This window comes from Clostridioides sp. GD02404 (assembly GCF_045898275.1).
Classification (GTDB): domain Bacteria; phylum Bacillota; class Clostridia; order Peptostreptococcales; family Peptostreptococcaceae; genus Clostridioides; species Clostridioides difficile_A.
The window spans coordinates 1-57,671 of the sequence record NZ_JBJOCA010000019.1 but is presented as its reverse complement, the minus strand read 5'-3'; the positions used below and the strand labels follow the sequence as shown (position 1 = coordinate 57,671).

57 protein-coding genes and 1 riboswitch (1 of these 58 running past the window's edge) are annotated in these 57,671 nt (G+C 29.5%); of the genes, 56 read left to right on the top strand and 1 reads right to left on the bottom strand.

Going from position 1 to position 57,671, the window contains the following annotated elements; all coding sequences use genetic code 11:
• The 4 genes from Q3287_RS12465 to Q3287_RS12450 form a co-directional block, all read left to right on the top strand.
• Positions 1–589, top strand: partial view of a hypothetical protein gene (locus Q3287_RS12465; RefSeq protein WP_407964145.1) — the final stretch only. The gene continues 689 nt to the left of window position 1, outside the view; the window shows 589 of its 1,278 coding nt (coding positions 690–1,278); the start codon falls outside the window, past its left edge; the stop codon is at positions 587–589.
• Between the two features lie 150 nt (positions 590–739).
• Positions 740–1,855, top strand: a complete 1,116-nt coding sequence (locus tag Q3287_RS12460; protein ID WP_054277753.1) for a M20/M25/M40 family metallo-hydrolase — start codon at positions 740–742, stop codon at positions 1,853–1,855.
• Positions 1,856–2,039: 184 nt separating this feature from the next.
• Positions 2,040–2,936 (top strand): cation diffusion facilitator family transporter, encoded by an 897-nt coding sequence (locus tag Q3287_RS12455; RefSeq protein WP_054277752.1) that lies wholly within the window; start codon positions 2,040–2,042, stop codon positions 2,934–2,936.
• Between the two features lie 69 nt (positions 2,937–3,005).
• Positions 3,006–3,803: a hypothetical protein gene (locus tag Q3287_RS12450; RefSeq protein WP_054277751.1), complete on the top strand. Its 798-nt coding sequence runs from the start codon at positions 3,006–3,008 to the stop codon at positions 3,801–3,803.
• Between the two features lie 56 nt (positions 3,804–3,859).
• On the opposite strand, the gene murC is transcribed toward Q3287_RS12450, so the two are convergent.
• Positions 3,860–5,212 carry a UDP-N-acetylmuramate--L-alanine ligase gene (murC, locus tag Q3287_RS12445; RefSeq protein ID WP_054271953.1) on the bottom strand — a complete coding sequence of 451 codons (1,353 nt, stop codon included), beginning with the start codon at positions 5,210–5,212 and terminating at the stop codon, positions 3,860–3,862.
• 218 nt (positions 5,213–5,430) lie between these two features.
• On the opposite strand from murC, the gene purR reads away from it, so the two are divergent.
• The 52 genes from purR (at position 5,431) to atpC (ending at position 57,423) form a co-directional block, all read left to right on the top strand.
• A complete protein-coding gene (gene purR / locus Q3287_RS12440) occupies positions 5,431–6,312 on the top strand; it encodes a pur operon repressor (RefSeq protein WP_054271952.1) in 882 nt (293 codons plus the stop codon).
• Between the two features lie 155 nt (positions 6,313–6,467).
• On the top strand, positions 6,468–6,746 hold the full coding sequence (spoVG, locus tag Q3287_RS12435) for a septation regulator SpoVG (RefSeq protein WP_003421453.1): 279 nt from the start codon (positions 6,468–6,470) through the stop codon (positions 6,744–6,746).
• A 211-nt stretch (positions 6,747–6,957) separates the two neighbouring features.
• Entirely contained in the window at positions 6,958–8,337 is a 1,380-nt protein-coding gene (gene glmU / locus Q3287_RS12430; RefSeq protein WP_407964144.1) for a bifunctional UDP-N-acetylglucosamine diphosphorylase/glucosamine-1-phosphate N-acetyltransferase GlmU, read from the top strand.
• Between the two features lie 93 nt (positions 8,338–8,430).
• Positions 8,431–9,381: a ribose-phosphate pyrophosphokinase gene (locus Q3287_RS12425; RefSeq protein WP_054271950.1), complete on the top strand. Its 951-nt coding sequence runs from the start codon at positions 8,431–8,433 to the stop codon at positions 9,379–9,381.
• Positions 9,382–10,213: 832 nt separating this feature from the next.
• A riboswitch (cyclic di-GMP riboswitch) is annotated at positions 10,214–10,299 on the top strand.
• A gap of 159 nt (positions 10,300–10,458) precedes the next feature.
• Positions 10,459–10,944, top strand: coding sequence for a type II secretion system protein (locus Q3287_RS12420; protein ID WP_407964143.1), 486 nt, complete (start codon positions 10,459–10,461; stop codon positions 10,942–10,944).
• 140 nt (positions 10,945–11,084) lie between these two features.
• Positions 11,085–12,761, top strand: a complete 1,677-nt coding sequence (locus tag Q3287_RS12415; protein ID WP_054271948.1) for a GspE/PulE family protein — start codon at positions 11,085–11,087, stop codon at positions 12,759–12,761.
• 11 nt (positions 12,762–12,772) lie between these two features.
• A complete protein-coding gene (locus tag Q3287_RS12410) occupies positions 12,773–13,981 on the top strand; it encodes a type II secretion system F family protein (RefSeq protein WP_054271947.1) in 1,209 nt (402 codons plus the stop codon).
• A gap of 14 nt (positions 13,982–13,995) precedes the next feature.
• Complete coding sequence (locus Q3287_RS12405) at positions 13,996–15,708, top strand: PilN domain-containing protein (protein ID WP_407964142.1); 1,713 nt, start codon at positions 13,996–13,998, stop codon at positions 15,706–15,708.
• A complete protein-coding gene (gene pilO, locus Q3287_RS12400; protein WP_407964141.1) occupies positions 15,701–16,609 on the top strand; it encodes a type 4a pilus biogenesis protein PilO in 909 nt (302 codons plus the stop codon). The genes Q3287_RS12405 and pilO overlap by 8 nt, the downstream gene beginning before the upstream one ends.
• Before the next feature lie 23 nt (positions 16,610–16,632).
• The gene (locus Q3287_RS12395; RefSeq protein ID WP_407964140.1) at positions 16,633–17,202 is read left to right on the top strand and encodes a type II secretion system protein J; all 570 of its coding nucleotides are present in this window, start codon (positions 16,633–16,635) and stop codon (positions 17,200–17,202) included.
• 36 nt (positions 17,203–17,238) lie between these two features.
• Positions 17,239–17,766, top strand: coding sequence for a prepilin-type N-terminal cleavage/methylation domain-containing protein (locus tag Q3287_RS12390; protein WP_231301267.1), 528 nt, complete (start codon positions 17,239–17,241; stop codon positions 17,764–17,766).
• Between the two features lie 20 nt (positions 17,767–17,786).
• Complete coding sequence (locus Q3287_RS12385) at positions 17,787–19,325, top strand: hypothetical protein (protein WP_407964139.1); 1,539 nt, start codon at positions 17,787–17,789, stop codon at positions 19,323–19,325.
• A 104-nt stretch (positions 19,326–19,429) separates the two neighbouring features.
• Positions 19,430–20,512: a type IV pilus twitching motility protein PilT gene (locus Q3287_RS12380; protein WP_054271941.1), complete on the top strand. Its 1,083-nt coding sequence runs from the start codon at positions 19,430–19,432 to the stop codon at positions 20,510–20,512.
• Positions 20,493–21,275, top strand: a complete 783-nt coding sequence (locus tag Q3287_RS12375) for a prepilin peptidase (protein WP_407964138.1) — start codon at positions 20,493–20,495, stop codon at positions 21,273–21,275. The genes Q3287_RS12380 and Q3287_RS12375 overlap by 20 nt, the downstream gene beginning before the upstream one ends.
• 142 nt (positions 21,276–21,417) lie before the next feature.
• Complete coding sequence (locus Q3287_RS12370; RefSeq protein ID WP_407964137.1) at positions 21,418–22,029, top strand: prepilin peptidase; 612 nt, start codon at positions 21,418–21,420, stop codon at positions 22,027–22,029.
• A gap of 13 nt (positions 22,030–22,042) precedes the next feature.
• Positions 22,043–22,603, top strand: a complete 561-nt coding sequence (pth, locus tag Q3287_RS12365) for an aminoacyl-tRNA hydrolase (RefSeq protein WP_021386404.1) — start codon at positions 22,043–22,045, stop codon at positions 22,601–22,603.
• 16 nt (positions 22,604–22,619) lie between these two features.
• The gene (mfd, locus tag Q3287_RS12360; protein ID WP_054271938.1) at positions 22,620–26,006 is read left to right on the top strand and encodes a transcription-repair coupling factor; all 3,387 of its coding nucleotides are present in this window, start codon (positions 22,620–22,622) and stop codon (positions 26,004–26,006) included.
• Positions 26,007–26,036: 30 nt separating this feature from the next.
• Positions 26,037–27,032: a peptidylprolyl isomerase gene (locus Q3287_RS12355; protein WP_054271937.1), complete on the top strand. Its 996-nt coding sequence runs from the start codon at positions 26,037–26,039 to the stop codon at positions 27,030–27,032.
• Positions 27,033–27,155: 123 nt separating this feature from the next.
• A complete protein-coding gene (gene spoVT, locus Q3287_RS12350; RefSeq protein WP_054271936.1) occupies positions 27,156–27,695 on the top strand; it encodes a stage V sporulation protein T in 540 nt (179 codons plus the stop codon).
• 119 nt (positions 27,696–27,814) lie between these two features.
• Positions 27,815–29,428, top strand: a complete 1,614-nt coding sequence (locus Q3287_RS12345; RefSeq protein ID WP_054271935.1) for a polysaccharide biosynthesis protein — start codon at positions 27,815–27,817, stop codon at positions 29,426–29,428.
• A 106-nt stretch (positions 29,429–29,534) separates the two neighbouring features.
• Positions 29,535–30,983, top strand: a complete 1,449-nt coding sequence (gene mazG, locus Q3287_RS12340) for a nucleoside triphosphate pyrophosphohydrolase (RefSeq protein ID WP_054277742.1) — start codon at positions 29,535–29,537, stop codon at positions 30,981–30,983.
• Positions 30,984–31,071: 88 nt separating this feature from the next.
• The gene (locus tag Q3287_RS12335; RefSeq protein ID WP_003421415.1) at positions 31,072–31,350 is read left to right on the top strand and encodes an HU family DNA-binding protein; all 279 of its coding nucleotides are present in this window, start codon (positions 31,072–31,074) and stop codon (positions 31,348–31,350) included.
• Between the two features lie 71 nt (positions 31,351–31,421).
• Positions 31,422–31,664, top strand: coding sequence for an RNA-binding S4 domain-containing protein (locus Q3287_RS12330; protein WP_054271933.1), 243 nt, complete (start codon positions 31,422–31,424; stop codon positions 31,662–31,664).
• Positions 31,665–31,725: 61 nt separating this feature from the next.
• A complete protein-coding gene (locus Q3287_RS12325; protein ID WP_003421411.1) occupies positions 31,726–31,980 on the top strand; it encodes a YabP/YqfC family sporulation protein in 255 nt (84 codons plus the stop codon).
• Positions 31,981–32,514, top strand: a complete 534-nt coding sequence (gene yabQ, locus Q3287_RS12320; protein ID WP_054271932.1) for a spore cortex biosynthesis protein YabQ — start codon at positions 31,981–31,983, stop codon at positions 32,512–32,514.
• Between the two features lie 5 nt (positions 32,515–32,519).
• Complete coding sequence (locus Q3287_RS12315) at positions 32,520–32,804, top strand: septum formation initiator family protein (RefSeq protein WP_054271931.1); 285 nt, start codon at positions 32,520–32,522, stop codon at positions 32,802–32,804.
• Between the two features lie 112 nt (positions 32,805–32,916).
• Positions 32,917–33,837 (top strand): Ppx/GppA phosphatase family protein, encoded by a 921-nt coding sequence (locus Q3287_RS12310; RefSeq protein WP_054277740.1) that lies wholly within the window; start codon positions 32,917–32,919, stop codon positions 33,835–33,837.
• 89 nt (positions 33,838–33,926) lie between these two features.
• Positions 33,927–36,299, top strand: a complete 2,373-nt coding sequence (spoIIE, locus tag Q3287_RS12305; protein ID WP_054271929.1) for a stage II sporulation protein E — start codon at positions 33,927–33,929, stop codon at positions 36,297–36,299.
• 350 nt (positions 36,300–36,649) lie between these two features.
• The gene (gene pepF, locus Q3287_RS12300; RefSeq protein WP_219673907.1) at positions 36,650–38,539 is read left to right on the top strand and encodes an oligoendopeptidase F; all 1,890 of its coding nucleotides are present in this window, start codon (positions 36,650–36,652) and stop codon (positions 38,537–38,539) included.
• A gap of 115 nt (positions 38,540–38,654) precedes the next feature.
• Complete coding sequence (galU, locus tag Q3287_RS12295) at positions 38,655–39,620, top strand: UTP--glucose-1-phosphate uridylyltransferase GalU (protein WP_407964136.1); 966 nt, start codon at positions 38,655–38,657, stop codon at positions 39,618–39,620.
• A 499-nt stretch (positions 39,621–40,119) separates the two neighbouring features.
• Positions 40,120–41,724 (top strand): transcription termination factor Rho, encoded by a 1,605-nt coding sequence (gene rho, locus Q3287_RS12290; protein ID WP_176702557.1) that lies wholly within the window; start codon positions 40,120–40,122, stop codon positions 41,722–41,724.
• Positions 41,725–41,876: 152 nt separating this feature from the next.
• Positions 41,877–42,077 carry a 50S ribosomal protein L31 gene (gene rpmE / locus Q3287_RS12285; RefSeq protein WP_021386394.1) on the top strand — a complete coding sequence of 67 codons (201 nt, stop codon included), beginning with the start codon at positions 41,877–41,879 and terminating at the stop codon, positions 42,075–42,077.
• A 144-nt stretch (positions 42,078–42,221) separates the two neighbouring features.
• Positions 42,222–43,115, top strand: a complete 894-nt coding sequence (locus Q3287_RS12280) for a DUF1385 domain-containing protein (protein ID WP_054271925.1) — start codon at positions 42,222–42,224, stop codon at positions 43,113–43,115.
• A 17-nt stretch (positions 43,116–43,132) separates the two neighbouring features.
• On the top strand, positions 43,133–43,984 hold the full coding sequence (prmC, locus tag Q3287_RS12275) for a peptide chain release factor N(5)-glutamine methyltransferase (protein ID WP_054277735.1): 852 nt from the start codon (positions 43,133–43,135) through the stop codon (positions 43,982–43,984).
• Between the two features lie 43 nt (positions 43,985–44,027).
• Complete coding sequence (prfA, locus tag Q3287_RS12270) at positions 44,028–45,092, top strand: peptide chain release factor 1 (RefSeq protein ID WP_054271923.1); 1,065 nt, start codon at positions 44,028–44,030, stop codon at positions 45,090–45,092.
• 128 nt (positions 45,093–45,220) lie between these two features.
• The gene (locus Q3287_RS12265; protein WP_054277734.1) at positions 45,221–45,901 is read left to right on the top strand and encodes a ZIP family metal transporter; all 681 of its coding nucleotides are present in this window, start codon (positions 45,221–45,223) and stop codon (positions 45,899–45,901) included.
• A 28-nt stretch (positions 45,902–45,929) separates the two neighbouring features.
• On the top strand, positions 45,930–46,970 hold the full coding sequence (locus tag Q3287_RS12260) for an L-threonylcarbamoyladenylate synthase (RefSeq protein WP_054271921.1): 1,041 nt from the start codon (positions 45,930–45,932) through the stop codon (positions 46,968–46,970).
• 16 nt (positions 46,971–46,986) lie between these two features.
• Positions 46,987–47,436 (top strand): low molecular weight protein arginine phosphatase, encoded by a 450-nt coding sequence (locus Q3287_RS12255; RefSeq protein WP_407964135.1) that lies wholly within the window; start codon positions 46,987–46,989, stop codon positions 47,434–47,436.
• A gap of 16 nt (positions 47,437–47,452) precedes the next feature.
• A complete protein-coding gene (rpiB, locus tag Q3287_RS12250; protein WP_054271919.1) occupies positions 47,453–47,905 on the top strand; it encodes a ribose 5-phosphate isomerase B in 453 nt (150 codons plus the stop codon).
• A 35-nt stretch (positions 47,906–47,940) separates the two neighbouring features.
• On the top strand, positions 47,941–48,570 hold the full coding sequence (gene upp / locus Q3287_RS12245) for a uracil phosphoribosyltransferase (RefSeq protein ID WP_054271918.1): 630 nt from the start codon (positions 47,941–47,943) through the stop codon (positions 48,568–48,570).
• A gap of 288 nt (positions 48,571–48,858) precedes the next feature.
• Positions 48,859–49,674: a selenium-dependent molybdenum cofactor biosynthesis protein YqeB gene (gene yqeB, locus Q3287_RS12240; protein ID WP_407964134.1), complete on the top strand. Its 816-nt coding sequence runs from the start codon at positions 48,859–48,861 to the stop codon at positions 49,672–49,674.
• A gap of 225 nt (positions 49,675–49,899) precedes the next feature.
• Positions 49,900–50,337, top strand: coding sequence for a cytidine/deoxycytidylate deaminase family protein (locus Q3287_RS12235; RefSeq protein WP_003421374.1), 438 nt, complete (start codon positions 49,900–49,902; stop codon positions 50,335–50,337).
• A 174-nt stretch (positions 50,338–50,511) separates the two neighbouring features.
• The gene (locus Q3287_RS12230) at positions 50,512–50,739 is read left to right on the top strand and encodes an AtpZ/AtpI family protein (RefSeq protein ID WP_021386436.1); all 228 of its coding nucleotides are present in this window, start codon (positions 50,512–50,514) and stop codon (positions 50,737–50,739) included.
• Positions 50,740–50,743: 4 nt separating this feature from the next.
• Positions 50,744–51,130 (top strand): ATP synthase subunit I, encoded by a 387-nt coding sequence (locus Q3287_RS12225; protein ID WP_054271916.1) that lies wholly within the window; start codon positions 50,744–50,746, stop codon positions 51,128–51,130.
• A 2-nt stretch (positions 51,131–51,132) separates the two neighbouring features.
• Positions 51,133–51,837, top strand: coding sequence for a F0F1 ATP synthase subunit A (gene atpB, locus Q3287_RS12220; RefSeq protein ID WP_054271915.1), 705 nt, complete (start codon positions 51,133–51,135; stop codon positions 51,835–51,837).
• Between the two features lie 68 nt (positions 51,838–51,905).
• Positions 51,906–52,166: an ATP synthase F0 subunit C gene (gene atpE / locus Q3287_RS12215; protein ID WP_021386434.1), complete on the top strand. Its 261-nt coding sequence runs from the start codon at positions 51,906–51,908 to the stop codon at positions 52,164–52,166.
• Between the two features lie 122 nt (positions 52,167–52,288).
• The gene (gene atpF / locus Q3287_RS12210; RefSeq protein WP_054271914.1) at positions 52,289–52,786 is read left to right on the top strand and encodes a F0F1 ATP synthase subunit B; all 498 of its coding nucleotides are present in this window, start codon (positions 52,289–52,291) and stop codon (positions 52,784–52,786) included.
• A complete protein-coding gene (locus tag Q3287_RS12205) occupies positions 52,783–53,328 on the top strand; it encodes a F0F1 ATP synthase subunit delta (protein WP_054277731.1) in 546 nt (181 codons plus the stop codon). Before atpF ends, Q3287_RS12205 begins: the two co-directional genes overlap by 4 nt.
• Positions 53,329–53,344: 16 nt before the next feature.
• Positions 53,345–54,847, top strand: coding sequence for a F0F1 ATP synthase subunit alpha (gene atpA / locus Q3287_RS12200; RefSeq protein ID WP_054271912.1), 1,503 nt, complete (start codon positions 53,345–53,347; stop codon positions 54,845–54,847).
• A gap of 27 nt (positions 54,848–54,874) precedes the next feature.
• Positions 54,875–55,753 (top strand): ATP synthase F1 subunit gamma, encoded by an 879-nt coding sequence (atpG, locus tag Q3287_RS12195; RefSeq protein ID WP_054271911.1) that lies wholly within the window; start codon positions 54,875–54,877, stop codon positions 55,751–55,753.
• 12 nt (positions 55,754–55,765) lie between these two features.
• Positions 55,766–57,160: a F0F1 ATP synthase subunit beta gene (atpD, locus tag Q3287_RS12190; protein WP_021386424.1), complete on the top strand. Its 1,395-nt coding sequence runs from the start codon at positions 55,766–55,768 to the stop codon at positions 57,158–57,160.
• 2 nt (positions 57,161–57,162) lie between these two features.
• Positions 57,163–57,423, top strand: coding sequence for an ATP synthase F1 subunit epsilon (gene atpC / locus Q3287_RS12185; protein WP_054271910.1), 261 nt, complete (start codon positions 57,163–57,165; stop codon positions 57,421–57,423).
• Positions 57,424–57,671 lie beyond the last annotated feature (248 nt).

The window sequence follows — 57,671 nt, the reverse complement described above, 5'->3', positions numbered from 1 at the left end:
TGATGAGGAATATGACGAAGATGATGAAGAAGATTTTGAAATAAGTAGAGAAGAAGAAGCTATCGTTTCTTCAAAACCTACTAAATCAAAGAAAGCTCAAAAAGAGTTAAATAATATTGAAAAAATAAAAAGAGCTAATGGAATAAGTCAAGGAGATAGTGGAAATAAACAAGCTGGAACATTACTTATGCCTAGACAAATAAAGAAAGGTTTGAAACTTTTTAGAGAAGTAAAACCTTTTGCGACAGATTATATAGATAAGACAAGATGGTGGAAAATAGAGATAAACCCTACAACTCTATGTGGATATACAATGCCACATTTAGGATATTTAAATGTGTTGAATTATACGATGTATAGTGATGCAGTATTAAATTCATATAAATATAGACATTACTTATTTGGAGTTCAATATGATGAATATAATAAAAGAAAACATTATATATATGCTATTCCGGGAAATAGAAGTGAACAGCCAGACAATGGAAGTACAGGATTCTTAAGATACCAAGCTTGTGACAATAGAACAAATAGTTTAGGATATTGGTTATGTTTTATAGATTCTAGACAAAGAAATATAGTCAGATAGAAATAGTGAAAATGCAAGAATTTAGCTTTAACTTTCATTTTACTAAAATAAATTAATGAAAGTAATATAAAAACTTAAAAACTATTGATAATATTTAAATATTACACTACAATATATGTTGAAATACCTATTATATTATGGAGGAAAATTATGATAAACGAGCAAAGAATTTTAAACGAGTTCCTTGAATTAATACAGATAGACAGTTTATCTTTAAAAGAGGGGAATGTTGCTAAAGTATTAGTTAAAAAATTAGAAGAAATAGGTTGTTCAGTTGCAGTAGATAATGCTGGTGAAAAAACAAATGGAGAAACTGGCAATATAATAGCTACATTAAAAGGAAACAAAGAAGGTAAGAAAATATTATTTAGTTCACATATGGACACAGTAACTCCAGGTATAGGAGTAAAACCTATAGTGGATGAAGCAAATGGAATAATAAAAAGTGATGGTACTACAATATTAGGTTCTGATGATAAAGCAGGTATAGCAGCTATATTAGAAGGCTTAAGATATATAAAGGAAAATAACATAGAACATACTGATATACAAGTTGTATTCTCTATATGTGAAGAATGTGGATTAGTTGGTGCTAAAAATTTAGACTATGGAAAAATAGATTCTAAATATGCTTTTGTATTAGATAGTGGAGGTTCTCCTGGAGAAATAATAGTAAAAGCTCCTGCACAAGATGTAATAAATGTTAAGATATTAGGAAAGACTGCTCATGCAGGTCTTGAGCCTGAAGCTGGTATAAGTGCTATAATGGTAGCAGCTAGAGCAATAGAAAATATGAATTTACTTAGAATAGATGAAGAAACAACTGCTAACATAGGAATTATAAACGGCGGAACAGCTACAAATATAGTAACAGGTGAAGTTAATATAGTTGCAGAAGCTAGAAGTTTAAAAGAAGATAAATTGGATGTTCAAACTAAACATATGGTAGATACTTTTGAAAAAGCTGCCAAAGATTTTGGAGCTCAAATTGAAATAGATGTAAACAGAGCATATACTCCAATTGATGTTAGTGAGGATTCTGAAATAATAAAACTTGCAAAGAAAGCTTTTTCAAACTTAGGTATAGAAGGTCATACTGAATCTACAGGAGGAGGTAGTGATACAAATATATTAAGTAAAAATGGTATCGAAGCTATAACTTTAGGAATAGGTATGAAAAATGCTCATACATTAAGCGAACATATAGCTATAAAAGATTTATATGATTCTGCTAAAATGGTAGTAGAGATAATAAAAGAAGCATAAATTTAAATAATAGTGTATAATATATATCGCCTAGCTTAAGCTAGGTGATTTTTCATTTTATAGAAGATTGATAATCTCTATTGAAAGTAAAGAGTATACATTTGCATGTAATAGTAAGTTTAATTTATATCCAGATGTATGTTTTTGATATAATATTAGAGTCGTTTTAGAAGGAGGAATAAAAATGGAAACAAGGTATGAGGAAGCAAATAAAATAACTATACAATCAATACTTTGGAATATAGCATTAACAATAATTAAGATGATAGCTGGGGTTATTGGTAACTCTAGTGCAATGATTGCAGATGGTTTACATTCAGCATCAGATATCATAAGTTCGATAGGAGTATTAATAGGTAATTATGTATCTTCTAGACCAGGAGATAGAGAACATAATTATGGGCATGAGAAAGCAGAAACATTGGTATCATTCGTATTATCAATATTACTTATATTTGTTTCTATAACAATAGGTATAGAGGCAATTAAATCTTTATTTAACTTAGATGCATTAAGTGTTCCATCAATATTACCATTAGTTGTATCAGTTATTTCAATCTTGATAAAAGAGTATCAATATAGAATAACAATAAAAATTGCTAAAAAGATAAATTCTCCAGCCTTAAAAGCTGATGCTTGGCATCATAGGTCAGATGCATTATCTTCAGTAGCTGCTTTTATAGGGATAGGAGGTTCTATTTTAGGCTTTAAGCCTTTAGACCCAATTGCATCAGTTGTAGTGGCCATATTTGTAGCTAAGGTAGGAATAGATATACTTATAAGTTCTGTTAATGAATTGATGGATGTTTCAGTTGATGAAGAAGAAATAAAAGAATTAAACTATATTGTAGCAGATACAGAAGGCGTTAAGAATCTAGGAGATATAAAGACTAGAAAACATGGAGCTATGGCATATGTGGATTTGACTATATGTGTTGATGAAAACTTGACAGTTAAGCAAGGTCATGACATTGCTACTAAACTTGAAAAACATATAATAAAACACATGGAATTTGTAAAAGGTATAACGGTTCACGTTGAACCATGTACTAATTGTCAAGGAAATAAGTGTAATAAATAATTAAACCTTAAAAAAAAGTGTAAAAAGTTATATAATTGTTTTATGATTATAAACTCTAGGGGTGGTTAAATGAGTAAGAAAAGAAAACTAAAGAAAAAAGCTGCGATATTAATAGGAGTGGTTGTTTTCTTTATAATATACTTTATATCCTTCAAAATAGGATTGAATATGGAAAAGGATAAAAGTGAAGTTCCAAAAAAGGTAGAAAGAGAAGAAGAAGATACTCGGTCTTTAATGACTCAAATAAAAGAGAAGAAGAAGATTTATATATCAGATAAGAACATAGAAAACATAAAAATCGAAGAAGATATGTGGGATGAGATAAAGTTCTTTTTCTCAGATTTTAAGAAAGTAAGAAATACCACATCTTCTTATGAAGCAGTTTACGAAGGTTATTCTGATGATGGTGTTAAGTTTTCTACAGACCTTAACTTTTTTAGAGTATATACTGTAAACAAAGAAGAGTATTATAAAGTTCCAGTTGATTCTAAGAGTGCTTTTAAGAAGCTTTTAGATGAAAGTATATATACTTCATTTGACCTCTTAAGTCACTATAAAGATTGGAAAGAAGTGACTATATCTCATGGAAAAGAAATTAAAAAGGTTCATAGATGGAAGTTTGATGATTTAGCGCATAAGATGATTTCAAAGAGGGTTGTAGGGAAAGTTCAGCCTGAGAAAAGTAAAGAAAGAAGTGAATATAACTTTACTATAGACATAAAAGGCGATAATTTTGCTGTAAAAGTTGAAACAATGGGAAAAGATTATGTGAAAGTCACTTCTAAAAAAACTGTATCTTACTATGAGGTTCATACAAGTTTGTTTGATTATCTTAAAAACGAGATATTTGAAATTGGAAAGAAATAAGATTTTAAGAAGGCTATCAAATCAGATATTTGATAGCCTAAATTACTTTTTATATATTATTTTTCAACCAACAAGTCTGCAACTTTATAAATTGGACCAGCACCAGCAGTTATTACTAAATCATTATCATTAACATTTTCACGTAAATATTTTACTATATCTTCAAATTCTTTTATGTAGATAGCATCTACATTGTTTTGATATAACTTTTCAACTAAGTCTTTAGAATGTATGTCTCCTGGGTCATTTTCTCTAGCAGCATATATATCTGTTATTATAACTTTATCAGCTGCATAGAATGCTTCTGAGAATTCACCTAAAAGAGATTTTGTTCTAGTATAAGTATGTGGCTGGAAGATACACCATAAAGTGGATTTTTTTAATTTTTTAGCAGCAGCTAAAGTAGCTTTTAATTCAGTTGGATGATGTGCATAATCATCTATTACTAAAGCATTTTTATAATATCCTTTAGTCTCAAATCTTCTTCCTACGCCTTTATAAATCTTTATATTTTTTCTTATAGTCTCTAAATCAATACCAGAAACAAGAGCTGCCATTATAGCAGAAGATGCGTTGTATATATTATGAAGACCATATACAGAAAGTTCAAATTCTCCTAGGTCTCTTCCTTGATATTCTATTTTAAATATTCCATGACCACCATTGTCAAAGTGAATATCTTTTATTACAGCATCATTATCAGAGTCTCTACCGTATTTTATAATAGTAGCCTTAACATCGTACAATATGTCATCAACATTCTCATCATCACCATTTATTATGAAATAGCCATCTGGAGGTAATAGCTTACCAAATTTGTTAAAAGAAGCCTTGATTTCATCTATACCAGAGAAATAATCAAGATGGTCTTCCTCAACATTTAAGACTATAGATATTTTAGGGTTAAAATTAAGGAAGCTATCTACATATTCACATGCTTCAGTTATAAAGTGGTCAGAATTACCTATCTTAACATTACCACCTATCATACTTAAGTTACCACCAACTAGTATAGTTGGGTCTAAATCTGCATATTCAAAGATTGTAGATAACATAGATGTTGTAGAAGTCTTTCCATGTGTTCCAGAAACTGCTATAGAGTTCTTATATTCCCTCATGATTTGGCCTAAAAAAGTAGCCCTGTTCATTACTAATTTATTTTTTTCTTTAGCAGCTATAAGTTCTTCATTGTCTGGATGAACTGCTGCTGTATAAACAACCATATTTACATTATCTGATATGTTCTCTTTTTTCTGACCGATATAGATAGTTGCCCCTTGGTCTCTAAGTTTGTCTAATAGATATGATTCGTTTGAATCCGAACCTGAAACTTGGTAACCTTTATTGATACATATTTCAGCTAATGCACTCATGCTGATACCGCCAATTCCTATAAAGTGTATATTCATAATAAAACCACCTTTCTTTTTAATTAAGTCCTACAATATGAACTATTTTTGTGGTATAATAATATAATGTTCAATATTTTATAATTAATATGCATATAATATTATATGTATTTTATTTTTGAATATAATAAAACATAAGTAATATTATACCACAATAAGAATTGTTATGCATTAGTTAGTTTAACGTTATATAAAGGTACTTGTAGGAGGAAATAGCAATGAAATTTAAAAGAACAGAGAGAATTGGAGCGATAGTTAAAATACTATCTGACAATCCAAATAAAATATATACATTAAGTTATTTTACAAATCAATTTAATGCAGCAAAATCAACAATAAGTGAAGATTTATTAGTTGTAAAGAATGTATTTGAAAAACTTCATTTAGGTAAAGTTATAACTATCTCAGGAGCAGCGGGAGGCGTAAAATATATACCTAAAACTTCTATAGCAGAAAATGCAGAGTTCTTAATGGAATTATGTGAGAAAATATGTGACAAGTCTAGAATATTATCTGGTGGTTTTTTATACTTGATTGATTTAATTTATGACCCTACAATAGCTGCTAAAATAGGAAAGATATTTGCCTCAAATATTGATTATGTAGATGCAGATTATGTTGTAACAATGGAGACAAAAGGTATACCTATGGCACTTATGACTGCTAAAGCTATGAATTTACCTCTAGTAATAATAAGAAAAGATATAAAAGTATCAGAAGGTCCTACTCTTAGTATGACATATGTGAGTGGTAATAGAAGTTCTAAGGTTGAGAGTATGAGTTTGCCAAGAAAAGCCCTTAAGCCAGACAGTAAGGTTATAATTATAGATGATTTCATGAGGGGTGGAGGTACTATAAAAGGAATGGTAGACCTTATGAATGAATTTGGTGCAGAAGTTATAGGTACTGGAGTATTCATATCTACAACAAACCCTTCAGAAAAGATGGTAAAAGATTATATCTCATTAATTCAGCTGGATGTCGATGGAGATAAAATAGTAGTAGAGCCAAATTTAAAGACTTTTAAAGATGAATATAGAAATGAAGATTTAGATGAGGAAGAAGATTCAGAATTTGAATTTGAGATAGATGAAGATTAATAAAAAAAATATTTAGAAAAATATGTAAAAATAAAAAGAGGATATCCCTAGTTGTTCATAGAATTACTTAAAAAACAGTTTATATTAATTTATTCCAGCGATAATAATTTTAATATAAATTAATTTCTGTCAAAATCAAAGGGGGATATTTTGGTATGAAGATAACTGACGTAAGAGTAAGAAAATTAACAGAAGAAGGTAAGATGAAATGTATAGTTTCAATAACTTTCGATAATTTGTTTGTAGTACATGATATAAAAGTTATAGAAGGCCATAATGGCCTATTTATAGCAATGCCTAGCAGAAAAGTAGGCGAAGGAAATTTCAGAGATATAGCTCATCCAATAAATGCAGAAATGAGACAAGTTTTAGAAGATGCAGTTTTACAAGCGTATCATGAAGCATTAGTTCAATGGGAAGTAGCTGCTGAATAATAATAAATATATAAAATGGAGAGAGCCCGAACATTTAGGCTCTTTTTAAATGGAGAATTTGTATTAAAATATGTACTTTTTAGTAAAAAAGTGCTATATTATTAGTGATAATGTATATGTTGTATACAAATTGTCAAATAAATGTATTATAATGTATATTGATTGAGAGAATAATACGAATAAAATTAAATTGATTGAATGGAGTGTATCAATGAACTTTAAAGCTATAATCCTTGCCGCAGGCAAAGGAACAAGAATGAAGTCTAAATACCCAAAAGTTATTCATAAAGTATGTGGAAAAGAAATGGTCAACCATATTATAGATGTTTCAAAAAAATCTGGTGTAAAAGATACTGTTGTGATTTTGGGACATGAAGCTGAGGTAGTAAAAGAAAAACTAGCAGAAGAAACTATAATAGCTATGCAAACAGAACAGCTTGGAACAGGACATGCTGTAAAGATGGCTAAAGAATATATTAATGATGAAGATATAATAGTTGTACTTTGTGGAGATACTCCACTTATAAAGGAAGAGACATTAAAAAAATTATTTGAATATCATATAGAAAATAAATATCATGCCACAGTTCTTACAACAAGAGTTGGAAACCCAACAGGTTATGGTAGAATAATAAGAGATAAGAAGGGTGACCTTCTCAGAATAGTGGAACAAAAAGATGCAAATTCAGAAGAAAAAATGATAAGTGAGATAAACTCTGGAATTTATTGTTTTAATGGTAAGAGTCTTAGAGAAGCGTTAGATTTGTTAAATAATAACAATGCACAAGGCGAATATTATTTAACTGATACTGCTAAAATAATGAGAGATAAAGGTCTTAAAGTTGGTGCATTTGCAGGTTCAACTATTGAAGAGCTTATGGGTGTTAATTCAAGAGTAGAATTATCAAAAGCAGAAGAGATTATGAGAAGAAGAATAAATGAATCTCATATGGTAAATGGAGTGACTATAATAAACACTAACTCTACCTATATAGAATCTGATGTTGATATAGGTAATGATACTATAATATATCCAGGAGTTATGTTACAAGGGAAAACAAAGATAGGTTCAGATTGTATAATTGGGACAAATTCATCTATAACAAATTCAGAAATAGGTGATGGTACAGAAGTAAAAAATTCAACTATAATTGATAGTAAAGTTGGAGAAAATACTACTATTGGTCCATATGCATATCTAAGACCAAAGAGTAACTTAGGAAACAATGTAAAAATAGGCGATTTTGTTGAAGTAAAAAATGCTGTTATAGAAGATGGTTCAAAGGCATCTCATCTTTCTTACATAGGAGACGCACATGTTGGTAAAAATGTAAACATTGGATGTGGAGTAGTCTTTGTAAACTATGATGGTAAAAACAAATTTAAATCAATAGTAAAAGATAATGCATTTATAGGTTCAAATTCTAACCTAGTTGCACCAGTAGTTGTAGAAGAAAAAGGATATATAGCAACTGGTTCAACAATAACACACGATGTTCCAGATGGAGCCTTGGCAATAGCTAGAGAAAGACAAGTTATTAAAGAAGGCTGGGTAGAAAAGAAGAATCAAAAAGATGCAGAAGGTAAGTAATCATTAGTTTATTATTTTGGCTAATAAATTTAGCTCGAAATTATTATAAATTATATTCACTAGGATTTTAAAATTTTCAGGAGGGTTACATAAATGAATACTAGCGGAAGCGAGATTAAAATTATTGCAGGTAATTCATCGAAAGAGTTAGCGCAGAAGATAGCTGACTATATAGGTGTATCAGTGCTAGACTGTGAAGTAGGTACATTCAGTGATGGTGAAATATGTGTAAACATGAATGAGACAGTAAGAGGTTGTGATGTGTTTGTAGTACAATCTACTAACAGTCCAGTAAATGATAACTTAATGGAGTTATTAATCTTAATTGATGCATTAAAGAGAGCATCAGCAGGAAGAATAACAGCAGTTATTCCTTACTATGGATATGCAAGACAAGACAGAAAAGCTAAGGCAAGAGATCCAATCACTGCTAAATTAGTTGCAAACTTAATAACTGCTGCTGGAGCAGACAGAGTATTAACAATGGATTTACATGCAGCTCAAATACAAGGATACTTTGATATACCACTAGACCACTTATTAGGAGGAACAATATTAGCAGATTACTTCAATGAAAAGAAAATAGAAGATTTAGTAGTAGTATCTCCTGACTTAGGAAGTGTTACTAGATCAAGAAAATTTGCTAATACTTTAAATGGAGAAGTACCAATAGCTATAATAGATAAGAGAAGACCAAAAGCTAATGTATGTGAAGTTATGAACTTAATAGGTGACGTTAAAGGTAAAAATGTTATACTATTAGATGACATGATAGATACAGCAGGAACAATAGTTAATGCAGCAAATGCACTTAAAGAATTTGGTGCAAAAGATGTTTATGCTTGTTGTACTCATGGTGTATTATCAGGACCAGCTATTGAAAGAATTTCTAATTCAGAGATAAGTGAGTTAATAGTTCTTGATACTATACAACTTCCTGAAGAGAAAAGAATTGATAAGATAAAGATAAAAACTGTAGCTCCTTTATTTGGTGATGCTATAAGAATGATATTCTCTAACGAATCAGTAAGTAAATTATTCTAATTTATTAGATTTATAAGAGTTGTTTAAAAGGATATAAAACTTTTGGACAACTCTTTTTTGTTATTTTAATTTATAGGAATATTTTAGATGTGTATATGTAATTTTAGAAAAGGATTATAGTTTGAAACTTTGGTGAATTTAAGTAAAAATAAGTATAAGAAGTAAATAAAATTATGAATATTATGAATATAAAAAATATTTAGAAAAAGTATTGAAAAATTTCAGATTATGTAGTATTATGTAAATATAAATAAAGAAAGAGGTGTTTCCAATGGGAAGGTCAGAAGATGAACCCTTAATAATTAAATGATTCAGTCACAATCTATAAGGAATAAAAAAATCTATTGAAAGTTTATTTATAAGAATTGAAAATAGTATCTATTCTATATCTTTAATGTTTGTGAGAGGGTTCTGGATTATATAAAGTTACTGTAAAGAAAGTAATTTTGCACAATAAGCATATCTGTAAATGAAGAATTTCGTTTATATAGTGATTGTGGCTGAATCATAATTAAAAGAGATAGAATGTTTATAATAGATGATTTTAATAAAATACTATATTGTAATAGCTTCTAGCTTTCAAATAAATATTAGCAAAGGATGGAAATGACGATGATAAAACTAAATGATAATTTATAAATATCTCCTTACGATATATGATAATTGTAGGGAGATGTTTCTTTTTTTGTATAGTATAAATATCTCTAGAAGTTGTGTTTCAATATGTAAAAAATTGGTATATATAAATAATATAAACTTAGTTGATAAAATTTGGTAACTATTATATAATATAAGTGGATATGTATATATAATTATGCATTACCCTGAATTTAATAGAAATAGAAACGTTGATATATGTTCTGTGATGTGGGCACCTTGGGACATATGGAGTTAGTGGTGCAACCGGCTATGGAATTGTATTTATTTATGGATACTTTTATTTTCATAGCATTTTTTGTTTTAAGATGGTTATATGCTAGAAATAAATCTGGTTAGTACGTGTAAATAACTTTACTTAGATTTTAACCAGGTATATTATAAGTAAGTATTAATTAAAAAAATTGAGGGGGAATAAAAATGAAGTTAAGAAAGAATAAAAAAGGTTTCACTTTGGTGGAATTATTGGTAGTAATTGCAATTATAGGTATATTAGCAGTAGTAGCAGTTCCAGCTTTATTTAGTAATATAAATAAGGCTAAGGTAGCAAGTGTTGAGTCTGATTATAGTTCAGTTAAGAGTGCAGCATTATCTTTTTATTCAGATAAGAATAAATTGCCTGAACAAGCAAGTGATTTGAATGAGCTTAAGGACTATATGGAAAGCATACCAACTAATCCAGATGTAGGAACATCATATGAGCTTAAGGTTGTTGGAGCTAAATTAGCACTTCAAATAAATGGAGCTACATTAACAAAAGCACAAATAGATAAATTGATAAGTGATATAGGGTTAGATAAGATATATATAAATGCAGATCTTTCAACAGCTTTAAAAGAGAGTGATAAAAATAGCATTAAAGATAAAACACTATATTTAACTCTTATAGAAAATACTAATTTGTAATTAAATAAAAAACATGTATTAGTTTCAAATTAATAGAATTTAAAAGACAGGAAGAAAAATCTTCCTGTCTTTTTATACTATTTTCTTTAATATCCAATCACAAATGATGATATAATTGAGATAGTAAAGGAGTGAAATCTGTGGCTAAAAAAGTTAGAATAGGAGACAAACTGGTTGAAAAAGGATACATAACAGAAGACCAGCTTAAATGGGCATTATCAGAGCAAAAAAACAGTGGAAAAAGACTAGGAGAATTTCTAGTACAAGAAGGTCTTATAGATAGTAACTTATTAATAAGTGTATTAAAAGAACTTTTGGATATAGAAAGTGTATTTTTAGAAGGAACAGAAATAGACACATTAGCTACAAAAATGGTTCCAGAAAATATATGCAAAAGATATGCGATATTTCCATTCAAAATCGATGGAGACAAGATATGTCTAGCTATGTCAGACCCACAAGATAGAGAAGCAGTTCAAGATGTAAGACGTATGTCAGGGAAAGATGTAGAAATATTTATATCGAGTGCAGAAGATATAAATAAAGCAATAGGTCATGCTTATGCTCATTCAGAAATAAATAAGGCAATGACTGAGTACAACAAGAATAGAACTGGTGGAGTAAGAGAAACAGTAATACTTGAAGAAGATGTAAACGCAGCTCCAATAGTAAGATTAGTAAATAACATACTAGAAAATGCTGTGAGAATGGAAGCAAGTGATATACATATAGAACAAAGCGAAAATTACATGCGTGTTAGATTTAGAATAGATGGTATGCTAAGGGAATATATGAGAATGAACTCAGCACCATACAAAGCAGTAGTAAGTCGTATCAAAATAATGTCAGATATAAATATATCTGAAAAGAGAATCCCACAAGATGGCAGAATATATTTAAAAGTAGATAACAAACCTATAGATTTTAGGGTTTCTACAATGCCAACTAATAGGGATGAAAAAATAGCCATGAGGGTTCTTGATAAGAGTAATTTTATGGTTAGTAAAGAAGTACTAGGAATAGATGAACATGGCTCTAAGATATATGACGAGTTGATAAACACTCCTTATGGGCTTATATTGGTAGTTGGTCCTACTGGAAGTGGAAAGACAACTACATTATATTCAATGTTAAATCAATTAAATACAGAAAATAGGAACCTCCTAACTATAGAAGACCCTATAGAGTATGAATTACCTGGCGTAAATCAATCTCAAATAAATGAAAAAGCAGGTCTTACCTTTGCCAGTGGACTTAGAGCTTTTATGCGTCAAGACCCAGATATAATAATGGTTGGGGAGATAAGGGATACTGAAACTGCGGAAATAGCAATAAGAGCTTCTCTTACAGGACATTTAGTTTTAAGCACATTACATGCAAATACAGCAGTTGGAGCAATTTCTCGTCTTTTAGATATGGATGTAGAAAGTTTTTTGATAACTTCATCTGTTTTAGGGGTAATATCTCAAAGACTTACAAGAAAAATTTGTGAGCATTGTAGGGTTTCATATGAAGCAGATATCGGAGAAAAAAAGGCTCTTGGTATTGATATAAATGAATCAGTAACTATTTATAAAGGAGAAGGATGTGAAAGATGCAATAATACAGGATATAAGGGGCGTCTAGGTATATTTGAAATGCTTGAAATAACACCAGAAATAAAAGAGTTAATAGATTCATCTGCCAATCAAAGAGAAATTTTAAAGGTAGCTAGACAACAAGGTATGATTAGTCTAAAAGAGGATATAGTTAAAAAGGTTTTAAATGGAAAGACAACAGTAGAAGAAATGATTAGAATAATTTTGATGACTGATTAAAGGATGATATTATGAAAAGTTTTAAGTATACAGTGATAAAAGAGGATGGAAAAAAGCAAACTGATGTGATTGAAGCTAATGATTTTAATGAAGCTAGAAATCTACTTAGAAAAAGAAATCTTAGAGTTCTCGAAATTAAAGAAAGTAAAAGTAAAAATATAAGTGTCTTTAGTAGAAAGAGAAAAAAAGACTTAGGAGCTGACCAGATAAGCCACTTTTGTAGACAGTTTGCTATTATAGTATCTTCAGGTATAAATAGTATCTCAGGACTAGAAACATTAGCCAGAAGGTCAACTAATGTTACCTTGAGAGAAGAAATTAATCGTATAGTGGCAGAAATAAAAATAGGTTCTACTATTGCAGATTCAATGCTTTCATCAAAATCAAAGTTTCCAAAATTACTTGGAGCTATGGTAGCTACAGGTGAGGCCACAGGTAAATTAGATGAAGTATTAAAAAGTATGGCTTCATTTTACTCAAGTGAACATAGAATTAAGCAAAAGCTTAGAAATGCAGCGACATATCCACTAATAGTTTTAATTTCTTCATTTATAATGATTTTTATATTTACAGCATTTATGGTGCCTAAGATGGTTAATTCAATTACAACAGTAGGTGCAACCCTTCCCCTTATAACAAGAATTGTTATGGGGTTTGGTATGTTTATGAAGAAGTTTTGGATAATAGTACTTCTAGCTATTATACTGTCCATTTACCAATTTAAGAAATATTTAAAAACACCAATTGGTAGAGCGCATAAAGATAGAGTCATAAATAAGATACCTATTTTAGGAAAAGGAATAAACTGTATGGTAGCTACACGTTTTTCAAGAGCATTGTATCTATTTGTATCAACAGGGTACCCATTAGTTCAGGGACTTGATTATATTATAGATAGTGTAAATAATACCATGGCAGAAAAGATTTTGTCATCAGCTAAAGATGGAATAACAAGAGGTGAGGGCTTAGCAGAAAACTTAGAGAGATATACCTATTTTGATTCTGTATTAGTGCAGATGATAGCTATAGGAGAGCAGACAGGGGAGTTAGAGAATATAAGCAGACAGATGGCCGAATTCTATGAGTATGAATCCGAAATTTATTTAAATAGGATGGCATCAATGATAGAACCTGTTTTAATAATTGCAGTTGGTATTATAGTTGCGGTACTGGTTGTATCAATATTTATGCCAATGCTTAGTATATATGATGCTATGTAGGAGGGAAAGGACAAATGAACAAGGTTTATGTATCATATTATGGCGATTCTATTTCCATAGTTGAGGGCAGATATAAACATGATAAAGATAAGTTTTATATAAAAAATTTTAATGCGTTTTCAATAGAGGATATTGCACAAGATTTTTCTAAGGAAAAGTATGCTCTATTGAGATACGCATTAGAAAATATTAAGTTAAAATCAAGACATGTAGTTTTTTGTTTAAATACAAGAGATGTAATTCTAAAACCCCAAAAACTCCCTAAGATGGATAAAAAGGATTTAGATGGATTTATGAAGCTAGAAATGGATGAGATGATGGCTTTGGAATCAGATGAATATGTGTTTTCATATGAAGTATCTAGTGAAACATCAGATAGTTCAACTGGTGAGGAGTCAAGTCTAAATCTTATCATTGGAGCTATAAAAAAGGAAGAAATAAATGCAATTGTAGAGATAATGCATGAGTTCGATTTAATATTGGATAGAATAGATACATTATCAACAGCTTATTTAAGAATTCTTAAAAATTTGGATTACAACGATATAATGGTAACTAACATAAGTGACAATAGTACAATTATAAATATATATAAGAAAGATACTTTATTTATTAGTGATAATATACCGATAAGAATAACTGCAAAAGATATGGAAATGCAATTATTAAATGTAGTAGAAGAATCAAAAGGCCTTATGAATTACTATTCGTCAAGAAACTTTGGTAAGGTTACAGATACCATATTAATATTAGGAAAAAGATATTCAAATAAATTGATTTACGAGGCTTTTAGTTCTGCATTTTCAAATTATGTTTCTCAAGGTCTTACTGAAATAATGGATATATCTGATATGATAACTGGAGATATAGACGAAGATGATATAAATTCAATTGTAGAGCTTCTAGGAAGTATGATAGAACCTAAAGGTAAAAAGGATTTTGAAAATATAAATTTTTTACCAATGGATATACTCAAAAAACAGATGAAAGCCAAGCAAGTGAAAAACATACTAAAAATAGCACCAATAGTTATTTTAGTTCTCGCTATTCCATATCTATGTTTGATTTTTTCAAATAGCTTAGCTAATAAAGAGCTTGAAAATGTTAATGATGAAATAAGAAGTATTGAATCTGCATATTATCAGATTGGAAATATAGAAAAGATGATACAAAGCAAAACTGAAGAAATAAAAGTATATGATATGTTAATTGGGAAAAAGGTGAAGTGGGAAAATTTATTGGATGATATAGATAAAAATACTCCAAGTAGAGTTGAGCTAACAAGTTTATCAACTACTTATCAAAATTTTGGAACTACTAATAAAACTGAAAACTCAAATAATGATAAAGCTACTACAAATAAATCAAGTAATAATGAAACAAAATCAAACACAAAAAGCAATAGTGATGGAAATAAAACTAGTAGTGATTTAAGTGAAGAGAAGACTACAAATATATCAGAAGCATTAACTGGGGATAGTGAAACTAATGATACAGATACAGAGAAGGATGATAAGACACCATTATATGACAAGATACCAAATATCATAAACATAGAAGGAAATGCTAAAGATTCTTCTTATGTAGGTCAATTTTTATATAAACTAAAGGGATTGTATTATTTTGAGGATGTTAAATTACATAGCATAAAAAATAATGAAGAAGATTCTAATTATACATTTAACATGACATTATACCTGAAAGAAGGTGTATTAACTAATGAATAAAGATATATTTAAAAAAGATATAAAAGATATATTCAAAGTGGAGGTTACTCTAAAAGGAATTCTTATAAAAGTCATAATTTTATTAGCTATTTTATCATATGGCTACTTTGGGCTTTATCCTCAATACCAAAAATATGTTGCTACAAAAAATTCTGTAAAACAATCTACAGAAAAATTAAATACGTATAAAGAGAAAACAGCTCTTATGCCAAAATATGAAAAACAACTTAAGGAAATTGAAAGTGAACTTAAAGAAAAAAGTAAAAACCTTTTATATGATATGCAAGATGGTCTTTTTTTAATAGGTCTAGACAAAAAAATGAAAGCATACAATATAGACTTAACTAGTTACGATGTTGGAAACGTTAGAGAATATGAACATTTTTATGGTATATCAACAACAATAAGTGTCAGAGGTGATTATAGAAACGTCAAGAAATTAATGGCTTACTTAGAAGAACAAAAAAATGTTACTCAGATATTAGATTATACAATGACTTCATATATAGAGCCAGAAAAAGAAGAAAAAGAAACGACAACTAGTAAGGATTTAATTAAAAATGTGAACATAAATAAAGATACAAAAATATATTGGGTAGAAGGCGAAGATAGATGGCACTTATATAATGATTGTCCATTGATAAAAGAAGGAGAAATTCTAAAAAATGATAAGCTTTTAGATAGGTCTACTAGTTATCTATGTAATACTTGTGTACTTAGAGCAGCTACAGAGAAAGAAATACGAAAAGAAGTTGTAGCTCCAGAAGCAGAAGGTGTAGTGGATGCTACATTCAAATTTATAATGTACACTAAGGATAATACTACTATGATACTTGATACAGATAATCCATCTTCATGGAGACCAGGAAAATATAATCCATTTAAGTCTAGTGCAAAATAAAGCTAAATGGGCTTTAAAGATAGGTGATAAACTTGTACAAAAATAATGAAAAAGGTCTTACCTTATTAGAAATAATCATAGCTGTATTTATATTGACTATAGTTTTAAGTATTTCTTATAAAGTGTTTAATGGTATAACATTAGCAGTAAAGAAACAACAAATCATTACAGATGCTCAAGTAAATGTTAATTTGATTAATAAGTATCTAAATAGGGATTTAGAAAACTGTAAAGAGGTAACCAAAGCTAGCTCAGGTGATAATTATGAATATAATATAGAGACACCAGATAATATTGTAAGGTATGAAGTTTCTATAGAAACCAAAAATAATACAGGAGTATATTCTGTAACGAGAATTCAAGAAAATACTTCTGATGCTGATAATGCAGTTAGAGAAGAAATAATCTCTAATCAACCACTAGTTCAAAATAATAAAGAAATGAAGGAAACACCATTTAAAATAGAGAAGCAAACTGATAAATCTATTTATACTGTAAGTATATACTATAATGAATCAACACAAGAAAGTCAGAAAGACAGTGATTTAAACAATAAGACTTATACATTTGATGTTATGTCTAGAATTGGGTAATAAGAATTTATTTAAAAATAAGTAGGTTGATAAAATATGGGTAAAAAGAGTAATGAAAAAGGATTTTCCTTAATTGAAGTACTGGTAGCCCTGGCTATTATGGGAATTATACTATTTGCATTTTTTAACATTATCAATACTAATAACAAAGCTAACACTAAAAATGACACAGATATAAGTTCCTTAAACTATGTTCAAAGTGAAATAGAAAATCTGAGGGGAAAAATAAAGAGTGGAGAATTTGATTTTGATAGTTTAGATAAACAAGAAGATGGGAATGTTGTGTATGAAAAACTAATAGATAAGTCAAAAAAAGTAGTGTATGATAAAGTACTTAGTAAGGATGATGTGAGTCTATATGATACTCCATACGAAAAGATTACAACTATAAAAGATAAAAATGGAGATTTAATTGACAAAGAAAGTATTGCAAATAAGATAAAGATTACTGTAGAAGATAAAAATGGTCAAATATATAAAATAACTGCAATTGGGAAAAGTATGAATGACTATTCAAGTAAAAAAGAAGTTAAAATTGTAACTGAAATATTTAAAGATAAATAATTTTACTTGGGGGTGAGATTTTGAGGAAGTGGAATAAATCTAAAAGTGAAAGAGGGGCAGCTTTAGTTTTAGTTTTGGTAGTGGTGGCATTGCTTTCTATTGTGGGATTGACATTTTCAAATCAGATAGCTAATAGAATAAAATCTACAAAGACTACTAATGAGGGTATACAAGCAAAGTATTTGGCAGAAACATGTGTGGAAAATAGTATTGATAAAACATATACAAAATTATATGATGAGCTTGAAAAAATAGATAATGAGTTTAAAAATGAAAATAAAGAAAAATCTATATCTAGGTCAACATTAAGGAATATATCAGATACAGATATTAATAATCAAGATGATGAAAATCTTCCAAAAGAAAGATTAGGTTATATGAATAATATAAAGTCTTATTTAAGTAAGGCTTCTTCAGATTTAGAAAAAGCTAGTATAGAGTTAAAAAAATTACAGGATTTAAATATACTTGATGATAGAGATTTTGAAGAAGTAAATATAAATATTCTATCACATAGAGATTCTATATTAGCAATCTTGAAGAATTATACTTCTGGAGATATAAATAAAATAAGTGAAAGTGTTTTGGATGGAGATATAAATTCAACTACGATTACTGAAACAAAGTTAATAAATAATGATATTGTTTTAAAAATGTTCTTAGATGAAGGTAAAGTTGAAAAAGAACAATTAAATCCTACATTTTCATACACTTATAAGGCACTAGATAATATTTCCTTGGCAATGCAAAATATGATTGAGTATAGACATACATTTCATATTGATGACCCAAAAGTAGAGGTATCTGATGGAATTCCAAATTCTCAACAATATTATGACTTAATACAAAGTTCTATAATGAATAGTAAGACATATAATTGGAAGGATACATGGGAGAAATTAGAAGTATTATTGAAAGATTTACCAAATCAAACTGAAGGATTTAATTCCTTAAGAGTTCATTTGAGAAATAATGTAAGAAAATTTGAACAGTTAAGTGATAATATATCTAATGGTAATAAAAATACGGCAGAAGCTTTTCTAGAATATAAAGATTTATTATATGAGATATCAGAACAATGCAATCAGTTAAAAAGTATGTCTTATGAGAAGATACCAGTTAGATATGACAATATGGCTTTGATAACAAACTTCAATTATATACAAAATGATCTTTTAGCAGAAATAAAGTGCAGACTGAAAGAATTAAAACCTCAAGAAGTTGATAAAACAGAAGACACTACTATAAAAATACCTTTTTACAAAGCTAACTATGATATGACAAAAGAAGGTTGGCCAGAATTAAAAGAAAATGGCTCAGGGTCAGAATTGAGTTTAATAGTAACTGGGGATGAAGACGGAATAAAAGAGGTAGAAATTAAAGAAGGACAAGAAAAAATTCTCGGATTAGGTGTTGAAGAAAACTCAAATTCAAAATATGAAGTTGAGGCTAAAGTTAAATTTAATATAAATGTAGATTCAAATATATTAGATAATTATGATATAAAAGACAAAATTTCAATTAGCCATGACATAAGTTCATACAAAAAAGTAAACTAAACACAAAAATACAACTTAGTATAAACGAATAAGTAATAAATTAACTTTGTATATTTATTACCAAAAAATAAGTAAACTAATAAAAGATATGGAGATTAAATATTATGTATATTTATGATTTATTGGAGCAAGGTATAAGACTGAACGCATCAGACATACACATAACGGTTGGAACGAATCCTGTAGCTAGAGTAAAAGGTGGATTTGTAAAGCTAAGTGAGCAGATACTTACACCAGAAATAACAATGCAAATGGCAAAAGACATAGCAGGGGAATCTATGTTTAAAGTAATAGAAGAACATGGAGAAGCTGATTTTTCAGCTTCTCTAAAAACAGGTGAAAGATTTAGGGTAAACTCATATAGACAAAAAGGCGATTACGCAATAGCAATAAGAACTATAACAGCAGAGATACCAACTTTTGAGAAATTAGGTCTTCCAGAAAATATAAGGTCATTTACTGAAAGGCATAAAGGATTAGTTTTAGTTACAGGTCCAACAGGAAGTGGTAAAAGTACAACACTTGCAAGTATGATAAATATAATAAATGAAACACAGCAAAAACATATAATTACACTTGAGGACCCAATAGAATATGTACATCATCATAAACAAAGCTTGGTAAATCAAAGAGAAGTAGGAACTGATACAGAAAGTTTTCACTCAGCTCTTAGAGCTATCTTGCGTCAAGACCCAGATGTAATACTAATAGGAGAGATGAGAGACCCTGAGACTGTGTCAATAGCATTAACAGCAGCAGAAACAGGGCATTTGGTATTTTCAACACTACATACAGTTGGAGCAGCTAAGACAATAGATAGAATAGTTGATATGTTCCAACCATCTCAACAGCAACAAATAAAGACTCAGTTATCTACAGTTTGTGAAGGGGTAGTGTCACAACAATTACTTCCTACAGCTGATGGAAAAGGTAGAATAGCTGCTATTGAATTGATGTTTGCTACTCCAGCAATAAAAAACTTAATAAGAGAAGGAAAAACATATCAGATTCCAAACATGATACAGACTGGGGTTAAAGCAGGTATGAAGACTATGGACCAAGATTTAATGGAACTTTATAAAAACGGAAAGATTACAAAAGATATGGCGCTTAGTAGATGTACTGACCAAGAGTTTATGACAAGGATGATAGGTGGAGTAAATTATAATGGACATTATAATCGTTAATTTATACGTATTTATAGTTGGACTAGTATTTGGAAGTTTCTTTAATGTTTGCATTTTTAGGATTCCAGAAGGTATATCTATTTCTAGACCTCCATCACATTGTATGAGTTGTAACACTAGATTAAAGCCTATAGACTTAATACCAGTACTAAGCTATTTAATAAGTGGTAGAAAATGTAGATATTGTTGTGAGAAAATCTCTAGTAGATATGCTCTAGTAGAATTAATTACAGGAATTTTATTTTTAACAGTGTTTATGATATATGGAATATCTACAACAACCATTTATTATTTAGTTCTTGTGTCTTTACTGATTATAATAACATTTATAGATATTGACCACTTTATAATACCAGATAGAATACTGATTTTTGGAGCTATATTTGCTATAATTTTTAATCTCATTTTTAAAGAAATACCAATTAAGAATTCCATTATAGGAGCTTTTATCTGTGGAGGGAGCGTTTGGCTTATTGTGCTTCTTATTGAATTTATGGTAAAAAAAGAGTGTATGGGTGGAGGAGATATTAAACTATTTGCAATGATAGGTCTTTATATGGGTGTTAAAAATGGTCTTTTGACTGCCCTACTAAGCGTTTATGTAGGTGCAGTATATGGAATTTGTGTGATAATCTTAAGTAAGATAAAGAGAAAGAAATACAATTCTGTTATACCTTATGGTCCATTTATATCAATTGGAGCATTAATAACAATCTTATGTGGGAAACCGTTACTTGAACTTTATTTTTCTATGATTATGTAGAAAATAGTTAAACTTAATCAAGTTTTAATTTTTATAAAAATGAATTAAAGTATTCAATAAGGACAATATTATTATTAACCCTATTACTAACGTGCTATAGACTATGGAGTATATAATAATAATTTCCTTATTTTTTGCGCATTTGATAAATAAATCTCTAGATATTTTTTGTGCTAGAGGAAAGAAAAATCTATATAATATGTTTTTTATTTACATAATAACTGTAGTCTTATCTGTATTAATATATCTAAAGTTTGGAATTAGTGTAGAATGTGTACAATATATGGTATTAATTCCATTTCTAATAATTATATCCATTATAGATTACTACACAATATATGTATATGATATAACAATAGTTAGTGGTATAATAGTTCAAGGTATAATTTTTTTGGTATTTTGTAATATTGTTAAGTTTGACTATATAAATCATATAATTGGACTAGCAATAGGCTTTGTTATACCTTATATTATTGCTAAATTAACAAAAGGATTAGGCTATGGAGATGTAGGTCTCTATAGCTTATGTTGCTTTGCATTGGGAAATAATTATGGTTTTTATGTGATAGTTTTATCATTTATGTTAGCGTTTTTGTTTTTTGTTGTTTTATACATACCTAAAATATTTAAAGGTATAAACATAAAAAGGCAGATTCCTTTTACACCTTTTATTTCCTTATCGACAATTATAATAATATTTACAGAGTATAATATATTTGATTTTTATTATAGTTTGTTATACAAATTTATATAACAGGAGGTAAGAAATGTACGTAGTAGTAGGGTTAGGTAATCCAGGAAAGAAATATGAGAAGACTAGACATAACGTTGGATTTGATGTTATAGATATTCTTGCAAAAGAATACAACATTAGTGTCACTAAAATAAAGCATAAAGCTTTAATTGGTGAAGGTAGAGTAGGTACTGAAAAAGTATTATTAGTAAAACCACAAACTTATATGAATTTAAGTGGAGAAACATTAATAGATATATATAAATATTATAAGGTTGATTTAAGTAATATAGTAGTAGTATACGATGATATAGACTTAGAGGTTGGAAAAATACGTATAAGAAAAAAGGGAAGTGGGGGAACACATAATGGTATGAAGTCTATAACTAAATGCCTAGGTTCAAATGATTTTCCAAGAGTAAGAGTAGGTGTATCTAAGCCAGCAATTGGGCAAGATTTAGCCGACTTTGTGCTTTCTAGATTTAGAAAAGAAGAATCTGATAATATAAATGAAGCACTAGAAAAAGCAGCATGTGCTATTGACTCAATAATAAGAGAAAATATAGATATGTCTATGAACAAATACAATGGATAGTGAGAGGGAGATTTAAATGAATGATGTTTTTTTATATCCTTTGCAAAATTCAAAAGAGTATAAAGATATAATAAACTGTATAAAAAATACAAAAGGTTCATTATTAGTTAATGGACTTTTACCAGTACAAAAACCTCATATATCTTATTCTATATTTAATGATTTATCACGACAAATGATTTTTATAACTAGTAGTGATTTAGAAGCTAAGAAAGTATATGAAGATTTAAGTTTTTATATTGAAGATAAAGTTGAATATTTAGGCTTTCAAGATATTTATTTTTATCACTTAGATGCAAAGGACAGAAACGAAGAGGCAAAAAAATTAAAGGTATTATTAAAACTGGCAAATAAAGAAAAAATAATCTTAGTAACTTCTATTGAAGCGGTTTTAAGAAAATACATACCAAAACAAGTTTTACTGGATAGTGTATCTCATTATAAGGTGGGAGATAGCTTAGATTTAGAAAAATTAACTGAAAAACTAGTTTCATTAGGATATGAAAGAGTTTCAAAAATAGAGGGGTTTGGTCAATTTAGTATAAGAGGTGGAATTATAGATGTATTTTCACTTGAATATACAAATCCAATTCGTATGGAATTATTTGATGATGAGATAGATTCCATACGAACTTTTGACGTATATTCGCAAAAATCAATTGATAAATTACAACAGTTTTCTATTACCCCATCCAGAGAATTTATTTATCCAGAGAAAACTACAGATGCATTAGTTAAACTAAAAAAAGAAACAACTAAGATTACTGATGAAGGTACATTTCAAAATATAGACTATATATCAAGCAAGACTTATTTTGAAGGAGTAGAAAACTATATAGATTATATTTATCCAGAAGAAAACAAAAGTATATTTACTTATCTAGCAGATGATGCAATAGTATTTATAAATGATATAACAAGACTTAAAGAGAGATGTGAAAATTATATAAATGAGTTTAGAGAAAATTATAAACTTAATCTTGAAAGAGGCTTGGCTATTAAAAACCAAGGAAAATTATTATATCATTATACAGACTTAGAATATCTAGTAAAAGACAAGTCTGTAGTTTTAAACTCACTATTGCCAAAGTCTATAAATAATTTTTCTATAAAATCTATAATCAACTTTGAAAGTAGAGAAGTTCCTACATTCAATGGAAAAGTAGATTTGCTAATTGAAGAATTAAATCGTCTGAAATACAATGGATACAAAATAATTTTAGCAACAAATACATTGGAAAGAGCAACTAAGTTGAGTAAAGATTTGTTGGATAAAGGCTTAGAAACAACTGTTTCTAAAGATAGAGACCTTGAAATTAAATCCTCTCAAATTATAATTGTACCTGCACATATAAACAGCGGTTTCCAGTATAAATCCATAAAGTTTGCTGTTATAACAGATAATGAAATGATAGGCGTTTATAAAAGAGCATCTAAAGCGAGTAATAAAAAAGCTAAAAAAGGGAAAAAAATCGAATCCTTTTTAGATTTAAGTGTTGGTGATTATGTAGTACATGAAAATAGTGGTGTAGGTAGATACACAGGGATTGAACAGATTACAGTCAATGCTATTAAAAAAGATTACATGAAAATAGTTTATCAAGGTGGAGATAATCTATATGTACCAATAGACCAGATGGATAAAGTGCAGAAATATATCGGTGCAGAGGTAGAAAAAGTTAAGTTAAATAAGCTTGGAACCAATGAATGGACAAAGGCAAAAGCAAAAGTCAAAAAAGAAATTGAGGATATGACAAAGGATTTAATTGAACTTTATGCAAAACGTGAAAAAATACAAGGATATAAGTTCTCAAAAGATACACCTTGGCAGGCAGAGTTTGAATCGTTGTTTCCATATCAAGAAACAGAAGACCAATTAAAAGCAATAGAAGAAACTAAAAAAGATATGGAATCAAGTAAGGTAATGGACAGACTTGTATGTGGAGATGTTGGTTATGGAAAAACAGAGGTAGCTATTAGAAGTATTTTCAAAGCTTGTATGGACCAAAAGCAAGTTGCTGTGCTAGTTCCAACAACCATATTAGCTCAACAGCATTATAATACATTTAAAGAAAGATTTGAAAATTATCCTTTAAGAGTTGAAGTTTTAAGCAGATTTAAAACTCCAAAACAACAAAAACAAATTATTGAAGATGCTAAAAAAGGATTAGTAGATATTTTGATTGGGACACATAGAATAATATCTAAAGATATAAATTTACCAAATTTAGGTCTTGTAGTTATTGATGAGGAGCAAAGATTTGGGGTAAAACATAAGGAAGCTTTAAAGAAAATTAAATCTACAGTAGATGTACTTACACTTTCAGCAACCCCTATACCAAGAACCTTACATATGTCTCTAAGTGGAATAAGAGATATGAGTGTTATAGAAGAACCTCCACAAGAAAGACATCCTGTAATAACATATGTTACAGAGAGTAAGGAAAGTGTAATTCAAGATGAAATAGAGAGAGAATTAAGTAGAGGTGGACAGGTATTTTTCGTATACAATAGAGTTGAGCATATTGAAGAGATGGCAAGCATGATTCAAAAGCTCGTACCAGATGCTAGAGTAGCTGTTGCACATGGAAGAATGACTTCTAAATCATTAGAAAATATAATCCTAGGATTTTTAAATAAAGATTATGATGTACTAGTTTGTACTACAATAATCGAAACAGGTATGGACATATCCAATGCAAATACAATGATTATATATGATGCAGATAAAATGGGATTAGCTCAACTTTACCAATTAAGAGGTAGGGTTGGCAGAAGCTCAAGACAAGGATATGCATATCTCTTATATGAAAAAGACAAAACTCTGAGTGAAATAGCTGAGAAACGATTAAAAGCTGTCAGAGAGTTTACAGAGTTTGGTTCAGGTTTTAAAATAGCAATGAGAGACCTTGAAATAAGAGGAGCTGGAAATATTTTAGGTTCTCAACAACATGGTCATATGGCGGTTATAGGTTATGATTTGTATGTTAAAATGCTTAATGATGCAATTAAAAAGGTTAAAGGTGAGCCTATTGTTGAAGAAATTGATGTTGAAATAGACTTAAGCGTAAATGCATACATTCCAGATAATTATATAAAAGATGAATTGATTAAAATTGAAATGTACAAAAAAATTGCTTCTATTGAAAACAAAGAGGATATGCTGGATATACAAGAAGAACTTGAGGACAGATTCTCTGATATACCTAAACCAGTTCAGACATTACTTACAATAGCTTATATAAAATCGTTGTGTAAAATATTGAAAATAGAAAAAATAAGACAATTAAAAGATGAAATATTATTAGTTCCAATAACAAAGTATAGAACTAAACAGAAAATAGGTTATAATATAGTTACAGAATTAGAAGAATTATTAGAAAAAATGTGCAAGGCAAAATAACTTGTAAATTTAAGAAGGGATGTTTTAAATTTGAAAAAAGTAATAACGTTGGCAATAGCTATGATTTTGGTAGTATCTATGACTGCCTGTAGTTCTAGTAAAGGAGAAACTGTGGCGACAGTTGAAGGGTCAAAGATATCATCAGATGAATTTAAAAAGACTATAGCTCTTTATAAAGATTCTATGGAACAAACTTATGGAAAAGATATATGGGATAAGGAAGTTGAAAAAGGTGTAAAATATAAGGACAAGTTTAAGGATTTAATTCTTGACCAACTTATAACTACAGAAGTAATATATTCTCAAGCTAAAAAAGATAACTTACTTCCTAAAAAAGAAGATGTTGAGAAAAGTTTTAAAGATTTAAAAGATGCTATGAGCAAAGACGAAAAATATAAAGAACAACTTAAAAAACTAGGAATAGATGACGAATTTTTAAGAGACCAACAAGAGAAAGATTTAGCTATGCAAAATTATCAAAGTAGTTTTACTAAAAAGACTAAGATATCAGATGAAGAACTGAAAAAATATTATGATTCACATAAAGATGAATTTAAAAAAGATGAAGTAGAAGCTTCTCATATTTTATTGAAAACAGTAGATGATAACAACAAACCACTTTCAGATGATAAAAAAGCAGAAGCTAAGAAAAAGGCTGAAGAAGCTCTTAAAGAAGTTAAATCAGGTGAAGATTTTGCCAAAGTAGCAAAAAAATATTCACAAGACTCTACAGCAAGTGATGGTGGTAAATTAGGTTTCTTCTCAAGAGGTCAAATGGTTGCTGAGTTTGAAGAAGCTGCTTTTTCTATGAAAAAGGGTGAAGTATCTAATTTAGTTGAAACTCAATATGGATATCATATAATTAAAGTAACAGATAGAGTAAATGAGCAAACTTCATTTGAAGATGCAAAAGAAACTATAAAAGACCAATTATTAAAAAATAAGTATCAAGAGCAAATAGAAAAATTAACTAAAGAAGCTAAAGTAGAAAAAGATGAAAAAGTAATAGATAAAATCACAATCTAAAAACTAAAAAAAGAGTAATATGCTTAAAAAAGCTATATCTAGATAAGATATAGCTTTTTTTGTATATTTTTCTTAACAATGGTAAAAATAAACTTAAAGTAATTTATGGAGGGATTAAAAAATATGAAAGCAACAGGCATAGTTAGAAGAATAGATGATCTTGGAAGGGTAGTTATACCAAAAGAGATAAGAAAGACATTAAGAATTAGAGAAGGAGACCCTTTAGAGATATTCACAGCAAAAGATGGAGAAGTCATACTTAAAAAATACTCTCCAATAGGGGAATTAAATGAATTCTCTCAAGAATATGCTGAAACATTAGCTGAAGTACTAGGATATGGTGTATTGATAACAGACTTAGATTCTATAATAGCTGTATCTAAACTTCCTAAAAAAGATTATAAAGACAAAAGTATAAGTGATGAGTTAGAAGCAATAATAAGTGAAAGAACAGTAAAATATTCAAAAGATAAAAATATTTTACCTTTATTTAAAGAAGACCAAAAAGAATACACTAGTCAAGTTATAATGCCTATAATTAGTGCATCTGGAGACTGTATAGGTTCAATTGTAGTCGTTTCAAAAGATAAAGATACAATTGCAGAGAGTGAAGAAAAATCTTTAAAAATAGCTGCTAACTTTTTAGGAAAACAAGTTCAATAATTTTATCATAAAGACCTTTTAAATGAAGGTCTTTTGAAGTTTTTGTGTAAAATATTGAATATAGCATTAAAAATATGGTATATTAAAGTTTGTTATATAAACAGTATGGAGGTTATGTTATGAACAATAACAAAAATAAAGACTCTTTTTTAAAAGGAGCCCTTATACTTGGACTAGCGGGTGTAATCGTAAAAATAATGGGAGGATTTTTTAGAATTCCTCTTGGTAACATGATTGGTTCAGAAGGAATGGGATACTATCAGGCTGCTTATCCTGTGTATACTCTATTTTTAACATTAGCTACTGCTGGATTCCCAACAGCTGTGGCAAAGTTGGTTTCAGAAAAAGTTGCTGTTGGAAATTTTAAAGGTGCAAATAAGATATTTAAAGTATCACATACAGTTTTATTTATTACTGGAATAATATCATTTTGTATATTATTTTTTGGTGCTGACTACATAGTAACAAACGTAATGAAAAATCCAGGTGCATTATACTCTATGAAAGCTATTGCTCCAGCATTATTATTTGTTCCTGCAATGTCTGCATATAGAGGATATTTTCAAGGGAGACAGGATATGACTAAGATTGCTGTGTCTCAAGTTGCAGAGCAATTTTTTAGAGTTGTATTAGGTCTTACTTTGGCCTATTTACTTATGAAAAGTCTAGGTCAAACTTTTGGGGCGGCTGGTGCTATATCAGGAGCTACAATAGGTTCAGTAGCATCTATGGTTTATTTGATGTTTGCTTATATGCTAGGGAGAAAAGAGCGTAGAGCAGAGATAGATGCAAGTCAAAGATTTAAAGATGAGAGAGTTTCTTATATTTTTAAAAAGCTTTTAACTGTTGCTATTCCTATAACAATAGGAGCATCAGTAATGCCACTTGTGAATATGATAGATAATGTTATCGTGATAAGAAGACTTATGGAAGCAGGCTATACATACAAAGTAGCGAACTCAATGTTTGGTCAGTTGACAGGTATGGCAATGGCCACAATAAATTTACCAGCAGTTATAACAACTGCAATGAGTATGAGCTTAGTTCCAGCAATTTCTAAAGCATATGCATTAGGAAACAAGACAAAAGCTAGAAAAGATACTAAGAGTGCAGTTAAGGTGACTCTACTTATAGTATTACCTTGTGCGTTTGGTATGGCTTCTTTAGCAATACCAATAATGGGTCTTTTGTTTCCACATGAACCATCTTCTGTAGGAACTATTTTATTTACTCTTACTCCATGTGTATTATTTTTAGGATTAATACAAACATTAACTGGTATAATTCAAGGTATGGGAAAACCAATAGTACCTGTAATTGCCTTATGTGCTGGTATGTTATGTAAGATTGTGATAAGTTATACTTTAACAGGAATACCAGATATTAATGTATTAGGCTCTGCATTTGGTACAGTTACAGCATACTTTGTTGCAGCTATGATTAACTTGTTATACGTTAAAAAGCACATGAATGTAAGCTTCCCTAAAAAAGAATTTATAATAAAGCCATTTATAACAGTTTTGACAATGTTTATAATGGTTAAATTGAGTTATGGAGCTTTAGTTGGATTCTTGGGAAATAGTATATCTACAATAATTGCAATATGTGTTGGTGGAATTGTATATGTAGTAGTTATACTTGGAATAGGTGGAATTAAAAAAGAAGAGATTTTGACTATGCCAAAAGGTGATAAATTATATAAATTGTTAAAAAAAGTTAAGCTTATAAGATAATATAGGAATATATATGCAAATAAAGGAAATACTATACAAATAGTAAAGCTCCTTATTTGTATAATAATATAAAAATAAAGTGAAATTTGCTAATAGGAGTGATGTTATGGGTAAGATAAGTATTGTAGGTCTTGGACCAGGAGATTATTCTCTTATAAGCCAAGGTGCGTTAGAATCTTTAAGAAATAGCCCAAGAGTTTTTTTTAGAACAGAGAAACATCCAATAATTGATAAACTTAAAGAAACTATACAATACACTTCATTAGACTATTTTTATGAAAATGAAGAAAATTTTGAAAATGTTTATTTAAAAATATCTGAGTTTATCATAGAAGAATCTACAAAGGGTGATTTAATATATGCTGTTCCTGGTCATCCAAGAGTCGCAGAAAAGACTGTAAGTATAATAGAAAGAATAGCCAATGAAAAGCACATAACAGTAGAAATATTGCCTTCTATGAGCTTTGTAGACGCTATGTTTAACTATTTGGCTATAGACCCATCTGAGGGATTTAAATTGATAGATGCTTTTGAAATAGAAAATTCATATATAGATTTGGATACTAGTATGATAATAACCCAAGTATATGATAAATTTATAGCATCTAATGTAAAGTTAAAGCTTATGGAATATTATGACTATAATCAAGAAGTATGTATAGTAAATGGAGCAGGTGTCAAAGATTTAGAAAGTAAAAAGTTTATAAAACTGTGCGAATTGGACAGAAATGAAAACTTTTTTGACTATTTAACTAGCTTATATATACCCAAAAGTTCTAAAAAGATGTATAATACAGTACATGACTTAGAAATAATAGTTAATACACTTAGAAGTCCATCTGGATGTGAATGGGATAAAAAACAGACACATCAATCATTAAAAAATTCTGTTATAGAGGAATCATATGAACTTTGTAATGCAATCGATAATAATGATATAGATGAAATGGTAGAAGAACTAGGAGATGTTCTTTTACAAGTTATATTCCATTGCCAGATAGGAAATGAGGAAGGCTACTTTGATTTAAAAGAAGTAGTAAATGGAATATGTAAAAAATTAATTAATAGACATCCTCATATATTTAGTGGTGTAAAACTAGATATGTCTAAGTTTGAAAAAACTTGGGAAGAATTAAAGAAAGAAGAGAAGGGCGAAAGCACTATAACAGATAGCCTTAGAAGGATACCAAAGCATTTACCAGCTCTTATGAAGGCTAGTAAAGTTCAACATAAAGCAGCCCTTGTTGGCTTTGATTGGGACAATGTAGAAGATGTATTTAAAAAAATTGAAGAAGAATATCAGGAATTACTTGACGAACACAGGGTCGGGAATATAAAATACATAAAGGAAGAACTAGGCGATTTATTATTTTCGATAGTAAATCTAGCTAGATTTTTAGACATAGACTCAGGAGAAGCCTTGAACTGTACTACCGATAAATTCATAAATAGATTTGAGTTTGTGGAGAAAAGTGCAATGAATTTAAATAAAAAATTAGAAGACATGACACTTGAAGAGATGGATGAATTTTGGAATCAGGCTAAAAAACAATAAAATTGTGGAAGGAAATTTGTCAAAAATCTAGAACTTTTATCACAAAGATAGAAGTCTATATTATAAACATTTTTAGGAGGTAAATATCGTGAATAAAGCTGAATTAGTATCAAAGATGGCAGAAAAAAGTGGATTAACAAAGAAGGAAGCAGAGGCTGCATTAAACGCATTTATGAGTTCTGTTCAAGATGCACTAGTAAATAACGAAAAAGTTCAATTAGTTGGATTTGGAACATTTGAGACAAGAGAAAGAGCTGCTAGACAAGGAAGAAATCCAAGAGATCCAGAGCAAGTTATAGATATACCAGCTTCTAAAGCACCAGTTTTCAAAGCTGGAAAAGGATTAAAGGATATAATAAATGGATAATTAGAAATCTTGTGAAAAAGTGTGGATAAATTTGCCACACTTTTTCTATAGAACTAAGGAAGGTGATAATTATGAGATTAGATAAGTTTTTAAAGGTATCTAGGATTATAAAGAGAAGAACTGTTGCTAAGGATGCATGTGATAAGGGAATTGTCACTATAAATGGAAAAGTTGCTAAATCCTCTTCAGAAGTGAATATTGGAGACACCTTAGAAATACAATTTGGAGAGAAAAAGATGAGGCTTAAGATAAATGAAGTAAAAGAGCATGTGCTAAAAAATGATGCAAAAGAAATGTACGAAATTTTAGAATAAAATTGATAGTCCTCTAGTATATTAATAGTAGTATTAGTGAAATATTTACTGGGGGGATATTATGGAACAGAACATAACTTTGAAAGATAGATCAAAGCTGGTTATTTCAGGAGTCGAGCACATATATTCTTTTAATGACAAAAGAGTTGAGCTTAAAACTTCTGTAGGTGAGATGGTAATTGAAGGCGAGAACCTAGATATGAGCAAGCTAAGTATAGACGAAAATATAATTAGCATAGATGGAACTATAAATTCTATGGTGTATGCAAAGCCTAAAAAGCCACAAGAGAGTTTCTTGAAAAAGGTATTTAGATAAATGATACCTTTCACTCAAGATGTAAGCATTTTTTATGCTACTATTTATGGTGGAATACTTATAGGGGTATTGTTTGATTTTTATAGAGGTCTAAGAGGAAACTTTAAATTTATCAATTATTTCGCGATAATCTTTGATGTATTATTTTGGTTTCTAGCAACAGCTATAATATTTGTAACAATAAACCTTACAGAATTTTTTGATTTAAGATATTACCATTTTGTGGCTTTGTTTATTGGTTTTATTTTATACTATAACACCATAAGTAAAATTGTTTTATCAATTATCAATAAAATAATCTGTTTTGTGAGGAATTTTTTAAAAAAAGTTGTACAATACATAGTCAGTTTTTTAAATAATTTGTATTACGTTATAATCTATTCACTACACCTACTATTTGATATTATATTTTATATACCTAATATATTTATAGCAACAAAGAAAAGTATAAAAAGAAAATCAAATAAAAAGTTAAAGAGCAAGAAAAAATCAAAACATAAGAAGAAAAAAAATAAAACCAAAAAAAGGGTGTAGGGAAAATGAACTTAAGAAAAAAATTTTCAGGACAAATTATTGTTGTCAGTTTATTTTTAGGAATATCACTTTTTAGTATGATGACAGGGTTTGTATTTGAGTACACAAAAGCCAAAGAGTATAAAAAAGAAATAGCAAGTCTAAATAAACAATTAAAAAAGACTGAAATACAAATAAACAGCTTAAAGAAAGATGAAAAATCATATGAAGGAGACTTAGAAGAGATAGCAAGAAAAAGATTAAATATGGTAAAGCCTAATGAAACCGTTTATGTTGATATAAACCGTTGACTAAAACTTGCTAATAAGTTTACAGATGTATTGATTTTAAAATTTAAGATTTAATAAAAAAGTCATTCAGTTTAAGAATGGCTTTTTATTTTTATTGAGGAGGTATTTTATAATGAAAGTAGGAGCTATAGATATTGGGACAAACTCAATGAGATTATTGATAGCAGATTATAGAGATGGAAATCTCACAAACAGAAAAAAATTTGTTAATACAACTAGAATTGGTCATGGTGTAGATAGTAAAGGATATATAAAAGAAGATGCTATTCAAAGAAACATAGATGCCTTAAAAAAATTTTCTGATAAGTGTAATGATGAAAAGTGTGAAAAAGTATACTGTATGGGAACATCTGCCCTTAGAGATAGTAAAAATGGAGATTACTTTGTTAAACTAGCAAAAGAAGAAACTGGGATAGATGTTGATATAGTTACAGGAATAGAAGAATCAAATCTAGGATTTAAGGGTGTCTTAGAAGGCATACAAGGTGATGACAATATTATTGTTATAGATATTGGAGGAGGTTCAACAGAATTTATTATAGGCGGCTCAGATGGAATTAAATTTAATAAAAGCGAAAATGTAGGTGCTCTTAGAATGACAGAGAGATTTTTAAAGCATGATATTATTGAAAATGAAGAGTTTGAAAATATGAGTTCATTTATATATAACGAGATTAATGAAACTTTAAATTATATAAAAGGAAGAGGACTAAAAACTCTTATAGGCATAGGTGGAACGATTACATCATTATCAGCAATGAACCAAGAATTAGAGGTCTACTCTATGGAAAAAATACATAATAGTAAAATACACAAAAAAGAAATAGAAGAAATTCTACAAAAATTAATAAACATGACATTAAGTGATAAAAAGAACTTAAAAGGCCTACAAGAAAAACGTGCGGATATTATAACTGCTGGTGTAAAAATATTGAATATAATAATGGAAAAATTAGAAATAGAAGAAATAACCGTAAGTGAATACGATAATTTGGAAGGCTTAATATGTCAAAAGTCAAAAAAAATGTATTAATATTTTTTGATTTTTAAAACCGATTATGACAAAAAAAATTACTCCTCTTTGTTACAATTCTTAATATAAACAAAAGAGGAGGTTTTTTTATGCAAAGAAGTGTAGCAGTTGTGGAGAGTAAGACTGTAAAACCAAATGTCATAAAATTAATAAGCGGATATATTGACTTTACTACGGTGGCATTCGCCGTAATGGGATTTTTACTTAGTAGGTCTATTATAGTAGACTCTGTAGCTCCTTTAGGAATTGCCTTTTTTATATGTGCATCAAAGATTGACAAGTACAAGATACCTGTATTCATATCAACATTATTAGGAATATTGTTATCATCTAATGATTTTGGAAATGTAGCAAAATATGCTGTGTGCCTTACAATATTTATGGCAGTGAATAAAAAATTAAAATTATCAGATTCAATTGCTAAGGTGGCATTTATAAGTGCAATGATATTACTTCCAATTTCCATGGGACAAGCTTTCTTTTCAAATAGGTATATGTATAATCTTCTTATAGCAGGTGTAGAAGCAATAATAATGTTTATATCTGTATATGTATTTTCTTATGGGATAGGTTTGATGGCCAATGTCAACAATAGGATGTCCGTACGGACAGAAGAAGCTATATCAATAAGTTTACTGCTAACCTTTAGCATAATGGGAATAGGTGATATATCCTTGTTTGGAATATCGATAAGGACCATTTTGTCCACCGTATTGATATTACTGACCTCAATAGTAGGAGGAGCTACGATGGGAGCATCTAGCGGTGTAATTATTGGCGTAGCATCCATTTTAAATAATATAACATCAGCCATTTATATGGGTATATATTCTTTTTCAGGATTAATAAGTGGCGCATTTAATAAAATAAATAAATATTTCTGTATATTAGGATATATTCTAAGTTGGACAATAATATACCTATATACTTCTGGTATTACTTCTAATATGATGCAATTAAGAGATATATTGTTGGGCTGTTTAATAGTTATAGTGTTACCAGAGAAGTTGTTTAGTAAGATTGAAAAATTAATAAAAAGTAATGTAGCTTCAAATGAAATCGTATACGATTATATTATGAGAAGTAAGAACTTAACTAATAGTCGATTAAATAGTATTTATAAAACTTACGATGACCTTGCAGATACATTTGATAAGATAAGAGAAAAAGATAAGGTACTAGACCAAAGAGATATAGCAAATGTAATAGATATGATTCATAATGATGAATGTAAAAGTTGTAGTATGAGAAGAATGTGTTGGGAATCAAGATTTAATCATACATATACTATGATATATAACATTCTTGAAAAAATTGAAGAGAAAGGGGAGTTAAATCTAAACGATATACCTAAAAACTTTAGAAAGGAATGTATGAAACCAGAGTCAATAGTGAAAATATCAAATCACTATTACAAAATGTTTGTATTAGATTATGATTGGAGTGTGAAGTTTTCAGAAAGTAGAAAATTAATAGCAAATCAAATAAGAAGTATTTCAAAATCAATTAAATCATTGTCTCAAGATTTAGAGAGCGATATAATGCTGGATATAGAAAAAGAAAAAAATATATATGAGCAATTAGAGAGATATGACATAACCGTTGATAAAGTAAGTTACTTAACGAAAAGTAACAGTGAATTTGAAATATCTATAGAAAAGAAAACTTGTCATGATGGCTGTATGTGTGAAGATAAAATTGTAAACATAATTTCAGACCTAGTAGGTGAAAATATGTCTGTTAGAAAAATAGGGTGCCATTGTTTAGGAGGTAAATGTAAGGCAACATTCGTTAAATCTCAGAAATATAAGGCTGTTACAGAAGTTTCAGCCATGTCAAGAGATGGGCATATTCTTTGTGGAGACAATTACACATATATGGAGATAAATGATGGTAAATATATGATGGCTATAAGTGATGGTATGGGAAAAGGTAAAAAAGCATATGAAGAATCCTCTGCCACTATTGATATATTAGAAAAAATGATAGATGCAAAAATTAAAGACGAAATAGTTATAGATACTATAAATAATATGTTGCTATTAAAGTCTTCAGAGGAGATGTTTTCAACCTTAGATTTAGGAATTTTAGATTTAAAACGAGGTTGTTTAGAAACTATAAAGATGGGAGCGTGTTCTACCTATATAAAAAGAGGTGATGGGGAAGTCGATTTAATATCATCATCATCATTACCTGTGGGTATATTATCTGATGTAAAAATTGATAGAAAAAATGTAAAAGTTAAGGAGGGAGACTATGTCATAATGGTTTCTGATGGAATTGTAGATGCAGGAAGAAATAACAATTTGGGAGATAATTGGTTAATATACTTCTTAAAGAATATAGAGACTACAAATCCAAAAGAAATTTCAAATTTAATATTAGATAGAGCATTAGAGTTACAAGCGTTACAAATCGAAGATGATATGACTGCTTTAGTTACGAAGATATGTACAAAATAAAGTTTGTAAAATTCTGTGTATAATATGTGGATAACTTGTGTATAATATGTTAATAGACTTTTGAAAAAAGTATAGTTATTAACAAAAAAAACATATAAATCAACAAAATTTGTTGATAAGTATGGCATAAATGTTAATAAAATGTAAAAAAAGAAAAAACAAAAGCTATTATCAAAAGAGATTCATGTTGAAATAACTAAATTTCTAGGTAAACAAAGCCTGTGAATATGTTGATTATTATGTGGATAACTATTAATTCGATATTTATTTATATAGTATGAATAATTGAATAATATATCTAAAAAAAGCCATCCTATTATTAAGTAAATTTATTGAAAGGATGGCTTTTTATGAATAGAAAATTGTGCAAAGCAATAATACCTTTATTTATTTCTATTTTTTGCATGTTAATAATAAGTATAAAAGCTGACCAAGGATATCAAAAGAATAATGATAGAGCAGTTACTGTCATGAATAATGATACTGAAGATGATGCTGAAAAAAAACAAGAAATAGATTATGAAAAAACATGTTGGAACTTACAATCCTTGTTTAAAAGTGATGACCAATGGAAAAAAGAACTTAAGAGTTTTGATAAAGATACGAAAGAGTTAAAAAATTACATAGGTAAAGTAACAAAATCGCCAACACATTTGTCTTTTGCCTTAAATATCAAGGAAAAACTTGATATAAGATTAAATAGACTATCTGCCTATGTAAAATTAAAACAAGATACTAATAAAAATTCATATAAATACTTAGATATGAATGATATTATGAGTAAATCTTATGGAAACTATATGGGAATTTGTTCAGATTTAGAATTAGAGATATTAAAATTATCAAACAAAGATTATAAGAAAATTATTTCAAATAAAAATATAAATAGAAAATATGGTGCATATTTAAGAGATATAAGAAGAAACAAAGTACATTATTTAGATGATAAGTCAGAAGACATCCTAAGCAAAGTGTCTTCTATAAGTAGTCTTCCAAGTCAAGTTTATGAATTGTTTAGAAATATGGACAGAAAAACTAATTTAACACCAGCTCAATATGCTAGTGAGCTAGAATCATCAGATAGAGAAAATAGAAAAAAAGCTTATCAAGATGAACTTATAACTTACAATGATAATCTAAATACAATTGCAGGCTTGATTACTGGTCAAGTTAAAAAGAACATTTTTTATTCTCAAGAGAGAGGATATGAGTCTTCGCTAGAAATGTATTTGGAATCTGATAATGTAGATGAAAAAGTATACAATAATCTAATAAGAACTGTAAATGGGAACATGGACAGTTTACACAAATATATAGATTTAAGAAAAAAAGTCTTAAAATTAGATAAGGTCCATTCATATGATATGTTTGTGCCTATAGTTAAGGCTGTTGATAATAATATTAACTATGAGAAAGCGCAGAGTATAGTATATTCAGCGTTATCACCTCTAGGAAAAGAATATAATGATGTAGTCTATAAAGCTTTCAATGAAAAATGGGTAGATGTTTATTCACATGAAAATAAAGTGAGTGGTGGATATTGCTTATCTGTTTATGAAAATCATCCATATATACTTTTGAATTATAATAATTCATTAAGTTCAGTTTCAACATTATCTCATGAACTTGGTCATGCTGTATACGAATATTTAAGTTCTAAGAATCAAAATTATTTTAATTCAAATCCATCTATATTTACTCATGAGGTTGCATCTACAACTAATGAAGCTTTACTTTATGAAATGCTTATAAGAGAAGCCAAAGGTAATGATGAAAAAGCTTATTATATAACACAATATTTAGACTTGATAAAAGATACTCTTTATACACAAACAATGTATGCTGAATTTGAAAAGACTATACATGAGTTAGTTGAAAAAGAGAAAAGTGTAAATGCACTAGTACTAAATGATGTTTGGGGACAACTTCTTAAAAAATATTATGGACAAAGTTATGAATTAGACCAATTATCTAAGGTCGGATGGGCTAGAATCCCACACTTTTACAATAGTTTCTATGTCTATAAATATGCAACAGGTTGTAGCGCAGGAGTAAGTTTTGCCCAAGACATACTAAAAAATGGCTCAGACAACTATATAAATTTTCTTAAAAAAGGAAGCTCAGATTATCCAATAAACTTGTTAAAATCAAGTGGGATAAACTTAACTAATACAAAACCTATAGAAAATACAATTAAAAAATTTGACAGTTTAGTAGCAGAACTTGAAAAGCTATTATAAAAGATTATTATAATCCACATGGTAAATATATCGAATTAATGTTAAAATATACTAAAAGTTTAAAGTCCTATTGAAGATAGGACTTTTTATTTATTAATTAGTGGGAGATGATTCTATGCAAATTAAAGTTAAAAAAGCTGTAATACCAGCAGCAGGTTTAGGGACTAGGTTTTTGCCAGCTACTAAGGCGCAACCAAAAGAAATGTTACCAATAGTTGATAAGCCAACGCTACAATACATAATAGAAGAAGCTGTGGCCTCAGGAATAGAGGAAATACTAATAATAACTGGTAGAAATAAAAAATCTATTGAAGACCACTTTGATAAATCTGTAGAATTGGAACTTGACTTGGAGAAAAAAGGTAAAAAGGAATTGTTAGAGATAGTCCAAAATATATCTAACATGATTAACATACATTATATAAGACAGAAAGAGCCAAAAGGATTAGGAGATGCAATTTACTGTGCTAGACACTTTATAGGTGATGAACCTTTTGCAGTAATGTTAGGTGATGATATTGTAGATAATGATGTACCTTGTTTAAAGCAATTAACAGATGCATATGAAGAATATAGAACTACAATATTAGGAGTTCAAAAAGTGAATTTAGAAGATACTAATAAATATGGTATAATAGAGGCAAAAAATATAGAAGGTAGAGTTTATAAGGTAAAAGATATGGTAGAAAAGCCAGAGCCAGGAAAAGCTCCTTCAAATATTGCTATTTTAGGTAGATATATAATAACTCCTGAAATATTTGATATTCTTAAGGATTTACCACCAGGTAAAGGTGGAGAGGTGCAACTAACAGATGCTCTAAAAATATTGTCTAAAAAAGAAGCTATGTATGCATACGATTTTGAAGGAAAGAGATATGATGTTGGTGATAAGTTAGGATTTTTAGAAGCTACTGTTGATTTTGCTCTAAAGAAAGAGGACCTTAAGAAAGATTTTATAAAGTATCTAAAACATGTATGTGACGAATTTGATAAAGATAAAAATGTGTTATACAATAGTACAGATGAAGAATTAAGTTTATCTGAGGTCTCTGATGTTAGAGAACTTGAAATTCAAAAATAATTAGTGAAAGGTGATGTACTGTGGCAAAATCAAGTCAGAAAAAAATTAATAGAATAATAGCTATTGGGATTGTAGGGATTCTTGTGTTAACAAGCATAACAGCTGTTTTAAGCATGATTGCAACCATGTAATAGGACAAATAACTACAATGAATATACATAAATATAAAAACCATATATAACTTAATGTAGTTAAAAACTTACAATATTTTAGTTATATATGGTTTTTAGAATTTATAAATGTAAAAAAAAATTTTTATAATAGTTGCATATTTTAAGGGAAAATATTATTATAAGATATAAATATAGTGATAAATTTATAAAAATGTGCTAAGATTGGACTTGAAATACAATAATATAATAGATGATAGTGTTTTAAATTTTATTTATTGACCATAATGTATAAATAGTGATATTATTAGACTTAACTGTTTAAATAAAACTTTTCTTTTTCATGCCTTCAATTTCCAAAATAAGTATGTATATAAATGAATATATAGATGAGGAGGATTTTTTTGATTTTAGATGATAAAGTATTAGAAGGATTAGGTAGTAAAACCTTAGTTGAGCTACGAGAGATAGCGAAAGAATTAAAAATAAAATCAATTACTACATATAAGAAAAATGAGTTAATTGAGATTATAAATTCTAAAAGTAAAAATGAGGAAAAAATAAACGAAGAGATTAAAGAAAAAAATGAAGAGATTAAAGAAGACATAAAAAATAGAAAAGAAAATATAGAGCGTGAGAGTATAGAAAAAGAAGTTGAATATAAGAGCCCTACCAAATCATACAACAAGAAAGAAATAGATACTCAAAATATTTCCCAAAACCAAGAAAACAGAAACCAAAGAAACGATTATAATAAGACAACGAATGTAAATGATTGTAATAAGGCATCAAATATATCTAATAGAATGGTCAGAAATAATAATAAAAACTATTATATGCCTAAACAAGTCGATGAATCTAAAATAGTTGATGAATTTAACACATCAAAAGAAGATGAAGTAGTAGGTGTACTTGAAATTTTGCCAGATGGCTTTGGTTTTTTAAGAGGTTCAAATTATTTATCTACTGAAGGAGATGTTTACGTTTCGCCATCTCAAATAAGAAGATTTAATATGAAAACAGGAGATAAAATTAAAGGGATAACTAGACATCCAAAAAGTGGAGAGAAATTTAGAGCGCTTTTATACGTTCAAAAAATAAATGATGAAAACCCTGATACAGCTATACAAAGAAATGCATTTGAGACATTAACACCAATATTCCCAGAAGAGCGACTTACACTGGAAACTAATAGAAATGAAATAGCTACAAGAATTATAGATTTAATTTCTCCTATAGGAAAAGGACAAAGGGGATTAATAGTGGCACCTCCAAAAGCTGGGAAAACAGTTCTTCTAAAAAGTGTTGCAAATAGCATAGCTAAAAATCATCCAAATGTTGAACTTATAGTACTTCTTATAGATGAAAGACCAGAAGAAGTTACTGACATGAAAGAATCCATTGAAGGAGATGTTATATACTCTACCTTTGACCAAGTATCAAGCCATCATGTTAAAGTTGCAGAGATGGTACTAAATAGAGCTCAAAGATTAGTTGAACATGGGAAAGATGTGGTAATCTTGCTAGATAGTATAACTAGATTAGCAAGAGCATATAACCTTACAATATCTCCTACAGGTAGAACTTTGTCTGGAGGTATTGACCCTGGTGCACTTCATGGACCTAAAAAGTTCTTTGGAGCAGCTAGAAACATTAGACAAGGTGGTTCTTTGACAATACTAGGAACAGCATTAGTCGAAACTGGTTCTAGGATGGACGATGTAATATTTGAGGAATTTAAAGGTACAGGAAATATGGAATTACACCTAGATAGAAAATTAGCTGAAAAAAGAATATTCCCTGCAATAGATATTTACAAATCTGGGACAAGAAGAGATGACTTATTGCTTGATGATGAAGAAAAGACAGCTCTTTGGAGATTAAGAAGAGAAATGAGTAATAATTCAGTAATGGAAATTACAGATAAAGTTATTGAGCTTATCAAAAGAACCAAAGACAATAAAGAGTTTGTAAAATCAATAAAGAATTTGTAAAGTTAGTAATATAAATGTAAATATAGATTATATAAAGTAATGGAAAAATCACTTGAATGGCATAATAAGTTGTGCTATAATAATGTAGTTGATAATGTAAAAAGAAAGTTAATATAATTAATTTTTTTAAATAAAGAGAAGAGGTGACTATAATGCAAAAGGAAATACAACCAAAATACAATCCAGTTGAAGTGCGTTGTGCTTGTGGGAACACATTTGCTGCTGGTTCAACTAAGGACGAAATAAAAGTTGAAATATGTTCAGAGTGCCATCCATTCTATACAGGAAAACAAAAGAACATAGAAAAAGGTGGAAGAATCGACAAATTCAAAAAAAGATTCAAAATGGATTAATTTTTATAAAAATGGAGTTGGAGGAAGCCAACTCCTATTTTATTACAAAAAAACATTCATATTCTACTTTAAATTGTCTTTTTGTATTATAATAATAAATATGTAAAATTGAGTATTCTAAATACAATAAAATGAGGTGAGTGGATGGCAAAACAAGCTGTAGGTGGGCAAGCTGTTATTGAAGGTGTAATGATGCAGTCAAAAGACAAAAGAGCAGTAGCTGTTAGAAAAAGTGACGGAGAAATAGCACTAAAAGAAGATAGAATAAAAAGTTGGGTAAGAGATAAGAATATAGATAAGATACCTTTTGTTAGAGGTTCTTTTGTTATGATAGATACAATGATTCAAGGTATAAAAAGTTTGAATTTTTCTTCAGAGTTTTTTATGGAAGAAGCTGAAGAAGATAAATTTGATTTATTTATAAAGAAAATCTTTAAAGATAAAGCGAATGATATCATTATAATATTTTCATTGGTCATAGCAATGCTACTTTCTGCTGGATTATTTATTTTCATACCTACATTAGTAGGAGGAGCTTTTTCTAAAGTAATGCCTAATGACTTTATGCTCAATTTAATAGAAGGTATTATAAGAATAGTTATATTATTTGCATATATAGTACTAATCTCACGAAGCAAGGATATAGAAAGAGTATTTCAATATCATGGTGCAGAACATAAATCTATATATTGCTATGAAAATGATTTAGAACTTACAGTAGAAAATGCTAGAAAATTTAAAAGGTTACATCCTAGATGTGGTACAAATTTTTTATTTATAGTTATGGCTGTATCAATAATATTATTTGCATTTTTTGGTTGGCCAAATCCAATTCTTAGAATATTTATGAGAATCATATGTGTGCCAATAGTAGCAGGTTTATCTTATGAGGTAATCAGGATTCTTGGAAAATATGATAATAGATTCACTAAAATTATTGCATACCCAGGGATGATGTTGCAATATTTTACAACAAAAGAGCCTGATGATGAGCAGCTAGAGGTAGCCTTAGAAGCATTAAAGGCAGTAGTAGATTAAAGAAAAGGATATTTATTATGACGATAAGAGATATAATTATTAAATATTCAGATACATTTAAAGATATAAGCGATACTCCAAGATTAGATACAGAGTTATTATTGCAAAAAGCTTTAGGTGATGTTGACAGGCTGTATATTCACTTAAATCTAAATAAAGAGTTAGCTCAAGAACAAGAAACAAAATTTATGGGCTTTGCACAAGAAAGATTAAATGGGAGACCAATAGCCTATATAGTTGAAAATAGAGAATTTATGGGATTAGATTTTTTTGTTAAGGAAGGTGTATTAATTCCAAGACCAGATACAGAAACATTGGTAGAAGAAATAATCGAAATGTGTAAAGGAAAAAGAGATGTAAGTATACTAGATATAGGTACTGGTTCTGGTGCTATTACAATCAGTTTAGCAAAATATATTGAAAATTCTAAAGTCATGTCTTTTGATGTATCAGAAATAGCTTTAGAAATAGCTAAAAAAAATTCTATTATAAATGGAGTTGATGAAAAGACAGAGTTCATTAATTCTGACTTATTTACAGCAATAAGTGATAGTGATATAAAATTTGATATCATAGTTTCAAATCCACCATACATTAAAAAACAAGATATAGAAACTTTACATACACAAGTAAAGGATTATGAGCCATATAATGCTCTTGAAGGTGGAGATGACGGATTAGATTTCTATAGAAAAATAACAGAGCAAGGTAAGAAATATCTAAATACATGTGGAATATTAGCATACGAAGTTGGTCATAATCAAGCTGAAGATGTTATTAATATTATGAAAAGTAATGGATATAAAAAAATATATACAAAGAAGGATATTCAAGGCATTGATAGAGTTGTTATAGGTTACAATATATGATATAATCAACAATTGATATGTTACATTTAATCGAGGTGAAAGTATGTTAAAAAAATTAGAGGTATTGGAAGATACATATAAAGACTTAAGTGAAAAAATAGGTGACCCTGATATAATAAATGATCAAAAAGTTTGGCAAAAGTATATAAAAGAACACGCTGACTTAGAGCCTATTGTTATGAAATACAGAGAGTATAAAAATGTTTTAGATAGTATAAAAGAATCAAAAGAAATTTTACAAGAAGAGTCAGATGAAGAATTAAGAGAATTAGCTAAAATGGAGTTAGCTGAGATGGAAGAAAAAGTAGAACCTCTAGAGGACGAAATAAAAATATTATTATTACCTAAAGACCCTAATGACGACAAGAACGTTATAGTTGAAATTAGAGGTGGAGCTGGAGGAGATGAAGCAGCTCTATTTGCAGGTGATTTATTTAGAATGTACTCAAGATATGCTGAGAGAAGAAGATGGAAAATAGAATTATTAAGTGCAAGTGATACTGGAGTTGGTGGATATAAAGAAGTATCTTTTATGATAAAAGGTAAAGGAGCATACTCAAGATTAAAGTATGAGTCTGGAGTTCATAGAGTTCAAAGAATACCATCAACTGAATCTGGTGGAAGAATACACACATCAACTTCTACTGTTGCTGTATTACCAGAAGTTGAAGATGTAGAAGTTGAAATAAATCCAAATGATTTAAGAATAGATGTTTTCCGTTCTTCAGGTAATGGAGGGCAAAGTGTCAACACTACTGACTCTGCAGTTAGGGTAACTCATATACCTACAGGTGAAGTAGTATCTTGTCAGGATGGAAAATCACAATTAAAAAATAAAGAGCAAGCTTTAAAAATATTAAAAGCTAGACTTTACGATAAAGCATTGGCAGAACAACATAAAGATATAGCAGCAGAAAGAAAGAGCCAGGTTGGAACAGGAGATAGATCAGAAAGAATAAGAACATATAATTTCCCTCAAGGTAGAATAAGTGACCATAGAATAAATTTAACTTTATATAAGCTAGATGCGTTCTTAGATGGAGATATAGATGAAATGATAGATGCTTTAATTACTGTTGACCAAACAGAGAAAATGACTGCAATATAAGTAATGTTTTAAAGAAGCTGTTTCTTTCTAGAAATTATTTTCTATTTTGAAACAGCTATTTTGCATTTTAGGTCATGTTATCATATTCTACTGTATATAATTGTTATATACAAGTATAGGAGGGTTATATGATACTAAAAGTAACAATGATTGGGCTTTTGGCAGGTGTTATAGGGACAGGATTAGGAGGAGTAATATCGGCTATTTTTAAAAGAGAGGTTGATAAATATCTAAATTTCTTTATGGGATTATCTGGCGGAATAATGTTAGCTGTAGTGGTATTTGACTTGATGAAAGAATCAATGGACAAAATGGGTATACTCAATACAGTTATATTTACATTTGTTGGAGCTCTCATAACTATGTACATAAAAACAAAATTAGATGTGTCTGGAAGTATGACATCTGGGTATCTTATATTCATAAGTATATTACTACATAATTTACCAGAGGGGTTAGCAATAGGTTCTTCTTTCATGTCAACTGAAAGCTTAGGTATCACTCTTGCTATAGTTATAGGTCTACACAATATACCAGAAGGATTAGCTATGGCATTAGGTTTAGTTTGCAATAAAATGAAACTAGGCAAGGTCATTTTATTTACTTTGATAGCTGGACTACCTATGGGTCTAGGAAGTTTTTTAGGTGCTTATTTCGGAGGGGCATTTACGTCCCTTATAGGTGTATTTCTTGCTACAGCAGGAGGTACAATGATGTATGTTGTATTGGAAGAAATTTTCCCGCATTCAAAAAGTGTGTATTGTATAATTGGTTTTTTGGTAGGTACAATAATTGTAAACTATATATAAAATTAAAATGAAAGCAGGCATACAAAAGATGAAAACTATTATAAGTAGTATTGATATAAATAATATTGATTATGAAGAAATAAAAATACAAGCAAAACTTCTTAGAGAAGGTAAAACAGTTATCTTTCCAACTGAGACAGTATATGGGCTAGGTGCAAATGCATTAGATGAGAATGCAGTAAAAAAGATTTATGAAGCTAAAGGAAGACCTAGTGATAATCCACTAATAGTTCATATATATGAAAAAGAAGAAGTATATGATTTAGCTAAAGATGTAAGTGATAAAGCTAAACTTGTTATAGAAAAGCTTTGGCCAGGACCTATAACAATAATATTAAATAAGAAAGATATAATTCCATATAGAACTAGTGGGGGGCTTGATACAGTTGCAATAAGAATGCCTTCTAATGTTATTGCCAGGGCAATAATAAAAGAAGCTGGCGTACCTATTGCAGCTCCTTCTGCAAACATATCTGGTAGACCATCTCCAACAAAAGCAAAACATGTATATGAAGAAATGAATGGAAGAGTAGATGGAATAGTTTTGGGTGGAGATAGTAATTTTGGATTAGAGTCAACTGTATTAGATTTGACAGAAGAAACTCCAATGATATTGAGACCAGGAAGTATCACTAAAGAAGTTTTGGAAGAACTTCTTGGTGAAGTAAAGCTTGACCCATCATTAAGTAAAAAAGAAGACAATCAAAAAGCTAAAGCTCCTGGAATGAAGTATAAACACTATTCTCCAAATGCAGATGTATATATTATATCTGGAAAAAGAGAAAATGTAGCAACAAAGATTAATGATATGATAAAATCTAATAAAGAGAAAGGCCTAAAAACAGGCGTAATGTGTATTAGTAGAAATAGAGAGTTTTATGATGGAGAAGTAATAGATTTAGGAAGTACTCTTGAAGAAGTTGCAAGTAATCTGTTTGATGCTCTTATAGAAATGGATAAAAAGGGTATTGATGTCATATATTCAGAGGAGTTCCCTAAAACTGGCGTTGGACAAGCCATTATGAATAGATTACTTAAGTCAGCAGGATACAAAGTAATAAAGGCTTAAAAGGGAGTTGTAAAATATGAATATACTTATTGTATGTACAGGGAATACTTGTAGAAGCCCTATGGCTGAAGCTATATTAAAGAAGGCAATTGAAGAATCTGGAAGAAATATTGAAGAATATTGTATATCATCAGCAGGTATATCAACAGTAGATGGTATGAATGCTTCTAAACATTCTATAGAAGCAGTAAAAGAATTAGGTATAGACTTATCAAATCATAGAAGTAAGGTAATTACTAAGGAATTAATTGATAACTCAGATATAATACTAACAATGACTAAATATCATAAAGAAATTTTAGTACAAGCAGTTCCAAAATGCAAAGAAAAAGTGTATACTTTTAAAGGGTTTGTAAATAAGAGTGAGTTAGATATATCTGACCCATTTGGTGGAAATTTAGATACTTATAAAGATACTATGAAAGAAATAATATATTCTGTCAACGAAATAGTAAAAAAAATATGAAGTGGAGGATAAACAAATGAAGATAGGATTAGGTTGTGACCATGGAGGATATAATTTAAAAAAAGAAATAATAAGCTATTTAGAAGGTAAAGGGATAGAATGTGTGGATTATGGAACTAATAATGCTACAGATTCTGTTGATTATCCTGTTTATGGAGAAGTAGTTGCAAATGCAGTTGTAGATAAAGAAGTAGATTATGGAATATTATGTTGTGGTACAGGTATAGGAATATCTTTAGCTGCAAATAAGGTTCCTGGAATAAGATGTGCAGTTGTATCAGATGTATTTTCTGCAAAAATGTCAAAAGCACATAATGATGCAAACATGTTGTCATTAGGTGAAAGAGTTTTAGGAAAAGGTCTAGCACTTGAAATAGTTGAGGCATGGATTAACACAGATTTTGAAGGTGATAGACATGCTAGAAGAGTAAATATGATTAAATCAATAGAAGAAAAACATAATAAATAATAAAAATTACAGTTTTATCAGGAGGAATTATCAAAATGAGTAAAGTGGTAGAGACAAACCATCCATTAATACAACATAAATTAACTTTAATGAGAGATAAAAATACTGGTTCTAAGGATTTTAGAGAACTTTTAACTGAGATTGCAATGTTAATGGGATATGAAATAACAAAAGATATACCATTAAAAGATGTAGAAATAGAAACTCCTATTCAAAAAACATCATCTAAAGTAGTTGCGGGTAAAAAATTAGCAATAATTCCAATTTTAAGAGCAGGTCTTGGGATGGTAGATGGATTAGTAAGTTTAATGCCAGCAGCAAAAGTTGGGCATGTGGGACTATATAGAGACCCAGAAACATTAAAACCAGTTGAATACTATTGTAAACTTCCTCAAGATATAGGAGAAAGAGATATAATAGTAGTTGACCCTATGCTTGCAACAGGAGGGTCTGCTGTAGCAGCTATAGATTTACTTAAATCTAAAGGAGCTAAAAGTATAAAATTAGCTAATTTAGTAGCTGCACCAGAAGGTATAGCAGAAGTACAAAAATATCATGATGATGTTGATATATATGTTGCATCAATTGATGAAAAATTGAATGAACATGGATATATAATTCCTGGTCTTGGTGATGCTGGAGATAGATTATTTGGAACTAAATAAAAATAAATAACCATAAATATTTCTTGGGGGCCTTCTTATGTAATGTATAATTTTATGTAAGAAGGTTCCTTTTTATATATTTTTCTCAAAATAGTAATTCTTGAATTGATAAATTTCTCGAATTGAGAATAAAAAGTTTTTACCAATTAAAAAAGAATGGCTATTTTACAGGAATCTACAAAATATTAATGTTTTTCAATATGGCATGTTAGTTGCTTACAATTAAATTGATGTGTATTAATTAAATTAGAAATAAAGTATGAAGGATATTATTAGGAGTGATAATACATGAAAAATTGTATAGTGGTAAGAGGAGCAGGAGATTTAGCGACAGCAGTTATTCATAAATTACACAATAGTGGTTTTAAAGTGATTGCTCTAGAAATAGAAGAACCATTAGCCATAAGAAGACAAATTTCTTTTTGTGAAGCTGTTTATGAAAAAAAGGTGATTGTTGAAGGTGTAGAGTGCATACTTTGTAATACTGAAAAAGAAATAGAAGAGACCTTGTCTCAAGATAAAGTAGCATTGATTATAGACCCAAAAGGAGAAATGCTATCAAAAATAAATCCAATTGTTTTGGTTGATGGGATATTAGCTAAGAAAAACTTAGGTACAACTAAAGATATGGCGCCACTTACAATAGCTTTAGGACCTGGCTTTTGCGCAGGTGAAGATGTAGACATTGTTATAGAAACAATGAGAGGTCATAATCTAGGAAGAATAATAACTGATGGAAGAGCAGAAAAAAATACTGGAATACCAGGTGCAATAAAAGGTTTTGCTAAAGAGAGGGTAATGCATTCACAGCATGCTGGTATAATGGAAAATGTATGTAAGATAGGCGATATAGTTGAAAAAGGAGACTTACTTTGTTATATTAATGATTATGAAAAAAAGCATGAAGTTAGAGCAACAATACCTGGGGTGCTTAGAGGATTATTAAAAGATGGAGCAAAGGTAGATAAAAATTTAAAAATACTAGACATAGACCCTAGAAAAGAAGAAGTTAAGAATGCTTTTACAATATCAGATAAAGCTAGATGCATAGCTGGAGGGGTTTTAGAAGCCATATTAAACAATGGAATCTATCCAAAAAATTAATTTATATTAGATAGGGCTATTAATATTTTGTTAAGATGATATAATAAATTTAATAGATTAAAGAGAGCATATAACGGGTATTTAAAATTTAAATGGTAAAAATGCTCTTTTTTTATTGGACATTCAATTAACATGTGTATATAATATAAAAATAAGTATTTATTTAGCTTGAAATCTAATAAATATATAAGACCAGTACATAAGCAAAGAGGAGAAAAGTAAATTATGAGACCATCATGGGATGAATACTTCATGGAAATTGCAGAAGTAGTGAAAAAGCGTTCAACTTGTATTAGAAGACAAGTAGGTGCTGTCATTGTAAGGGACAAACAAATATTAACAACTGGATATAATGGCTCTCCAAGAAATCTTGAACACTGTGAAAATATTGGATGTAAAAGGCAGGAATTGAATATTCCTTCAGGAGAAAGACATGAATTGTGTAGAGCATTACATGCTGAACAAAATGCCATAATACAAGCAGCTCATAATGGTATTAGTGTAGATGGAGCAACTTTGTATGTTACTACAAGGCCTTGTGTTTTGTGTGCAAAAATGTGCATAAATGCAGGTATATTAAAAATTGTTTATGAAGGTGATTATCCAGATGACATGTCTACAGAATTGCTAAAAGAAGCAGGAATAGAGCTTATAAAATTTTAGTAAATAGTAATGACATGACAATAAAAGCCAAATTATGACAATGGAATGATATGGCTAAAAGAAAGTGTTTGAAAAATCATCAGATTAGTAGTAAGATATATTTTATAATTAAATAAATTTATGATATAGATTAATTAATTGTTATTTATTTTGTAATAATGAGGGATACTATTTATGAGTAAAAGAAATACACATATGGAAATTGCAAAGTTGTTTAGTTTAATAAGCCAAATAGGATTGATGATTGTAATATCAATATTAGGATGTACTTTCTTAGGAAAATTTTTAGATAGTAAATTAAATACTAGTCCAGTTCTGACAATAATATTTTTATTGTTAGGCGTTGGAGGAGCTTTCAGTGGTGTTTATAAAACTCTAATAGTATATACACGAAGGAAGTGATATATTGGATATAAAATTACTTAACCAAGTAAGGTCAGTAACAAAGGGTATAGTAATATTTGATGTAATTTTAATTGTGCTAATGTTGATAACATCAACATTAAGTAAGCCATTATTATTAGGACTTATATTTGGCTCTATAATAGCTATGTTAAATTTTAGATTATTGGCAATATCACTGGAAAAATCAGTGACATTTCCTGCTGGAAAGGCACAAGCTTATGCATCAGCACAATATACCATTAGGTTATTTATAATGGCAGTTGTTCTAATTGCTTCAGCTAAAGTACCACATTTAAATATAATCGGAACAGCATTAGGATTATTGAGTACAAAGTTTGTCATATTATCAAAAAACTTTATAAATAAATTAAAGAGGAAGGAGGCATAAGTATGAGTCAAGCGCATTATTATCTCATAGGAAACTTTAAAATTAGTGAAACAATACTAGTGAGTTGGGGAATAATGGCCTTTTTAGCGATAGCATCTTATTTCTTGACTAGAAACTTAAAAAAAGTTCCAACTAGTAAAATCCAAATATTTTTGGAGTTTGCAATAGGTGGTCTTGCTAAAATGGTTACAAATGTTATGGGTAAAAACACAATAAAAAGAATGCCATATATGATACCATACATAGGAAGTTTGTTTTTATTTTTCGCATGCTCAAATTTAAGCCCATTACTTGGATTAAGATCACCAACAACCGACTTAGATACAACTGCTGCATGGGCAATGATTACATTTTTTATGATTTATTTTGCAGGAGTTAAATTTAAGGGATTATCGTACTTTAAAGAATTGGCTCAACCACTTCCTGTAATGTTACCAATCAATATTATAGGTGAGTTAGCCAGACCAATATCATTAAGTTTCCGTCCATTTGGGAATATTTTAGGTGGAACAATTATAATGGGTCTATTTTATCAACTTTTAGGTTTTGTATCTAGTTTAATACCAGGATTATCAATACCAATTGGACAGATACTAATACCAGTACCATTGCACTTGTATTTTGACTTATTTGCAGGATTGTTACAAGCATATATATTCATAATGTTAACAATGGTGTTTATATCAAGTGCAGGAGAATTAGATTAAGAAATCAACTTATATTAAGATAAAAATAAAATAATTTAAAAAATTAAAGTTTTAAGGAGGAAATAATTATGGAAACAGCAATAGTAGCGGCAGCATCAGCAATAGGTGCAGGAATAGCAGTTGCAACAGGTATAGGTGCAGGAATAGGTCAAGGTGTAGCAGCAGGTAAAGCAGCAGAAGCAGTAGGGAACCAACCAGAAGCTAAAGGTGATATAACTTCAACTTTATTACTAGGTGTTGCTATAGCAGAGTCTTCAGCAATATATGGTTTGGTTGTATCAATAATACTTCTATTCGTAAATCCATTCTTTAAATACTTAGGAATGTAGATTTAGTCCTTAAATATTTTGAGATAGGTTTATAGGTAAATCATCTCAAACTTATACTCATGAGAAGAGTTTTTTCTTCTCGTGATTATAAGTAGTTATGATTTATGGAAAGGAGGATAATTATGGAGAAAGCACTAGTAGGTATAACATGGGAATTTGTGTTCCAAATTGTTAATACTTTTATAATATTTTTACTTCTGAGAAAGCTTTTATTTAAGCCAGTATTAAATATAATTGAATCAAGAGAAAATGATATTAAAAACGATCTGGCAGAAGGCGAAAAAGCAAAAAATGAAGGTTTAGCTCTGAAAAAAGAATATGAGTCAAAAATCAATTTTGCTAAAGATGAAGGTCAAGAAATAATAAAACAAGCAACTATAAGAGCAGAACAGAAATCAGATGATATAGTAAATACTGCAAAGAAAGATGCTCTTGATATAAAAGAGAAAGCAAGTAAAGATGTAGAACAAGAAAGACAAAAGGTTATAAATGAAATTAAGAGTGATATATCTAATATAGCACTACTTGCAGCATCTAAGGTCATTGAAAAAGATTTAGATAAATCTAAACATGAAGAATTGATAGAAAACTTTATAAAAGAGGTAGGGGAAGCTAAATGATAAATGTAATAGCCAACAGATATGCTGAAGCCCTATTTCAATTAGGAGAAGAAGAAAATTCAACTGATTTATTGTTCAAAGAATTAGAAAAAGTAGTAGATATGATGACTAAAGTTAGTAAAGATTTCTACAAAGTTTTAAAATCACCATTAGTTTCAAAATCAGAAAAGAAAAACTTGGTAGAAATTATTTTTAGTAAGGAAGTAAGTTCCAACATAAAAAACTTCTTGAAAGTCTTGGTAGACAAAGATAGGATATCATATTTAGAAGATATAGAATTAGCTTATAAAGAGTTATTAAATAAGAAAAACAATGTGATTGCTGGTGTAGCAATAAGTGCTATTCCAATGAGTGAAACAGATATTAAAGAACTTGAAGTTAAACTTTCAAGTAAATACAATAAAAATGTTACTATAGAAAATGTAGTTGACAAGACTATACTAGGGGGAGTTCTAGTTAGACTTGGAAATGAACAGATAGATGGCACTGTAAAAACTCGTCTAGATAAGATGAAAGAAAAGCTATCTGAAGTAATATCTTAAGAATGGCGGTGAACCCATGAACTTAAAACCTGAAGAAATAAGTTCTATAATTAAGCAGCAAATAAAAAATTATGAGAATAAAGTTGAGTTAACAGATACAGGGAGTGTTTTAACAGTTGGGGATGGTATAGCGAGTGTATATGGATTAGAGAAAGCTATGTCTGGTGAGTTACTAGAGTTCCCAGGTGAAATATATGGTATGGCACTTAACTTAGAAGAAGAAGTAGTTGGAGCTGTTATACTTGGTGATGACAGTGAAATAAAAGAAGGCGATATAGTTAAGAGAACTGGAAGAATAGTTGAAGTTCCAGTTGGAGAAGCTTTAATGGGTAGAGTTGTAAATTCTCTAGGTCAACCAATAGATGGAAAAGGACCTATAGCATATACAAAAACTAGACCAGTTGAATCTGAAGCACCTGGTATAATAGATAGAAGGTCTGTTTATGAACCATTACAAACAGGAATCAAATCAATAGATTCAATGATACCAATTGGTAGAGGTCAAAGAGAGTTAATAATAGGTGACAGACAAACTGGTAAAACATCTATAGTTATTGACACTATATTAAATCAAAAAGGAAAAGATGTTATATGTATATATGTAGCAATTGGGCAAAAACGTTCTACTGTAGCTCAATTGGTTAATTCGCTAGAAAAAGGTGGAGCTTTAGACTATACAATAGTAGTTTCAGCAACAGCATCTGAATCAGCACCACTTCAATATATAGCGCCATATGCTGGAGCAGCAATGGGTGAAGAGTTTATGTACAATGGAAAACATGTACTTATAGTATATGATGATTTAAGTAAACAAGCCGTTGCATATAGAGAAATGTCATTATTACTTAGAAGACCACCAGGACGTGAGGCATATCCTGGAGATGTATTCTATTTACATTCAAGATTACTTGAAAGAGCAGCTAAGTTATCAGATGAATTAGGTGGAGGTTCAATGACTGCTTTACCTATAATAGAAACTCAAGCTGGTGACGTTTCTGCGTATATACCAACAAACGTTATATCTATAACAGATGGTCAAATATACTTACAACCAGAATTATTCTATTCAGGTGTAAGACCAGCAGTTGACCCTGGTATATCAGTATCGAGGGTTGGTGGTTCTGCGCAAATTAAAGCAATGAAAAAAGTTGCAGGTACATTAAAACTTGCATATTCACAATATAGAGAACTTGCAGCATTCTCACAATTTGGTTCTGACTTGGATGAAGATACTAAAAAGAGACTTGCTCAAGGTGAAAGAATAGTTGAGATATTAAAACAAGGTGAGCATCAACCAATAAAAGTTGAAAATCAGGTTATGATAATATACGCTGTTATAAATAATCATCTAGAGGATATTCCAATAGATAATATAGCTAGATTTGAATCAGAATTGTATGCATTTGTAGATAATAATTATCCAGAAATATCAAGAAAAATATTAGGTGGAGATGACTTCACTCATGATTTAACAGATGCAATAAATGAATTTAAAGAAAAGTTTGTTGTTGAAGTATAATCCTTTTTAAAAAAGGAGGTAAATTAATTGGCAGGAGCTGGAATTAAAGCAATCAAAATACGTATGGGAACTGTTGAAAGTACAAAACAAATAACTAAAGCTATGGAACTAGTTGCATCTTCTAAGCTTAGAAAGGCAAAAGAAAAAGCTGAAGATTCAAGAGAATACTTTAATACTTTGTACGATACAGTAAAAGATATTGCCCAAACAACACGTGGAGTTAGAAATGAATTTTTAAAAGAAAGAGAAGTAAAGAATAAGTGCTATATAGTAGTAGCTGGAGACAGAGGTCTTGCTGGTGGATACAATTCCAATGTGTTAAAGGAATCTGTATCTCATATGCAAGGTAAAAAGGAAACAGTTATAACTGTAGGAAAGAAAGCTCATGAATTCTTTTCTAAAAGAGATTACAATATAGTAAAAGATATAAATAGTGTGGAAGCTTGTGGATATGAAGATGCGATAGAAATTTCACAAACTATTATCGACCTGTATAAAAAAGGTGAAGTAGATGAAGTTTATATTTCTTATACAAAATTTAAATCAGCTTTATCACAAGAAGTTGAAATTTTAAAATTGCTTCCATTAGTTTTTGAGAAAGATACAGATGACCATGGAATTGTAATAAAAGAAGAAAAGCAAAGTAAATCAAAAGTACAATATATACCATCAGCAGAGGCAGTTTTAAGTTATATAGTACCTCAATTTATATCAGGTACAGTATATGGTGGAATTTTGGAATCTTTTGCGTCAGAGCAAGGTGCTAGAAGAACTGCGATGGAATCAGCCACAGACAATGCGAATGAAATGCTATCTAATTTAGAGTTAAGTTATAACAGAGCAAGACAGTCAGCTGTAACTCAAGAAATAACAGAGATAGTTGGTGGAGTTGAAGCTCTAAAATAGGGAGGTTAGGAAATGGCAAATGTAGGTAAAGTAGTACAGATTGTAGGAGCTGTACTAGATGTTAAGTTTGATAGTGAACAAAGCCTACCTAACTTATTAAATGCGTTAGTAATAAAGTTAGGAGATAAAGAAATAGTTGCAGAAGTTGCTCAACATATAGGTGATGATACTGTAAGATGTATATCTATGAGTGCGACAGATGGACTTGTAAGAGGTATGGAAGTTGTAGATACAGGTGGACCAATAAGTGTTCCTGTTGGAGACGAGACTTTAGGTAGAATATTTAATGTTCTTGGAAAACCAGTTGATGGAAAACCAGCTCCAAAATCTGCACCTAAATTACCTATACATAGACCAGCACCAGCATATGATGAACTAGAAACTACAGCTGAAATACTTGAAACAGGTATTAAAGTAGTTGACTTACTAGCACCATATCTAAAAGGTGGAAAAATAGGTCTATTTGGAGGAGCAGGAGTAGGAAAAACAGTTTTAATACAAGAACTTATAAACAATATCGCTAAGCAACATGGTGGTATTTCTGTATTCTCAGGAGTAGGAGAAAGAACAAGAGAAGGTAATGACCTTTATGGAGAGATGAGTGAATCTGGAGTTATAAATAAAACTGCTCTAGTATTTGGTCAGATGAATGAGCCACCAGGAGCAAGAATGAGAGTTGCTTTAACTGGACTTACAATGGCAGAGCATTTTAGAGATGAGCAAGGACAAGACGTTTTACTTTTCGTTGATAATATATTCCGTTTTACACAAGCTGGTTCAGAAGTTTCAGCACTTCTAGGACGTATGCCATCAGCTGTTGGTTATCAGCCAACATTAGCTACTGAAATGGGTGCGCTTCAAGAGAGAATAACATCAACTAAAAAAGGTTCAATAACATCTGTTCAAGCAGTATATGTACCAGCGGATGACTTAACTGACCCAGCACCAGCTACAACATTCTCTCACTTAGATGCAAAAACAGTTTTATCTAGACAAATATCATCATTGGGTATATATCCAGCAGTTGACCCTCTTGAATCTACATCAAGAATTCTTGACCCTAATATAGTAGGAAAAGAACATTATGAAGTAGCTAGAGGTGTACAATCAATACTTCAAAGATATAAAGAACTTCAAGATATAATCGCTATACTTGGTATGGATGAATTATCTGATGAAGATAAGTTAATAGTTGCACGTGCTAGAAAGATACAAAGATTCTTATCTCAATCATTTACAGTTGCTGAGCAATTTACAGGAAATCCAGGTCAATATGTTCCTGTTAAAGAGACTGTAAGAGGATTTAAAGAGATTCTTGAAGGTAAACATGATGACTTACCAGAGTCAGCATTCTTGTTTGTAGGAACAATAGAAGATGCTGTTAAAAAAGCGAAGGGAAGTATGTAGTCATGGCCAGTGAATTTTCATTGAAAGTTGTAACTCCAGATAATACTTTTTATGATGGAGACGTTGAAATGATAGTAGTTAGAACTACAAAAGGAGACAAAGGAGTATTGAAAGGTCATATACCATTTGTTTCAGGTATACCTGTAGGAACTTTAAAGATAAAAAAAGATGGAAGTTTTAAAGAAGCAAAAATAGCAGAAGGATTTGTTAACGTAGCTCAGAATAAAACTGTTATATTAACAGAATCTGCTGAATGGATTTAATAAATTAATTTATAATCTGAAAAGTCATTTTGACCAAAAAAATATTTTGGATAAAATGACTTTTTTGTTTTTTGGTGTTAATAAAATAACAAAAAAATTGTAAATTTTTAGTGATAATAAATTCACAAAAAGTTTAAATTTACTGCAAAATTATGTTGTAATTCAGAATATAAAGAAGGTTTAGCTAGGTTTTATGTAAATGAAAACATCTTCATATAATAAATATATATAAAATTTTTATAAAATTT

Coding starts and splice junctions, on each gene's coding strand:
- atpD (WP_021386424.1), top strand. CDS start 55,766: ATGGCAAATGTAGGTAAAGTAGTACAGATTGTAGGAGCTGTACTAGAT.
- Q3287_RS12455 (WP_054277752.1), top strand. CDS start 2,040: ATGGAAACAAGGTATGAGGAAGCAAATAAAATAACTATACAATCAATA.
- Q3287_RS12420 (WP_407964143.1), top strand. CDS start 10,459: ATGAAGTTAAGAAAGAATAAAAAAGGTTTCACTTTGGTGGAATTATTG.
- Q3287_RS12345 (WP_054271935.1), top strand. CDS start 27,815: ATGAACAATAACAAAAATAAAGACTCTTTTTTAAAAGGAGCCCTTATA.
- Q3287_RS12260 (WP_054271921.1), top strand. CDS start 45,930: ATGAAAACTATTATAAGTAGTATTGATATAAATAATATTGATTATGAA.
- yabQ (WP_054271932.1), top strand. CDS start 31,981: ATGATACCTTTCACTCAAGATGTAAGCATTTTTTATGCTACTATTTAT.
- spoVT (WP_054271936.1), top strand. CDS start 27,156: ATGAAAGCAACAGGCATAGTTAGAAGAATAGATGATCTTGGAAGGGTA.
- yqeB (WP_407964134.1), top strand. CDS start 48,859: ATGAAAAATTGTATAGTGGTAAGAGGAGCAGGAGATTTAGCGACAGCA.
- Q3287_RS12460 (WP_054277753.1), top strand. CDS start 740: ATGATAAACGAGCAAAGAATTTTAAACGAGTTCCTTGAATTAATACAG.
- Q3287_RS12265 (WP_054277734.1), top strand. CDS start 45,221: ATGATACTAAAAGTAACAATGATTGGGCTTTTGGCAGGTGTTATAGGG.
- galU (WP_407964136.1), top strand. CDS start 38,655: ATGCAAATTAAAGTTAAAAAAGCTGTAATACCAGCAGCAGGTTTAGGG.
- Q3287_RS12405 (WP_407964142.1), top strand. CDS start 13,996: ATGAACAAGGTTTATGTATCATATTATGGCGATTCTATTTCCATAGTT.
- Q3287_RS12230 (WP_021386436.1), top strand. CDS start 50,512: ATGAGTAAAAGAAATACACATATGGAAATTGCAAAGTTGTTTAGTTTA.
- spoIIE (WP_054271929.1), top strand. CDS start 33,927: ATGCAAAGAAGTGTAGCAGTTGTGGAGAGTAAGACTGTAAAACCAAAT.
- Q3287_RS12235 (WP_003421374.1), top strand. CDS start 49,900: ATGAGACCATCATGGGATGAATACTTCATGGAAATTGCAGAAGTAGTG.
- rpmE (WP_021386394.1), top strand. CDS start 41,877: ATGCAAAAGGAAATACAACCAAAATACAATCCAGTTGAAGTGCGTTGT.
- Q3287_RS12280 (WP_054271925.1), top strand. CDS start 42,222: ATGGCAAAACAAGCTGTAGGTGGGCAAGCTGTTATTGAAGGTGTAATG.
- atpF (WP_054271914.1), top strand. CDS start 52,289: ATGGAGAAAGCACTAGTAGGTATAACATGGGAATTTGTGTTCCAAATT.
- prmC (WP_054277735.1), top strand. CDS start 43,133: ATGACGATAAGAGATATAATTATTAAATATTCAGATACATTTAAAGAT.
- Q3287_RS12425 (WP_054271950.1), top strand. CDS start 8,431: ATGAATACTAGCGGAAGCGAGATTAAAATTATTGCAGGTAATTCATCG.
- Q3287_RS12375 (WP_407964138.1), top strand. CDS start 20,493: ATGGACATTATAATCGTTAATTTATACGTATTTATAGTTGGACTAGTA.
- upp (WP_054271918.1), top strand. CDS start 47,941: ATGAGTAAAGTGGTAGAGACAAACCATCCATTAATACAACATAAATTA.
- atpE (WP_021386434.1), top strand. CDS start 51,906: ATGGAAACAGCAATAGTAGCGGCAGCATCAGCAATAGGTGCAGGAATA.
- pilO (WP_407964141.1), top strand. CDS start 15,701: ATGAATAAAGATATATTTAAAAAAGATATAAAAGATATATTCAAAGTG.
- pth (WP_021386404.1), top strand. CDS start 22,043: ATGTACGTAGTAGTAGGGTTAGGTAATCCAGGAAAGAAATATGAGAAG.
- prfA (WP_054271923.1), top strand. CDS start 44,028: ATGTTAAAAAAATTAGAGGTATTGGAAGATACATATAAAGACTTAAGT.
- atpB (WP_054271915.1), top strand. CDS start 51,133: ATGAGTCAAGCGCATTATTATCTCATAGGAAACTTTAAAATTAGTGAA.
- rpiB (WP_054271919.1), top strand. CDS start 47,453: ATGAAGATAGGATTAGGTTGTGACCATGGAGGATATAATTTAAAAAAA.
- Q3287_RS12315 (WP_054271931.1), top strand. CDS start 32,520: ATGAACTTAAGAAAAAAATTTTCAGGACAAATTATTGTTGTCAGTTTA.
- Q3287_RS12450 (WP_054277751.1), top strand. CDS start 3,006: ATGAGTAAGAAAAGAAAACTAAAGAAAAAAGCTGCGATATTAATAGGA.
- atpA (WP_054271912.1), top strand. CDS start 53,345: ATGAACTTAAAACCTGAAGAAATAAGTTCTATAATTAAGCAGCAAATA.
- atpC (WP_054271910.1), top strand. CDS start 57,163: ATGGCCAGTGAATTTTCATTGAAAGTTGTAACTCCAGATAATACTTTT.
- glmU (WP_407964144.1), top strand. CDS start 6,958: ATGAACTTTAAAGCTATAATCCTTGCCGCAGGCAAAGGAACAAGAATG.
- mfd (WP_054271938.1), top strand. CDS start 22,620: ATGAATGATGTTTTTTTATATCCTTTGCAAAATTCAAAAGAGTATAAA.
- murC (WP_054271953.1), bottom strand. CDS start 5,212: ATGAATATACACTTTATAGGAATTGGCGGTATCAGCATGAGTGCATTA.
- purR (WP_054271952.1), top strand. CDS start 5,431: ATGAAATTTAAAAGAACAGAGAGAATTGGAGCGATAGTTAAAATACTA.
- pepF (WP_219673907.1), top strand. CDS start 36,650: ATGAATAGAAAATTGTGCAAAGCAATAATACCTTTATTTATTTCTATT.
- rho (WP_176702557.1), top strand. CDS start 40,120: ATGAGGAGGATTTTTTTGATTTTAGATGATAAAGTATTAGAAGGATTA.
- Q3287_RS12330 (WP_054271933.1), top strand. CDS start 31,422: ATGAGATTAGATAAGTTTTTAAAGGTATCTAGGATTATAAAGAGAAGA.
- Q3287_RS12310 (WP_054277740.1), top strand. CDS start 32,917: ATGAAAGTAGGAGCTATAGATATTGGGACAAACTCAATGAGATTATTG.
- Q3287_RS12380 (WP_054271941.1), top strand. CDS start 19,430: ATGTATATTTATGATTTATTGGAGCAAGGTATAAGACTGAACGCATCA.
- Q3287_RS12255 (WP_407964135.1), top strand. CDS start 46,987: ATGAATATACTTATTGTATGTACAGGGAATACTTGTAGAAGCCCTATG.
- Q3287_RS12410 (WP_054271947.1), top strand. CDS start 12,773: ATGAAAAGTTTTAAGTATACAGTGATAAAAGAGGATGGAAAAAAGCAA.
- mazG (WP_054277742.1), top strand. CDS start 29,535: ATGGGTAAGATAAGTATTGTAGGTCTTGGACCAGGAGATTATTCTCTT.
- Q3287_RS12390 (WP_231301267.1), top strand. CDS start 17,239: ATGGGTAAAAAGAGTAATGAAAAAGGATTTTCCTTAATTGAAGTACTG.
- Q3287_RS12205 (WP_054277731.1), top strand. CDS start 52,783: ATGATAAATGTAATAGCCAACAGATATGCTGAAGCCCTATTTCAATTA.
- spoVG (WP_003421453.1), top strand. CDS start 6,468: ATGAAGATAACTGACGTAAGAGTAAGAAAATTAACAGAAGAAGGTAAG.
- Q3287_RS12325 (WP_003421411.1), top strand. CDS start 31,726: ATGGAACAGAACATAACTTTGAAAGATAGATCAAAGCTGGTTATTTCA.